The organism is Sphingomonas sp. Y38-1Y (assembly GCF_032391395.1).
Taxonomy (GTDB): Bacteria; Pseudomonadota; Alphaproteobacteria; order Sphingomonadales; family Sphingomonadaceae; genus Sphingomonas.
Window position 1 is genome coordinate 1,636,934 of sequence record NZ_CP135916.1, and the last position, 53,983, is coordinate 1,690,916.

General features: G+C 68.4%; 62 protein-coding genes (2 of these 62 cut by a window edge). 24 read left to right on the top strand and 38 right to left on the bottom strand.

Annotated features, from left to right (window positions below):
- The 5 genes from RS883_RS07795 to RS883_RS07815 form a co-directional block, all read right to left on the bottom strand.
- Positions 1-957 carry the beginning of a polysaccharide biosynthesis tyrosine autokinase gene (locus RS883_RS07795; RefSeq protein WP_315764566.1) on the bottom strand. The gene continues 1,170 nt to the left of window position 1, outside the view, so only the first 957 of its 2,127 coding nucleotides appear in the window; it begins with the start codon at positions 955-957; the stop codon falls past the left edge of the window.
- A 60-nt stretch (positions 958-1,017) separates the two neighbouring features.
- Entirely contained in the window at positions 1,018-2,370 is a 1,353-nt protein-coding gene (locus tag RS883_RS07800; RefSeq protein WP_315764568.1) for an outer membrane beta-barrel protein, read from the bottom strand.
- A gap of 44 nt (positions 2,371-2,414) precedes the next feature.
- A complete protein-coding gene (locus RS883_RS07805; protein WP_315764570.1) occupies positions 2,415-2,987 on the bottom strand; it encodes a polysaccharide biosynthesis/export family protein in 573 nt (190 codons plus the stop codon).
- A gap of 396 nt (positions 2,988-3,383) precedes the next feature.
- Positions 3,384-3,905 carry a glycosyltransferase gene (locus RS883_RS07810; protein ID WP_315764572.1) on the bottom strand — a complete coding sequence of 174 codons (522 nt, stop codon included), beginning with the start codon at positions 3,903-3,905 and terminating at the stop codon, positions 3,384-3,386.
- On the bottom strand, positions 3,902-4,588 hold the full coding sequence (locus tag RS883_RS07815) for a hypothetical protein (protein WP_315764574.1): 687 nt from the start codon (positions 4,586-4,588) through the stop codon (positions 3,902-3,904). Before RS883_RS07815 ends, RS883_RS07810 begins: the two co-directional genes overlap by 4 nt.
- A 77-nt stretch (positions 4,589-4,665) precedes the next feature.
- Here RS883_RS07815 and RS883_RS07820 point away from each other — a divergent pair, with 77 nt between their 5' ends.
- Entirely contained in the window at positions 4,666-5,385 is a 720-nt protein-coding gene (locus RS883_RS07820) for a metallophosphoesterase family protein (RefSeq protein ID WP_315764576.1), read from the top strand.
- A gap of 143 nt (positions 5,386-5,528) precedes the next feature.
- Complete coding sequence (locus tag RS883_RS07825) at positions 5,529-5,789, top strand: hypothetical protein (protein ID WP_315764578.1); 261 nt, start codon at positions 5,529-5,531, stop codon at positions 5,787-5,789.
- A gap of 227 nt (positions 5,790-6,016) precedes the next feature.
- Here RS883_RS07825 and RS883_RS07830 read toward each other — a convergent pair whose 3' ends face one another.
- Entirely contained in the window at positions 6,017-6,961 is a 945-nt protein-coding gene (locus RS883_RS07830) for a M48 family metalloprotease (RefSeq protein ID WP_315764581.1), read from the bottom strand.
- Positions 6,962-7,082: 121 nt separating this feature from the next.
- On the opposite strand from RS883_RS07830, the gene RS883_RS07835 reads away from it, so the two are divergent.
- The 3 genes from RS883_RS07835 to RS883_RS07845 all read left to right on the top strand — a co-directional run bounded on the left by RS883_RS07835 (position 7,083) and on the right by RS883_RS07845 (position 12,618).
- Positions 7,083-9,575 carry an O-antigen ligase family protein gene (locus RS883_RS07835; protein ID WP_315764583.1) on the top strand — a complete coding sequence of 831 codons (2,493 nt, stop codon included), beginning with the start codon at positions 7,083-7,085 and terminating at the stop codon, positions 9,573-9,575.
- A gap of 108 nt (positions 9,576-9,683) precedes the next feature.
- Positions 9,684-10,376: a polysaccharide biosynthesis/export family protein gene (locus RS883_RS07840; protein ID WP_315764585.1), complete on the top strand. Its 693-nt coding sequence runs from the start codon at positions 9,684-9,686 to the stop codon at positions 10,374-10,376.
- 25 nt (positions 10,377-10,401) lie between these two features.
- Entirely contained in the window at positions 10,402-12,618 is a 2,217-nt protein-coding gene (locus RS883_RS07845) for a polysaccharide biosynthesis tyrosine autokinase (protein WP_315764588.1), read from the top strand.
- Positions 12,619-12,632: 14 nt separating this feature from the next.
- Here the strand turns inward: RS883_RS07845 and RS883_RS07850 are convergent, their stop codons facing one another.
- The gene (locus tag RS883_RS07850) at positions 12,633-13,019 is read right to left on the bottom strand and encodes a Rap1a/Tai family immunity protein (protein ID WP_315764591.1); all 387 of its coding nucleotides are present in this window, start codon (positions 13,017-13,019) and stop codon (positions 12,633-12,635) included.
- A gap of 115 nt (positions 13,020-13,134) precedes the next feature.
- On the opposite strand from RS883_RS07850, the gene RS883_RS07855 reads away from it, so the two are divergent.
- A complete protein-coding gene (locus RS883_RS07855) occupies positions 13,135-14,199 on the top strand; it encodes a cell wall hydrolase (protein ID WP_315764594.1) in 1,065 nt (354 codons plus the stop codon).
- A 7-nt stretch (positions 14,200-14,206) separates the two neighbouring features.
- On the opposite strand, the gene RS883_RS07860 is transcribed toward RS883_RS07855, so the two are convergent.
- Both RS883_RS07860 and RS883_RS07865 read right to left on the bottom strand, forming a co-directional pair.
- The gene (locus tag RS883_RS07860; protein ID WP_315764596.1) at positions 14,207-14,506 is read right to left on the bottom strand and encodes a hypothetical protein; all 300 of its coding nucleotides are present in this window, start codon (positions 14,504-14,506) and stop codon (positions 14,207-14,209) included.
- Positions 14,503-14,922, bottom strand: coding sequence for a hypothetical protein (locus RS883_RS07865; RefSeq protein WP_315764599.1), 420 nt, complete (start codon positions 14,920-14,922; stop codon positions 14,503-14,505). Before RS883_RS07865 ends, RS883_RS07860 begins: the two co-directional genes overlap by 4 nt.
- 145 nt (positions 14,923-15,067) lie before the next feature.
- Between RS883_RS07865 and RS883_RS07870 the strand changes: the two genes are divergently transcribed.
- From RS883_RS07870 to RS883_RS07905, 8 genes are all read left to right on the top strand, one after another.
- On the top strand, positions 15,068-16,297 hold the full coding sequence (locus tag RS883_RS07870) for a WcaI family glycosyltransferase (RefSeq protein ID WP_315764601.1): 1,230 nt from the start codon (positions 15,068-15,070) through the stop codon (positions 16,295-16,297).
- 108 nt (positions 16,298-16,405) lie between these two features.
- Entirely contained in the window at positions 16,406-16,747 is a 342-nt protein-coding gene (locus RS883_RS07875) for a hypothetical protein (RefSeq protein WP_315764603.1), read from the top strand.
- 10 nt (positions 16,748-16,757) lie between these two features.
- On the top strand, positions 16,758-17,993 hold the full coding sequence (locus RS883_RS07880; protein WP_315764605.1) for an SGNH/GDSL hydrolase family protein: 1,236 nt from the start codon (positions 16,758-16,760) through the stop codon (positions 17,991-17,993).
- A gap of 100 nt (positions 17,994-18,093) precedes the next feature.
- Positions 18,094-19,245: a glycosyltransferase family 4 protein gene (locus RS883_RS07885; protein WP_315764607.1), complete on the top strand. Its 1,152-nt coding sequence runs from the start codon at positions 18,094-18,096 to the stop codon at positions 19,243-19,245.
- The gene (locus tag RS883_RS07890; protein ID WP_315764609.1) at positions 19,242-20,372 is read left to right on the top strand and encodes a glycosyltransferase; all 1,131 of its coding nucleotides are present in this window, start codon (positions 19,242-19,244) and stop codon (positions 20,370-20,372) included. The genes RS883_RS07885 and RS883_RS07890 overlap by 4 nt, the downstream gene beginning before the upstream one ends.
- The gene (locus tag RS883_RS07895) at positions 20,365-20,934 is read left to right on the top strand and encodes a putative colanic acid biosynthesis acetyltransferase (RefSeq protein WP_315764610.1); all 570 of its coding nucleotides are present in this window, start codon (positions 20,365-20,367) and stop codon (positions 20,932-20,934) included. The genes RS883_RS07890 and RS883_RS07895 overlap by 8 nt, the downstream gene beginning before the upstream one ends.
- A complete protein-coding gene (locus tag RS883_RS07900; RefSeq protein ID WP_315764612.1) occupies positions 20,931-22,304 on the top strand; it encodes a hypothetical protein in 1,374 nt (457 codons plus the stop codon). The genes RS883_RS07895 and RS883_RS07900 overlap by 4 nt, the downstream gene beginning before the upstream one ends.
- Positions 22,301-23,644, top strand: a complete 1,344-nt coding sequence (locus tag RS883_RS07905) for a hypothetical protein (RefSeq protein WP_315764614.1) — start codon at positions 22,301-22,303, stop codon at positions 23,642-23,644. The genes RS883_RS07900 and RS883_RS07905 overlap by 4 nt, the downstream gene beginning before the upstream one ends.
- On the opposite strand, the gene RS883_RS07910 is transcribed toward RS883_RS07905, so the two are convergent.
- From RS883_RS07910 to RS883_RS07935, 6 genes are all read right to left on the bottom strand, one after another.
- Positions 23,641-24,375 carry a metallophosphoesterase family protein gene (locus RS883_RS07910; protein ID WP_315764617.1) on the bottom strand — a complete coding sequence of 245 codons (735 nt, stop codon included), beginning with the start codon at positions 24,373-24,375 and terminating at the stop codon, positions 23,641-23,643. The two genes, RS883_RS07905 and RS883_RS07910, sit on opposite strands and share 4 nt — an antisense overlap.
- Positions 24,376-24,552: 177 nt before the next feature.
- Positions 24,553-25,854, bottom strand: a complete 1,302-nt coding sequence (gene wecC / locus RS883_RS07915; protein WP_315764618.1) for a UDP-N-acetyl-D-mannosamine dehydrogenase — start codon at positions 25,852-25,854, stop codon at positions 24,553-24,555.
- A complete protein-coding gene (gene wecB / locus RS883_RS07920) occupies positions 25,838-26,962 on the bottom strand; it encodes a non-hydrolyzing UDP-N-acetylglucosamine 2-epimerase (protein ID WP_315764620.1) in 1,125 nt (374 codons plus the stop codon). The genes wecC and wecB overlap by 17 nt, the downstream gene beginning before the upstream one ends.
- Before the next feature lie 42 nt (positions 26,963-27,004).
- Positions 27,005-27,856, bottom strand: a complete 852-nt coding sequence (locus RS883_RS07925; RefSeq protein WP_315764622.1) for a methyltransferase domain-containing protein — start codon at positions 27,854-27,856, stop codon at positions 27,005-27,007.
- A gap of 45 nt (positions 27,857-27,901) precedes the next feature.
- Positions 27,902-28,900 carry an NAD-dependent epimerase/dehydratase family protein gene (locus tag RS883_RS07930; RefSeq protein ID WP_315764623.1) on the bottom strand — a complete coding sequence of 333 codons (999 nt, stop codon included), beginning with the start codon at positions 28,898-28,900 and terminating at the stop codon, positions 27,902-27,904.
- Positions 28,901-28,960: 60 nt separating this feature from the next.
- On the bottom strand, positions 28,961-29,311 hold the full coding sequence (locus RS883_RS07935) for a hypothetical protein (protein ID WP_315764625.1): 351 nt from the start codon (positions 29,309-29,311) through the stop codon (positions 28,961-28,963).
- Positions 29,312-29,420: 109 nt separating this feature from the next.
- Between RS883_RS07935 and galU the strand changes: the two genes are divergently transcribed.
- Positions 29,421-30,290, top strand: a complete 870-nt coding sequence (galU, locus tag RS883_RS07940; RefSeq protein WP_315764628.1) for a UTP--glucose-1-phosphate uridylyltransferase GalU — start codon at positions 29,421-29,423, stop codon at positions 30,288-30,290.
- Between the two features lie 146 nt (positions 30,291-30,436).
- Here galU and RS883_RS07945 read toward each other — a convergent pair whose 3' ends face one another.
- The 3 genes from RS883_RS07945 to RS883_RS07955 form a co-directional block, all read right to left on the bottom strand.
- Complete coding sequence (locus tag RS883_RS07945; protein ID WP_315764631.1) at positions 30,437-30,718, bottom strand: accessory factor UbiK family protein; 282 nt, start codon at positions 30,716-30,718, stop codon at positions 30,437-30,439.
- Positions 30,719-30,738: 20 nt separating this feature from the next.
- Positions 30,739-31,293 carry a TspO/MBR family protein gene (locus tag RS883_RS07950; protein WP_315764633.1) on the bottom strand — a complete coding sequence of 185 codons (555 nt, stop codon included), beginning with the start codon at positions 31,291-31,293 and terminating at the stop codon, positions 30,739-30,741.
- 63 nt (positions 31,294-31,356) lie between these two features.
- Positions 31,357-32,106, bottom strand: a complete 750-nt coding sequence (locus tag RS883_RS07955) for a TlyA family RNA methyltransferase (protein WP_315764637.1) — start codon at positions 32,104-32,106, stop codon at positions 31,357-31,359.
- Between the two features lie 176 nt (positions 32,107-32,282).
- Between RS883_RS07955 and RS883_RS07960 the strand changes: the two genes are divergently transcribed.
- Positions 32,283-32,948 (top strand): alpha/beta hydrolase, encoded by a 666-nt coding sequence (locus tag RS883_RS07960; protein ID WP_315764640.1) that lies wholly within the window; start codon positions 32,283-32,285, stop codon positions 32,946-32,948.
- Between the two features lie 110 nt (positions 32,949-33,058).
- On the opposite strand, the gene RS883_RS07965 is transcribed toward RS883_RS07960, so the two are convergent.
- From RS883_RS07965 to RS883_RS07975, 3 genes are read right to left on the bottom strand one after another with little or no spacing between them, the layout of a single operon-like run.
- The gene (locus tag RS883_RS07965; RefSeq protein ID WP_315764644.1) at positions 33,059-35,107 is read right to left on the bottom strand and encodes an NAD(+) synthase; all 2,049 of its coding nucleotides are present in this window, start codon (positions 35,105-35,107) and stop codon (positions 33,059-33,061) included.
- Positions 35,104-35,616: a CinA family protein gene (locus RS883_RS07970; RefSeq protein WP_315764646.1), complete on the bottom strand. Its 513-nt coding sequence runs from the start codon at positions 35,614-35,616 to the stop codon at positions 35,104-35,106. The genes RS883_RS07965 and RS883_RS07970 overlap by 4 nt, the downstream gene beginning before the upstream one ends.
- Before the next feature lie 44 nt (positions 35,617-35,660).
- Complete coding sequence (locus tag RS883_RS07975) at positions 35,661-36,362, bottom strand: murein L,D-transpeptidase catalytic domain family protein (RefSeq protein WP_315764649.1); 702 nt, start codon at positions 36,360-36,362, stop codon at positions 35,661-35,663.
- Positions 36,363-36,548: 186 nt separating this feature from the next.
- Between RS883_RS07975 and RS883_RS07980 the strand changes: the two genes are divergently transcribed.
- Positions 36,549-37,232 (top strand): L,D-transpeptidase family protein, encoded by a 684-nt coding sequence (locus RS883_RS07980; protein WP_315764651.1) that lies wholly within the window; start codon positions 36,549-36,551, stop codon positions 37,230-37,232.
- 393 nt (positions 37,233-37,625) lie between these two features.
- Here RS883_RS07980 and RS883_RS07985 read toward each other — a convergent pair whose 3' ends face one another.
- Positions 37,626-38,213, bottom strand: a complete 588-nt coding sequence (locus RS883_RS07985) for a PRC-barrel domain-containing protein (protein WP_315764653.1) — start codon at positions 38,211-38,213, stop codon at positions 37,626-37,628.
- 128 nt (positions 38,214-38,341) lie between these two features.
- Here RS883_RS07985 and RS883_RS07990 point away from each other — a divergent pair, with 128 nt between their 5' ends.
- On the top strand, positions 38,342-39,721 hold the full coding sequence (locus RS883_RS07990; RefSeq protein ID WP_315764656.1) for a helix-turn-helix domain-containing protein: 1,380 nt from the start codon (positions 38,342-38,344) through the stop codon (positions 39,719-39,721).
- 103 nt (positions 39,722-39,824) lie between these two features.
- Here RS883_RS07990 and RS883_RS07995 read toward each other — a convergent pair whose 3' ends face one another.
- Positions 39,825-41,165 (bottom strand): Nramp family divalent metal transporter, encoded by a 1,341-nt coding sequence (locus tag RS883_RS07995; RefSeq protein WP_315764658.1) that lies wholly within the window; start codon positions 41,163-41,165, stop codon positions 39,825-39,827.
- A gap of 113 nt (positions 41,166-41,278) precedes the next feature.
- Here RS883_RS07995 and RS883_RS08000 point away from each other — a divergent pair, with 113 nt between their 5' ends.
- From RS883_RS08000 to RS883_RS08010, 3 genes are read left to right on the top strand one after another with little or no spacing between them, the layout of a single operon-like run.
- The gene (locus tag RS883_RS08000) at positions 41,279-42,115 is read left to right on the top strand and encodes a diacylglycerol/lipid kinase family protein (RefSeq protein ID WP_315764660.1); all 837 of its coding nucleotides are present in this window, start codon (positions 41,279-41,281) and stop codon (positions 42,113-42,115) included.
- Complete coding sequence (locus RS883_RS08005) at positions 42,112-42,858, top strand: metallophosphoesterase (protein ID WP_315764663.1); 747 nt, start codon at positions 42,112-42,114, stop codon at positions 42,856-42,858. Before RS883_RS08000 ends, RS883_RS08005 begins: the two co-directional genes overlap by 4 nt.
- Positions 42,855-43,343, top strand: coding sequence for a hypothetical protein (locus RS883_RS08010; protein ID WP_315764666.1), 489 nt, complete (start codon positions 42,855-42,857; stop codon positions 43,341-43,343). Before RS883_RS08005 ends, RS883_RS08010 begins: the two co-directional genes overlap by 4 nt.
- 155 nt (positions 43,344-43,498) lie before the next feature.
- Here RS883_RS08010 and RS883_RS08015 read toward each other — a convergent pair whose 3' ends face one another.
- The 6 genes from RS883_RS08015 to RS883_RS08040 form a co-directional block, all read right to left on the bottom strand.
- Positions 43,499-44,248, bottom strand: a complete 750-nt coding sequence (locus RS883_RS08015) for a class I SAM-dependent methyltransferase (protein ID WP_315764669.1) — start codon at positions 44,246-44,248, stop codon at positions 43,499-43,501.
- 62 nt (positions 44,249-44,310) lie between these two features.
- On the bottom strand, positions 44,311-44,787 hold the full coding sequence (locus tag RS883_RS08020; protein ID WP_315764671.1) for a hypothetical protein: 477 nt from the start codon (positions 44,785-44,787) through the stop codon (positions 44,311-44,313).
- A 98-nt stretch (positions 44,788-44,885) separates the two neighbouring features.
- On the bottom strand, positions 44,886-45,443 hold the full coding sequence (gene rpsI / locus RS883_RS08025; protein ID WP_315764674.1) for a 30S ribosomal protein S9: 558 nt from the start codon (positions 45,441-45,443) through the stop codon (positions 44,886-44,888).
- Positions 45,443-45,922: a 50S ribosomal protein L13 gene (gene rplM, locus RS883_RS08030; RefSeq protein ID WP_315764676.1), complete on the bottom strand. Its 480-nt coding sequence runs from the start codon at positions 45,920-45,922 to the stop codon at positions 45,443-45,445. Before rplM ends, rpsI begins: the two co-directional genes overlap by 1 nt.
- 144 nt (positions 45,923-46,066) lie before the next feature.
- Positions 46,067-46,384, bottom strand: coding sequence for a divalent-cation tolerance protein CutA (gene cutA / locus RS883_RS08035; RefSeq protein ID WP_315764678.1), 318 nt, complete (start codon positions 46,382-46,384; stop codon positions 46,067-46,069).
- Complete coding sequence (locus tag RS883_RS08040; RefSeq protein WP_315764681.1) at positions 46,381-47,412, bottom strand: COX15/CtaA family protein; 1,032 nt, start codon at positions 47,410-47,412, stop codon at positions 46,381-46,383. Before RS883_RS08040 ends, cutA begins: the two co-directional genes overlap by 4 nt.
- A gap of 315 nt (positions 47,413-47,727) precedes the next feature.
- On the opposite strand from RS883_RS08040, the gene RS883_RS08045 reads away from it, so the two are divergent.
- The 3 genes from RS883_RS08045 (at position 47,728) to dxs (ending at position 50,628) form a co-directional block, all read left to right on the top strand.
- Positions 47,728-48,120 carry a MerC domain-containing protein gene (locus tag RS883_RS08045; RefSeq protein WP_315764684.1) on the top strand — a complete coding sequence of 131 codons (393 nt, stop codon included), beginning with the start codon at positions 47,728-47,730 and terminating at the stop codon, positions 48,118-48,120.
- 38 nt (positions 48,121-48,158) lie between these two features.
- Positions 48,159-48,638, top strand: coding sequence for a Fur family transcriptional regulator (locus RS883_RS08050; protein WP_315764686.1), 480 nt, complete (start codon positions 48,159-48,161; stop codon positions 48,636-48,638).
- A gap of 67 nt (positions 48,639-48,705) precedes the next feature.
- Positions 48,706-50,628, top strand: a complete 1,923-nt coding sequence (dxs, locus tag RS883_RS08055) for a 1-deoxy-D-xylulose-5-phosphate synthase (RefSeq protein ID WP_315764688.1) — start codon at positions 48,706-48,708, stop codon at positions 50,626-50,628.
- A 161-nt stretch (positions 50,629-50,789) separates the two neighbouring features.
- On the opposite strand, the gene RS883_RS08060 is transcribed toward dxs, so the two are convergent.
- The 9 genes from RS883_RS08060 to RS883_RS08100 form a co-directional block, all read right to left on the bottom strand.
- Positions 50,790-51,038, bottom strand: coding sequence for a hypothetical protein (locus tag RS883_RS08060; RefSeq protein WP_315765030.1), 249 nt, complete (start codon positions 51,036-51,038; stop codon positions 50,790-50,792).
- Positions 51,039-51,070: 32 nt separating this feature from the next.
- Complete coding sequence (locus RS883_RS08065) at positions 51,071-51,316, bottom strand: hypothetical protein (protein ID WP_315764690.1); 246 nt, start codon at positions 51,314-51,316, stop codon at positions 51,071-51,073.
- Between the two features lie 29 nt (positions 51,317-51,345).
- Positions 51,346-51,615: a hypothetical protein gene (locus RS883_RS08070; RefSeq protein WP_315764693.1), complete on the bottom strand. Its 270-nt coding sequence runs from the start codon at positions 51,613-51,615 to the stop codon at positions 51,346-51,348.
- A gap of 15 nt (positions 51,616-51,630) precedes the next feature.
- Positions 51,631-51,960 (bottom strand): hypothetical protein, encoded by a 330-nt coding sequence (locus tag RS883_RS08075; RefSeq protein ID WP_315764695.1) that lies wholly within the window; start codon positions 51,958-51,960, stop codon positions 51,631-51,633.
- 16 nt (positions 51,961-51,976) lie between these two features.
- A complete protein-coding gene (locus RS883_RS08080; RefSeq protein ID WP_315764698.1) occupies positions 51,977-52,270 on the bottom strand; it encodes a hypothetical protein in 294 nt (97 codons plus the stop codon).
- Between the two features lie 71 nt (positions 52,271-52,341).
- Positions 52,342-52,722, bottom strand: a complete 381-nt coding sequence (gene pspC / locus RS883_RS08085; RefSeq protein WP_315764701.1) for an envelope stress response membrane protein PspC — start codon at positions 52,720-52,722, stop codon at positions 52,342-52,344.
- Positions 52,722-53,000 carry an envelope stress response membrane protein PspB gene (gene pspB / locus RS883_RS08090; RefSeq protein ID WP_315764703.1) on the bottom strand — a complete coding sequence of 93 codons (279 nt, stop codon included), beginning with the start codon at positions 52,998-53,000 and terminating at the stop codon, positions 52,722-52,724. Before pspB ends, pspC begins: the two co-directional genes overlap by 1 nt.
- Positions 53,001-53,003: 3 nt before the next feature.
- Positions 53,004-53,669 carry a phage shock protein PspA gene (gene pspA, locus RS883_RS08095; RefSeq protein WP_315764705.1) on the bottom strand — a complete coding sequence of 222 codons (666 nt, stop codon included), beginning with the start codon at positions 53,667-53,669 and terminating at the stop codon, positions 53,004-53,006.
- A 72-nt stretch (positions 53,670-53,741) separates the two neighbouring features.
- A protein-coding gene (locus RS883_RS08100) for a TonB C-terminal domain-containing protein (RefSeq protein ID WP_315764707.1) crosses the window boundary here: on the bottom strand, positions 53,742-53,983 show its end. It continues 265 nt past the right edge of the window; only the last 242 of its 507 coding nucleotides appear in the window; the start codon falls outside the window, past its right edge — the gene reads right to left on this strand; it ends in the stop codon at positions 53,742-53,744.

Genomic DNA, 53,983 nt, shown 5'->3' on the forward strand with positions numbered 1-53,983 from the left:
GTCGACGGCGTTCAGCTGATCGCGAACCTTGACGAGATCGGGATAGCGGTCGCCATAGCGGACCTGCATCGCCTGAAGCGTCTCGACGATCATTGCGCGCTGGCGGCGAAGATCCTGGATCGTGCCCGACTGGCGGACGTCCGAAACGGACTCGAGCGCGCCGCGCGACACCTGCGAACGGGCCGAATTCTCCTTCGACCGGGCCTCGGCCGCGACCGACTCCGCGCTGGCAAGCTGGAGCGACAGCGGGCCGACCTGCTGATCGACGATGGTGCTGGCGTTGCTCTGGCCGCCGCGGACGATGCCGGCACGCGCCTGGAACTCGGCGACGCGCTGGTCGGCGACGCGGACTTCCGCCGCGAGTTCGTCCATTCGGTTCTGGAACCAGGCGGTCTGGCGTTCGGCGGTGCCGATCTTCTTGCCGACCTTGGTGTCGAGATAGGCGGCGGCATAGGCATTGGCGATCCGCGCCGCCTTGGCCGCATCGACCGAGCTGAAGCGGATCGCGATGATGTAGGTCAGGCGGTCGCGAGCGGCGCTGAGATGGCCGTTGACCGCGCGCACTGTGGCCTCGAGCCGCTGTTGCTGGTTGAGCCCCTCGGCGGCTTCGCCGGTCGGTGCGAACTCGGGATCGTTGACGAGGTTGAGGCGCTGGACCACGACCTCGCTGACGTCGGTCGAGGTGATGACGGCGACCTCGGTCTCGATCGCTTCGCTGGCGAGCTGCGCCTGCGCTTCGTTCGCCGTCCGGGCGAGTGGATTGCGGCTGGGATCGATCTGGATGCGGGTCACGCCCTGATAGGTCGGCGTGATCTGGAAGACCATGATCGTGCCCAGGATCGTGACGATCGCAGTCACCGCCGCCAGAATGAGGATGCGCCGCCGAATGACGTCGCGCGCCGTCCGGATGACGTCGGAAAGCCGACCCTCGTAACCCGCCCTATCCGCGATCTGCATCGCCTTCGTCCTTCCCGCTTCGGCTGCATGCAACGCGCAGCCATACCCCGCAACACACCATCATCGACGAACGCGGATCCCCACGCTTGCCCGCAATTCGTCGAATGGATTGCCCAGCCCCGCACCCGTCGGCCGGCTCGATCCATAACCCAAACTTGCCGTAAAGCCCAGCCACCGCGATGCCTGATAACGGCCACTAAAACTGCCGCGCAAAACGTCCGTCGACGAGCCCAGCGTCGGATAGTCGCGCTTCTGACCATCGATCGAGGCGCTGAGGATCAGGTTGCGCAGCAACTCGTGATCCGCGCCGATGGTCAGGCGATTGATCCACAGCGCGGCCGAGTTGCCGATGCTGACGTCGGACAGCACACGCGACGCGGAAATCGACACCGTCGTGAGTTCGCTGGGGAACAGGTCCACCCGCGCCTGTACCGAGAGGCCGCGCGCCGTCGGATAGCGGCCAGCGTCGTAGTCGCGGATCGTGTATCCGATGCCGACCGCGCCGCGCGCTCGGCCCGCCAGGTCGAAATTGACGCCGCCGATCGCGTTGTAGCCCCGCGAATCCCGGTTCGGCGTGTTGTTGGGCAACGGCACCGAATAGTCGGTGCTGTCGATCGTCAACTGACCATAGACCGACGTGCTGGGCGTCAGCGCGTATTCGTACAGACCGGCGGCCCGCAGGATCTCACGGTTGCGGAATTCCTGGTTGCGGCGGCTGCCGTCCGCGAACTGGATGGTGTTGAAATCCAGCGTCGTCCGGTCGATCGTTCCGATGATCCGCGTCCGGCCCGGCTGGAACGTCCCGCGCAGCGCCGCATAGGATCGCAAATAGTTGGACGGTACGATGACGTTGGCGACCAGATCCTCCGAATAGGGCGATTCGAAGGTGCGATCGACCTGCAGCGTACCGTCGAGCCGCAGGTCACGACTGACGTCCAGCCGCCCCAGCGTCGACAGGAACCAGCCTTCCTGATTGCGCAGCGTTTCGTTCGCGTACCGGCGGATATCAGCGTTCGCGACGACGCTCAGACGATGCCGGCTCCAGAGCGAGTTGACGCTCAGCGTGGGATTGATCGACGCGAACACGTCGGCGCGCTTGTTGTTGTTGTCGGTGAAGACGTTGTCGGTGAAGTTGGTCGAAACGCCGATCGCCGGATTGACGCGGAACGCGCCCACCCTGACGCCCACCGCGTCGTACGAGGGGCGGGCGCGTTCGGTCACGCTGATGTTGCGATCGCGGTTGAACTCGGGATCGATCGCCGGCTGGATAAGCGTGCCGGTCGCCTCGCCCGCGGGGCCGACGACCTGCGCGCTCAGCGCACCGGGCACGACGCCGACGGCCAGCGCCGCGGCGGTGCGGCACAGCCAGACCGTGCTTACCTGTGATATCGATGCACGCCGACGATCACGCACGATCGATCGCCTCCGAAATCACGAACCCGGACGCGGGCGACGGATCAAAAGAACCGCTCCTTGAGTCGGATCGTGTCGCCCGGCCAGACGCGCAGTTCGGGCGTGAGCACATATTCAAGCTCGACCTGCTCGCCGAAGCGGCGGATCAGCACAGTCTTGCGATTGGCGCGGGGCGTGAAGCCCTGCGCCGTGGCGATCGCATTGAGTGCGGTCATGTTCGCCTGATAGGGGAACTGGCCCGGCGAGCTCACTTCGCCCAGCACGAAGAACGGGCGATAGGTCGTGATCTCGGCAGCGACGCGCGGCTCGCGGATGTAGCCGTCGCCAAGGCGCTGCTGCACCGTGGCGGCGATCTCGGCCGGAGTCTTGCCAGTCGCCGCGACATTGCCGATCAGCGGCAGCGACAGCACACCGTCGGCACCGACCGCGAACTCGCCGCTGAGCTGAGGCTCGTTGAACACGGTGACGCGCACCTTGTCGCCGGCGCCGAGCTGATACGCTTCTTCGGCGGTGCTGCTGACATAGCGCTCACCCGACGAAATCGGCGGCGTGCCCGACCGGCCGCAACCCGAAAGCAACAGCGCACCCGCCGCCATCGCCCATCCGATCCTGTTCACCCTTGACCCCGCTTTCATCCCTTGCGCCACGTTACTAACCGCAAAGTGGCATTTCATCAAGTTTATTGGCCGGTGATCCGTCTCGTCAGTAAAAGTCGCGCCATTTCGCCAAAAAGCGTTCGATATGCTCAAGAACCGATATTTGGGTGACCAACTAAACTCCTGAGCGATTGGACGATTATGCCTATTTTATCGAAGGTAATCTTGCAGAAAAGCGCCGCAATCCCGGTTGGTTGGCGTGAGCTTCGCGGCAAAATAACGTAGTACTTACGCTACCATAACTATGCTGCGCTGCGGCAAAGCCTTTGGCCGAGTTCGGGATCTATGGATGGTCATTGTGCTTGCGGGTTCGGCGATCGCTTGTCAGGTCATTTCTAATCTTGCGCAATGCAGCCCTCAGTGCGCGCGGCGTCGCAAGCGGCGCAGGAGCGATGGTTCGCCGACGCGATCGAGATGCGAGCGAAGCTGCCCGACGAACGCTTTCGACGCTTCGATGTCGGGGCAGGCGCCTGGCTTCAGCTCTGCGATGCGGTCGAGCAACCCCGCGAGCATGATCTCGTTCTCCGCGACATAGACGCCGGGCCAGTCCATGAACTTCTTGGCCGTGGCGATCTGATGCCCGTTGCGGTGTTCGTTGCGGCGATCGTCACGTGCCATGATGATGATCGGCTTGCCCATCTCCATCGCGGTGATGATCGATCCCATACCGGCATGGCTGACCATGACGTCGCATTGCTGCTGAAGCTCGCCGAACTGGTCCGGCTCGAGGAATTCGAAGCTCTGCAGGGCAGTGGGCTGATAGAGCGCGGGGCCGATCTGTGCGACGATGTTGCGCTCGCCCGTTCGGGTCGCCCACTGGTCGACCGCGCGCACCAATCGGTCGAACGGCAGCTGTGTTCCTACCGAGACGAGGATCACAGGATCTTGCCGAAAAAGCCGAGCCCGCTCTTGGGCGTCGCAAGGTCCGACCATTGGGTCAGGCGCAGATCGGCGAACGGGCGGATCGCTGAGGCCGAGAGCGACGGCTTTTCGCTGTTGGCGATGCTGTCGATCCAGATCGTGTGAGCGCCCATCAGCTTGCCGATCAGCAGCGCCACCGCGCCGGGGGCGGCGCCCGTCGACAGCACGACATCAGGGTCGAAGCGCCAGACGATCGGCAGAAGCCGCGCAAAGGTGCGCGTCACCTTTGCAACCGTGTCCCGCGAGCTGTCGGGGATCGCGAGTACGTCGCGGTGCCCGATCGGTGCGGTCATCCCGGTCGAGGTGCTGACGAATTGGCAATCCCAGCCGTCAAAGGCTGCGCAAAGATGGCGAAGCTCGATCCAGTGCCCGCCGGCGGATGCGACCAGCAACGCGCGGCGCGGCCGTGGTCGATCGGCGGTGGCCGGATCGTCGCGCGCGTCGGTCACGCCCAGTGCAGATGAATCATCCTGCACTCGCGACTTGGAGGATGTCGCAAGGGCGGGGGCCACGCGGGCCAGGCGCGAGGCCATCACCGCGGCCGTTCGCGGGGGCGAACGGACCGATGCGCTATCTTTCGCCCGCGAAGCCGAATATGTTCGAGATCCGGCGTGAACCGCGTCAATCGAAAGATCCTTCAATCGTCCGCCCAAAGCCCGTGCAAGTGCGGGCTCTGCCCCCGGAAAGACGGCCATACCGCTAGCCCGGAGCCCTATTCTTGCCAAGTACCGATTTGGGTGAGCGCATCTATGCCGTGGGCGACGTCCATGGTCGATACGACCTGCTGACGGCGATTCTCGACCGGATCGCAACGCATTCGGCGTCGCTGCCCCCCGCCAAGAGCTTTCATATCATCTTTTTGGGTGATCTGGTCGATCGAGGCCCCGACAGCGCCCGGGTGCTGGGTCTGCTCTATGATCTTCAGCGGCAGACTGACCGGATTGTCGTGCTGGCCGGTAATCACGAGGAGGCGATGCTTCAGGCGATCGATGGCGATCCCGAGCATCTGCGCATCTGGATGGGGGTGGGTGGTGCACAGACCGTCCGCAGCTTCGAACTGTCGCCCTATCGGCGCGGTGACGATGCCCGCGACTATGCGCGGCGGCTGCGCTCGGCGATCCCGCGCGACTGGGTGTCCTGGCTGAAGCGGCTGCCGATCACGGCACGGTCCGGCGATTATTTCTTCTGTCATGCCGGCGTGCGGCCGGGCGTCGCGCTTCGGCGGCAGACGCGAACCGATCTGCTATGGATCCGGGACGACTTCCTCGACGATCCGAGCGATCATGGCGCGGTGATCGTTCATGGGCACAGTGTGGAGCCGGAAGTGTCGATTCGCGCCAACCGAATCGGCATCGATACGGGCGCGTATCGTAGCGGCGTGCTGACCGCGCTCTATCTGGAAGGCGATCGGCAGGAGACGCTCGAAGCAAGGCTTTGACGAGGCGTAACTGGAAGGATGCCGCATTGTTTAAAGCGAGTCATTGCAGACGACCCCGAATTGACTTTCGACAATCCGTCAGGCATGACGATCGCGAAATTGTTGCGTTGCGAAAACGTCGACGCGAATTGGAGGAAACGGGGATGATCAAGAAGATCGCGCTTGGCGTTGTCGCGACGACGCTTATTGCCGGCCAGGCCGTTGCCGCCGATGTGCGTCCGGCGCCGGTGACCATGAAGGCCGACGCGCAGGGCGCTCTGCCCACGCCGGCGAAGGCTTCGGTCCGCAAGAAGAACAAGGCGCTGGCCGGTGCTGGCGTGATCATCCCGATCGTCGCGGTTGGCGCGGTTGGCCTGGCGGTCGCGGTTGCGGCCGGCGGCGGCGGCAGCGGCAGCAACGACTGATTTGCCGACGGGCTGTCGCTCGTCAGCCAAGGTTTGAGGAGGGCTCCTGCCGCTGGCAGGGGCCCTTTTTGTTTGTGCCGTCCGGGTGTCGGGATGATTGCAGGCCGATCGGTTTGATACTGATTGGGTGGCGTCCTGTGCGTTGGAGATCGACCTCTGAGTTCGCTCACAGACCTTGGCGCGGGCAGTTCGGCAAACGGGATTGCCGATACTGCGATCGACGCCGCTTAGTCGCCGGTCGAGACTGCGGCGCGGAGGGCGTCGACGCGCTTACCTGTCGATGGATGGGTGAAGGAAAAGCGCGAGTGACCTTCGCGTGCGGCCCAGGCGACGAAGCGTTCGCCGCCCATAGGATCGTAGCCTGCTGCCTTCAGGATGCGGATGCCGAGCGTGTCCGCCTCGATCTCGGCGCGGCGGCTGCGGCCCCCGTCCAGGCCCAGGCTTGCGGCAACGCTTGCGCCCCCAGTACGCGCCGCGTGCGAGAGGATGTTGTGCGCCATCTCGTGCGCGACGACGAAGGCGAGCACCGCGTCGTCCGGGGCGGTGTCGACGAGCGCACTGGTGACGGCGACGCGCTTGCCGTCGGACCAGCCATTGACGTCTCTGGACGACGTCACGACCACTTCGCCGCCACAACCGGGCCGACCCATCAGCGTGTGCTCCAGAAGGAGCATGACGGCCGGCGACGGCCGCTGAGTCGTCAGGCGAACCGACCCTTTCGACAGCGACAGTTCGAGCATCGAGGCGAAGCGCTCGGTGCGCGCAGGGCTGGCCTCGTCGCCGATCCGGTCGAGCGCGAAGTCCGCCATCGGGCGATCGTCGACGATGGTGACCTCGTCCCCCGCGCGGATGCCGGCCACCGCGGCCGGGCTCCCCGGAACGACCAGCCGCACGCCGAAGCCGGTACCTAGCTTCAGCGCCGATCGCACGCGCGCCCGATCCGCGGGTTCATAGGCGGCGATGTCGTGGAGAACCATGCCCGTGACCGGTCGCGGCTTCGCGCAGAGCCCCGCATCCGCCGCGCGGCTGGCGAGGCGATAGGCGAGCGCCGCGACCCGCCCCTCGCGCGCGAGGTCGTCGGCGGCCAGATCGCTTGTGCCATGCGCCGACACGGCGAGCGAAAGAGCGACCGCGAACATGGCGATGCGAAGGCGGCGGCGGGATGCGGACACGGGGCGCATAGTCCGCCTTGACGCGCCGCGCGCAAGACCTGATTGCCAAGCCTTGTCCGGGAGTTCGTCGCACGTGCCATCCGCTTCGTCATCGCCTGCGGCGGGATCGTCCGCGACGCTGATGCTCTATCGCCTGACGCTGGTGCTTGCGGCGCTGATGGCGGTGTTCGGGGGATCGGGGCGAACCTATCCGCTCGTGCAGCTGCCGATCACGCTTGCGGCACTTGCCGTGCTCGGCTGGGCAACGCCGCTCGCGCTTCGGCTGCGTCCCACCGGACTGGCGCTGCTCATGGCGCCGTTCGCCGCATTGCTGGCGTTGGTCGTAATCCAGTCGCTGCCGCTGCCGCCTGCGATCTGGCGCGCGCTGCCGGGCCATGCGCTCGCCGCCTCGATCCTGGATGCGATCGGCGGAGGCGACGGGTGGCACGCGATCTCGCTGGCGCCGGATGCCGGGATAGGCATGCTGCTCCACGCGGCCGTGCCGCTCACAATGCTGGTCGCGACGGCGTGCCTGTCGGATCGGCGGCGCGTGGTCGTGCTTCGCGTCATCGTGGCGGTGGCGGCACTCAGTTCGGTGCTGGGTGCGCTTCAGGTCGCGATGGGCGCGGGCGGAGCGCCCATCCTGTTCGACACGCAGCATCGCGGCTTTGGCGTCGGGCTGTTCGTCAATCGAAACCACCAGGCGACATTCCTGCTGATCGCGCTGCTGCTGGTTGCGGTGCCCGGCGTCGTCGAGGTGCAGGGCGAGCGCAGGCGACAGGTCGCGCGCGATCGGCTGCTCGCGCGGACGGGGCTGCTGGTCCTCCTGTCGCTCGGCATCATGGCGACGCTGTCGCGCACAGCGCTGGCGCTGCTGCCGCCACTCCTGATCCTCGCGGCGGCGTTGATCGTCGAGAAGCAGGGGCGCGCGCGGACGCTGCTGATCGCGGCGGGGCTGTTCGCGGTGGCGATGCTGGTGCTCGCGCAGACGGGCTGGTTCCAGCAATTGCTGGGCCGCTATGCCGTCACGTCGGACGACCTGCGGCCGCTCTACTGGTCGACGACGCGACTGGCGATCGGCGAGGGGATGCCGTGGGGCACCGGCCTTGGCAGCTTCGATCCCGTCTATCGCAGCTTCGAACCGCTGGGCGAGGTCAACCGCCTCTACGTCAACCATGCGCACAACGACTATCTGGAGCTGGCGCTGGAGGGTGGGCTGCTTGGCCTGGGCCTCGCCGGCCTGGCGGTGGCGGCGGTGATCGTCGCGGCAGTGCGTGCGTGGCAACGCGCGGCGCGGCGGGAGCGGTCGACGATCGTGGTCGCGCTGGCGGGATTGGGGGTGATCCTCGCGTGGTCGCTGGTCGATTATCCGCTGCGCATGACCGCGCTGGCGGGGCTGGCAGGGCTGCTGCTGGGGCTGCTGGTGCCGGCGCGCGACGCGAGTGTGCGCGGTGTGGCGCGCGGGGCGATCGGCTGGCGGATCGGTGCGGCAGCGATCGGCATCGTCGCGATCCTCACGGCCGGAAGCGATGCTTTGGTGCGGGGGGGGCGTCCGGGAGTTGCGACGGTGCTGACGCCCTGGTCGGCGAGCGCGTGGTCAGCGCTGGCGAGCGAGGCGCAGCTCGGCGGCCGCAATGCGGAGGCGATGGACGCGGCGCGGCGGGCGTTGGGGATTGCGCCGGTCGATGCGGTTGCGGTGCGGGCGCTGGGCATGGCTGCGGCGGCGAGTGGCGATACCGAAACCGCGAGTGCGATGCTCGGGCTGGGCGCGGCGCTCGGCTGGCGCGAACCGCACCATCAGCTGTGGCTGGTCAACGAGGCGATCCGCGCTGGCGATCTCAGCGTGGCGGTCGAGCGGCTCGACGGGCTGATGCGGCTGGGCGGCACGGGCAATGCGGTGCTGCTGCAGCAGATGCAGATCCTGACGACGGTGCCGGGGGCGACCGACCTGATCGCGCTTCGGCTGGCGCAGCGGCCCGGCTGGCGCCAAGGCTTGCTCAACACGATCGCCGATGGCGAGCCGGAGGCGGCGCTGTCGCTGCTCGCCGCGATGCGCCGGGCGGGCGTGCCCGCGACGCCGCAGGAGACCGAGCTGCTGCGCTGGCGCCTGAGCGATCGCGGGCTGGACGGCGACGTGCTGCGCGCGTGGCGCGAGAGCGAGGGGCGCGGATGGATCGGCGACGGCGGGTTCGAGCGCGTGGGCGCGACGCTGCCGGAGGGAGCGGCGCCGTTCGCCTGGTCCGCGCCGCCGCTGTCGGGCGTACGCGTGTCGATCGCCGCCGATCCTGGGCATGGCCGGGCGTTGCAGATCGCCTCCGACGGCTATGGTGTCGGAACGGTGCTCGCGCAGACGCTGGCGCTGCCGCCCGGCCGCTATCGGCTGGGAAGCCGGGTGCGCGCGCAGGGCGTGGTCGAGGCGAGGGGCGGCTGGCAGCTGGTCTGCCGCAACCGCGCGCCCGCGGCGCTGCCGATGCGCTGGTCGGATGCCGGCGGCGGCTGGCGGCAGGGGCAGGCGCTGGTCGACGTGCCGGCCGGTTGTTCGCGGCCGCGGATCGAATGGACGATCGGTCGCGGAACGGGCGAGACGCCAAGTTGGACCATCGACGACGTAACGCTTGAGAGGCTCGACCGATAAGTCACGGTGTCCCCACAACATTGCTGCAGTGCGCCAAACCACTCGCGACCTTGACGCTTCAATGCTATGAATGCGAGGGAACGGGTTAAGTCGGGCGGGATGGTGAAGATGGGGCGGGGTAGAGTCGCGTTGGCGCTGATGGCGGTTGTCGCCTCGGCGTGTTCGAACAATAATGTCGGGCCCAATATTGCCGCCGGTGAAGCCGCCTATCAGATGATCCCAGCACCGGTCGGGGGACCGGGTGCACGCGACTATGTCATTGGTCCGTTGGACACGCTTCAGGTCTCGGTCTTCCAGGAACAGGACATTTCGGCCAACGGCATCGTCGTCGATGCCGCGGGCAGCATTTCCATGCCGCTCATCGGGCGGCTGGCGGCGGCGGGCCTGACCACCACCGAGCTGGCCGAGAAGGTGCGGGAGAAGCTGGCCGACCGCTTCTACGTCAACCCGCAGGTGACCGTGACGGTGTCGAGCTCGGTCTCCCAGCGCGTGACCGTGCAGGGCGAGGTGACCGAGCCCGGCATCTATCCGATCCAGGGTCCGACGACGCTGCTCGACGCGATCGCGCTGGCGAAGGGCGAGACGGAGAATGCGGCTCTGCGCGAGGTCGTGGTGGTCCGCTTCATCGACGGCAAGCGATCGGGTGCGGTGTTCGACATGCAGCGCATCCGCCGCGGCGACGATGCCGACCCCGCCGTGCAGGCACGCGACACGATCATCGTCGGCCATTCGGTGTCGAAGAAGGTTTGGCACGACGTCCTTCGCGCGGCGCCGCTGCTCAACGTCTTCACGCAGTTCTGATGCGTCGCAATCCGGGATACAATCGATGAACAACATGAGCATCCCAGCGCCGCAGCCCCCGATCGGCGACCGGATCGACGCCTATCGCGCCGCCCCGGCGGGCAGCGCCATTCCGGAGGATGACGCGCCGACGTTCGACCTGCGCGCGATCTGGGCCACCCTCTATCGCAGCCGCCGCGTCGTGCTGGCGATCCTGGTCGTCGCGGCGCTGGCGGGCATCGCATCGGTCCTGTTGATGCCGCGCATCTATCAGGCGCGCGCCAGCGTCCAGATCGACCAGCAGACCGCCAAGGTGCTGGGCACGGAGGAGAACGACCCCGTCGTCAGCGGCGGCGATGCCGACCGCTTCCTGCAAACCCAGGTCGACGTGTTGAGCAGCCGGTCGATGGCGCGCCGCGTGGCCGAGAGCCTCGGCCTTGCCGCCAATGACGAGTTCCTGAAGCGGATGAGCGGCGAGGAGGAGATCAAGGCCGATCCCAATGCCGGACCGCGCATCGACCAGGTCACCGATACGCTCCAGCGGAACCTGACCGTCGACCTGCGCCGCAACTCGCGGGTCGTCGGCGTCGTGTTCACCAGCCGCGATCCCCAGTTGGCCGCGCAGATCGCCAACAGCTATGCCAACAACTTCATCGAGGGGAACATCCAGCGCAAGTTCTCGACCTCGGCCTATTCGCGCAAGTTCCTCGACGAACAGCTCGACCTGGCCAAGCGCCGGCTGGAGGAATCGGAGCGGCAGCTCATCACCTATGCGCGCTCGGCACAGCTGATCGACGCGAGCGGCGGTGCCTCGCGCCAGCTGGACCAGGCGCAGGGACCGCGCTCGCTCGTCACCGCGAACCTCGTGCAGCTCAACACCGATTATGCGACGTCGGAGGCCAATCGCCTCCAGGCGCGTCAGCGCTGGGAGCAGGCGCGGGCGGCACCGTTGATGACGCTGCCCGAAGTGCTGTCGAACGACGCACTACAGCGGCTGACGCAGCGCCGCGCCGAGCAGATCGCCCAGATCAACGAGCTCAGCCAGCGGTTGAAGCCCGATCACCCGACGGTGGTGCAGGCCAATGCGCAGCTGAGCGCGCTGGAGCAGCAGATCCGCGTGTTCGCCGAGAGCATCCGCCAGTCGATCCGCAACCAGTATCTGACCGCCGAGCGTCAGCATCAGGCGCTGGAGCGGCAGGTCGCCTCGCTCAAGGGCGCGACGCTGGCCGAACAGGATCGCAGCGTCCGCTACAACATCCTAAAGCGCGAGGTGGATACCAACCGCCAGCTCTATGAGAGCCTGCTCCAGCGCTTCAAGGAAGTCAGCGCGGAGGCGGGCGTCACGTCGAACAACGTGACCGTCGTCGACGTGGCGGAAGCGCCGCGCCGGCCGACGTCGCCGCGACCGCTCATCAACCTGGCGCTGGCGGCGATCGCGGGCATTGGCCTGGCGCTGCTCTATGCCTTTGGTCGCGACTATCTCGACGACTCGATCCGAGATCCTCAGGATGTGGAGGCGAAGCTGGGCCTGCCGGTGTTGGGCGTCGTGCCGGAGCGTTCGGACGGGGCGCCGCTCGCCGCGCTCGCCGATCCGCGATCCGATGTCGCGGAGGCGTATCACTCCGCGCGGACCGCGATCGAGCTGTCGTCGAACCAGGGCACGCCGCGCTCGATCCTCGTCACCGGCAGCGGCAAGTCGGAGGGCAAGTCGACGACCTCCTACGCGCTCGCCCGCGACTTCGCCTCGCTCGGCAAGCGGACGCTGATCGTCGACGGCGATCTTCGCCGCCCGTCGCTCCACCGCGTGTTCAACATGCCGCAGGCCGAGCGTGGCCTGTCCAGCGTGCTCGCGCGGATCGACACGAACGACAGCGTCATCCTGAAGACGCAGGTCGAGAACCTGTCCTTCCTGCCCAGCGGACTGATCCCGCCCGATCCGGCGACGCTCTATGCCGGCACCGCGATGGCCGAGCTGCTGGCGGTGATGCAGCGCGAGTACGACATCATCGTCGTCGACGGCCCGCCGGTGCTGGCGCTGGCGGACGCCACCCAGCTTGCCGCCGCTGCACAGGCGACGGTGTTCGTGGTCGAGGCAGGCGGCGCGCATTACGGCCAGGCACGCAGCGCCGTGACGCGGCTGATGCGGGCCGGTGCCAACGTCATCGGCTGCGTCGTGACCAAGTACAATGCGCGCAAGTCCGGGTACGGCGATGCGTACGACTATTATCGCTATCACTATGAGGACGACCGCAAGCCGGCGTGAGCCGGCCGGTCGGGTCAGCGCGCCGGCGGTTTTGGCGGCGGCGCGCCGATGCAGGGATAGCGCGTCTTGATCGCGACGACGACGACCGACGCCGCCTCGCCCGAAGCGAAGCCGGGATTGCGCTCCAGATAATCGACGAAGGCGCTGCGCAGCTCGCCCTGCGGCGTACCGGCGGGCGTGCAGAATTCGCGCAGGTTGAGCCAGCTTTCATAGGCGCGGACGGCGTCGTGGACGCCCGCGACATAGGCGAAGCAGTAGGACGCATCGGGCACCGCGTTCGACTTGCAGCGATCGAGCAGGTTGCCGGCGCTGAGGAAGGTCGCGGGGGCCGGCGCCGGAGTGGGCGTGGGTGCCGGCGTGGTCTGGCCGGCGAGGGCGGCGGCGAGAAGGGCTGCGAGCATGGCGGTTCCTTTAGCTTGGGCGCAGCGATGACCCGAAGCCGCGAACGGGTCAATCATCCCCAGGCAGCAGGCGTGCCGGTTTGCCGCCTCGGCACTTTTCCGCTATGCGCGCGCCATGGCGACACGCGCCGGGGCGACGCGCCCGCACCCTGACATCACGGACGAGCCGGCGCCGCAGATCTATCTGCCGGTGGTGTATCGCTCGCGGTGGCGCCGTGCCTGGGCGCCATTGCTGCTCAGCGTGCTGCTGATCGCCGGGGCGATCGGCGGCCTGGTCTGGGTCGCGTTCCCGGGGGATGAGACGGCCACCCGCGCGCCGATGCGGCGGACGGCGGAGATCCCGCATCTCGACGCGCCCTTCGCGCCGGAGGCGCTGCGCCCGGTCGCGGCCAAGGACGCGCTGGCGATCAATGCCGCGATGCCGCTGGCGGGCGGCGCGAACCCGGCGTCGGCGGCGTTCCTGATGCCGCTTCGGAGCGCCTCCGACTATCAGCGCTCGCTCGAGTGCATGACGATGGCGATCTATTACGAGGCCGCCAACGAACTCGATGGCGGGCAGCGGGCGGTGGCGCAGGTCGTGCTCAACCGGTTGCGCCATCCGGCCTTTCCAAAGACGGTGTGCGGCGTGGTGTTCGAAGGCGCGCAGCGGCGTACCGGCTGTCAGTTCAGCTTCGCCTGCGACGGATCACTCTCGCGAGCGCCGGCGGCGACATTGTGGGGACGGGCGCGCGGCGTCGCGGCGGCGGCGCTGGGCGGCGAGGTCTATGCGCCGGTCGGCTGGGCGACGCACTATCACGCCAACTATGTCGTGCCCTATTGGGCGGCGAGCCTGGACAAGGTGGCGACGGTGGGCGCGCATATCTTCTATCGCTGGAGCGGCGCCTGGGGGCGGGTGGGCGCGTTCAACGGGCGCTATGCCGGCGGTGAGCCCGCGGCGGTGACCGCGGTGGCATCGACGGCGCCTACCGCCGAAACGCCTGCGGTCGAGGCGCAAGGCAAGCCGGTCGATACCGGCGTCGCGGAGCGGCCGGTGCTGCTGACCGACCCCGGCAAGGCGCGCGATGCGGACAAGGCGGCGCTGGTGGGATCGACCGAGCGCTACATCCTGTCGCGCCGCGCGGCGGCCGAGGCGGCGGAACCGACGCTGGCCGATCGTCCGGTGCTCGACGCGCCGCGATGAGCGCCGGTCAGAGCAGCTTCAGCGTAATCAGCATCGCATTGAGCGCGGCGCCCAGCGCGACGCTCTTGATGAGCTCGCGCGCGGTGACGGGCAGGTTGGCGTTGATGATGGCGGCCACCGACGACGTCGCGATCGCGATCGACAGCAGCGCCAGCCAGTGCGGCCATGCGGTATGCGGCACCGGGCGCGGCCACTCGGCGACCAGCGGCAACACGATCGTCAGAAAGTATCCAAAGCACGCCGCGATCCAGTGCGAGACCAGCCGCGGGATGCTCTCGCCAAGCTCGCCCTGAGGATCGTGGGTCATCGCCCGACCGGCCCTTCTTCCTCGCGGCGCATGTTCTCGAGCAGCGCCTCGGCGAGGTGTTCGTAATAGAAGGGGTTGTCGGGATCGAGCGCGCCGTCGACCGAATGATCGACGGCGCCGCCGCCCATCAGCTTGGCGCGCGCGGCGCGGATCTGCCACTCGGCCATCTCGCGCCAGGTCCGCGCGTCCCGCGCCGCGATCGCCTGTTGCGCAAGCCCGAGCAGCATGACCACCGCGCCGATGATGCCAAGGCCAAGCACAACGACGTAGCCGCGCGCCCAGATCGCGCGAGAGAAGAAGGCGTAGAGGACGATCCCGATCACCGCAAGCAGCGCGACGAAGCAGAGCACGTCGATGAAGCGCGCGGTACGCTTGGACCAGCGGGACCGGTCGAGGCTGCTTCGATCGGCGCTCATGTCGGCGAACCATGCCAAGCTTTGCACGACGCAGCAAGGCGGTGGAAAGGCGCCGGCCGATGGTGACCCGAAATGGTTCGCAATTGCGTAACCGTCGCGCGCGGGCTTTATTCACGGCGGCAGGGCGGGGGCTGGCAAAGCGGCGATGAACATCCTGATATTGGGGCTGAACTATGCGCCGGAGCTGGTCGGAACCGGGCCGCGCACCGCTGGCATGGCGCGGCATCTGGTCGAGGCCGGGCACCGCGTGACGGTGGTGTGCGGAAAGCCCTATTTTCCCGAATGGCGGATCGATCCGTCCTTTGCGGCGCGCGGGCCGCAGCGGTCGGTCGAGGACGGGGTGGAGGTCGTCCGGGTCGATCATTTCGTGCCGCGCAAGCCGCGATGGGCGGGGCGGCTGCGCCATTATCTGAGCTTCGTCCGGAACGCGGATGCCGAGATGCGGTCGGCCTTGCGGCGTTCGCGCCCCGACGCGGTGATCGTGGTCGCGCCGACGATCTTGTCGATCTGGGCCGCCCGGCGCGCGGCGACGCGGGCGGATGCGCTGTTGTGGCTGCACGTCCAGGACTTCGAGCTCGATGCGGCATTCGCGACCGGGACGCTGCGCGGCGGCGGCATCGCCGCTCGGGTGGCTCACCGAGTCGAGGCGCGATGCCTGCGTGCCGATCGGGTGAGCACGATCTCGCCGCAGATGTGCGATCGCCTACTTGCCAAGGGCGTTCCCGCCGACCGGATCGTCGAGTTGCGCAACTGGGCGGACGACGACGCGGTCGCGCCGCTCGATCGGCCGTCCACTTATCGGACGGAATGGGGGATCGAGCGACGGCATGTCGCGCTCTATTCGGGCAGCTTCGGCGGCAAGCAGGGAATCGAGATCATCGTCGAGGCGGCGCGTCGCCTGGCGCATCGGCGCGACCTGATGTTCGTGATCTGCGGTGACGGGCCGGCGCGGCGCGCATTGGAAGCGGGAGCGGCTGACCTCGACAACCTCCAATTTCACGACCTTCAGCCACTGGAGCGACTGTCCGATCTGCTCGGGCTGGCGAGCGTGCATCTGCTGCCGCAGATCGCCGGCGCGGCCGATCTGGTGCTGCCGTCGAAGCTGGCCAACATGCTCGCGTCGGGGCGGCCGGTGATCGCGACGGCGGCGACGGGGACGGGGCTAGCGCGCGAGGTCGAGGAGTGCGGGGTCGTCACGCCGCCCGGCGATCTCGACGTGTTCGTTTCCGCGATCGAAGCGCTGATCGACGGTCCGGCGTGGTGCGGCGTGCTGGGCGAGGCCGGGCGGCGGCGGGCGGAGACGCGGTGGCGGCGTGCGTCCATCCTGAACCGGTTCGAAGCCGCGTTGCGGTTGGCGGTCGCCGGAGCGCTTTAAACCAGCGGCCGTGTTCCTAGTATGTTCTGTCCTACATCGACCGTGCTGCCCTAGGCGTAGCGGCCGAGCCGAGTCGCGGATGGACCGCGGCCGAGAGGAGGAGCCGCCATGCCGACCACCCCGATCGAAGCGCCCGCCGGGTTCGTGCCCGTCGAGGCGATCGCCTTTTCCGGCCCCGAAGGCGCAGTGCGGGTCGGCGCGGCGACCCCGCTGCCGACGTCCGAACCCTCCTATCGCAGCGCCACCGCGCTGACGCCGGATGTCGAGTTGGCCCCGGGCCGCGCGATCGCCGTGGTGGCGGCCGGCCGCGGCACGGTGCGGCTGGTGCTCGACGATCTGAGCGCGATCGACCTTCCGGTCGAGGCAGGGCTGTCGATCCTGCCCTTTGCGGTGCGGCGCGTGGCCGGGGCGGGGACCACCGCCGTCGCCACCTTTTCGAACCTGGCCTGAAGAGGCATCGATGCTGGCCGTGACCCTGCCCGCCGCCTCGCCCGCGCGGCTCGATTTTGCCGAGCGGCATGCGCGGCTGATGCGTGCCGCGCGCACCGCCGCGATCTCGAATCCCCGAAGTGCGGGCGCCTATGCCGGATCGCTGACGATCACCGACAATGGCGCGGCGCTGCCCGCCGTCACGCCGCTTCACTATCCGTTCGGCGTGCCGACGACGGGGGTGTGGCGCTGGCATGGCGGCCAGTTCACCGCGAGCAATGGCGGTGGGCGCTTCACCTCGGCGATCATCGATGCGAGCACGGGCAATCTGGGGCTCGGCAATGGTCGCGCCTCAAATTTCTGGCGGGCGTCGGTGATGGTCAGCGCCCGCTATCTGACGCTGCGGCTGTTCCCGACGAGCTCGCCCTATCGGCTGCTGATCGATGGCCGCTATGTCTCGCTGGCGGGGACGACGCTGGCGACTACGACGGGGACGACGCACCAGTATCTGCTGCTCGACTTCGGATTGCGCGACGTGCGGGAAGTGACGCTGGAGGGGCATGCCAGCAGCGGCCTGGTCGGCGGCTATGTCGAGGCGACGGGGCGGGCCTGGCCCGTCGATCATCATGATCGACCGCGCGTCGCGTTTCTGGGCGACAGCTATGTGCTGGGATCGGCGGCGTCGCTCTATGGCGACGGCGCGGCGCCGATGATGGGCGATTGGCTGGGCGCGCGGATGTTGGCGAGCGGGTCGGGGGGCACGGGCTGGAACCACGCCAACGCCAGCGTCTATCGGTTCGACCAGCGCATTGCCGCGGGCGACCTTGCGCTTGATGGCGAGCCCGAGCTCATCTGCCTGATGGCGAGTGTCAACGATCGCGCGCGCGATGCCGGCGTGGTTCAGGTCAACGCGCTGGCCGGACTGCGCGAGGCGCGGCGGCGGCATCCGGGCGTGCCGATCGTCGTGTTCGGCTGCATGCCCGCGCCGCTCGGCCCGCTGACCGGGACGGCGTCGATCACCGCGGCGGAACTGGCGGTGCAGGCGGCGGTGAGCGCGCTTGCCGATCCGCTCTGTCGGTTCGTGCCGGTGACCACCGATCTGGACGGCGCCTGGGCGAGCGGGACGGGGCGCGCGGGTGCGACGACGGGCAGCGGCAATGCCGACTGGATGTTCGCCAGCGACGGCGTGCATCCGAGCCCCGAGGGCTGTGCGGCGCTCGGCAAGCGGTACGCGCAGGCGGCGATCGCGGCGTTGGGGACGATGTAGCGAGGAATTCGCCGCAAGGCTTTGTTGTTGCCACAGATCACGATCCGGCCTTATCCTTCGAAACGGGGTGAACGCCGGATCGGCGATCGGGGGGCAATCGGTGGGCGAGCCGTTGAACGTCGCCGTGGTCTATCATGTCTGGCCGCATTACCGCGCGGCGGTGATGGCGGCGATGGATCGCAGCGCGCGCGTCCGGTACACTTTCTTCGGCAGCAGCGAGTGGTTTCGCGGCATCGAGCCTGCGGATGTCGGCGCTGTCCGCCGCTTCGTGAGGGCGCCGTTTGCCTATCACGGCCGGCTGATGTGGCAGCGCGCGGCGGTGGCGGTCGCGCGCGATCGGCGGTTCGATGCGATCGTCTATCTCGGCGATCCCAACTTCGTCTCGACCTGGATCGGCGCGGCGATCGCGCGGCTGCGCGGCGTGCCGGTGCTGTTCTGGGCGCATGGCTGGCTGCGGCGGGAAGTGGGGGCGAAGCGGATGATGCGCCGCGCCTTCTATGCGCTGGCCGACCGGATGCTCGTCTATGCCGAGCGGGGGCGGGCGCTGGGGATCGCGGCTGGCCACGATCCGGCGCGGATCACCGTCGTGTACAACAGCCTCGACGTCGCGCGCGCCGATGCGATCGTGGCGGAGATCGAGGGCGGTGGGTTTGCCGAGCATCGACCGCAGGCGCTGTTCGCCGCACCGGACCGGCCGCTCCTCATCTGCACCGCCCGGCTGACGCCGCTCTGCCGCTTCGACCTGTTGTTCGAGGCGGCGGCGCGGCTGGCGGGCGACGGGATGCCCGTCAACATCCTGCTGATCGGCGACGGGCCGTCGCGCGCGGCGCTGGAGCATCAGGCGAAGGTGCGCGGGCTGGCCGTTCACTTTTTCGGCGCCTGCTATGACGAGCGGGTGTTGGGGCCGCTCACCTATCACGCCGACCTGACGGTCTCGCCGGGGAAGATCGGGCTGACTGCGATCCACAGCCTGATGTACGGCACCCCCGCGATCACGCATGGCGACCTCGACACGCAGATGCCCGAGGTCGAGGCGATCGAACCCGGGGTGACGGGCGCCCTGTTCGAGGCGGGCGACGTCGCCAGCCTGGCCGCGACGATCCGCGACTGGCTCGCGGCGCCGCGATCGCGAGCGGCGGTACGCGAGTCGGCGCGCGGGGCGATCCATGCGCGCTGGAACCCGGAAACGCAGGCGCGGATCGTCGAGCAGGTGGTGCTCGACACCGTCGCCGCCAGGCGGACGCGGCGATGAGGGTGGGCCTCGCCGCGCATCGCCTCAGCCGGCTGAATGGCGGCGTGGCGGAGAGCGTGCGGCTGGCGAGCAATGCGCTCGATGGCGCGGGGGTCGATTGCGCCCTGTTCGCGCTCGACGATCGGCATCTGGGCGAGGATCGTGCGGGTTTTCGGGTGAGCGAGGTTCATGCCGCGCGATCGGCGCCGGTTCTGCGCTACGGGTGGGCGCCAGCGCTGTCGCGAGCGATGCAGGGGGCAAGCGTCGAGTTGATGCACGTGCACGGCCTGTGGGCGACGCACGCCGATGCCGCATGGCGATGGCACCGGCGCACGGGCCGGCGCTTAGTCATCTCGCCGCACGGGATGCTGGAGCCGTGGATCCTGGCGCGTTCGCCGCGGCTCAAGCGGCTGATGCTGGGGCTCTATCAGCAGCGGATGCTGGAGGCGGCGTCGGCGTTTTATGTGCTGACCGACAAGGAGGCGCACGACGTTCGCGCGCTGGTGCCGGATGCGCGGTGCGAGGTGGTGCCGAACTTCGTCGAGATAACCGACCCGGTACCCGAGCCGCCCGCGTGGTGGCGACGCGAAGATGCGGGGAAGACTATCATCCTGTTCTTCGGGCGCATCCACGCCAAGAAGGGGATCGCCGAGCTTCTCGATGCTTGGGAAGCCTTCTGCGAGCACGAGCGCGCGGCCGATTGTCTGCTCGTCATCGCGGGCTGGGTCGATGGGGTCGACGATCTGGACGAACGCGTCGCGCGTGCAGGACGGCGGCTGAGTAACGTTCGCTTCGTCGGGCCGCAGCATGGCGCGGAGAAGGCGCGGACGCTGGCGGCGGCGTCGTTCCTGATCCTGCCGTCGAAGAGCGAGGGGCTGCCGATGGTGGTGCTGGAGGCCTGGGCCGCCGGCGTGCCGGTGCTGATGACCGAGGCGTGCAATCTGGCCGAAGGCTTTACCGCGGGCGCGGCGATCCGGATCGGCGAGGATGTGCCGGGGATCGTCGGAGGCCTGGTCGCCGCGTCCGCGATGGACGACGCGGGTCGCGCGATGGGCGAGCGGGGGCGCGCGCTCGTCGCCGAACGCTTTTCGGAAGCGGCGTTCACGCGGCGGATGATCGGCCTGTACGAGAGCGTGCTGCATGGCTGATGCCGATCCGCTCGATGCCGCAGGGACGCGCGGGGCGGGGCCAAGCTTCTCGCGCCGCAATCGCGCCGAGCGCGCGCTCTTCACGCTGGTGTGGACGGTCGCCGCGCGCTGGACGCCGCCGCCGCTGCATCGCTGGCGCTGCACGATCCTGCGCGCGTTCGGGGCCGAGGTGGGGCGCGGGGTGCGGCTCTATGGATCGACGATCGTATGGCATCCCGCCAACCTGTCGATCGGCGCGGGCGCGCTGATCGGGCCGCGCGTGCGCCTCTATAATCAGGGTCGTATCGGCATCGGCGCGGGGGCGGTCGTCAGCCAGGGCGCGCATCTGTGCGCGAGCACGCATGATCTTCGTGATGCCGATTTCCAGCTGCTGCTGCGCCCAATCACGATCGGCGCCGATGCGTGGATCGCAGCCGAGGCGTTCGTCGGTCCGGGCGTGACCGTCGGCGACGGCGCGGTGCTGGGCGCACGCGGCGCGGCGTTCGACGATCTCGAGCCCTGCCACATCTATCGCGGCAATCCCGCGGCGGCGATCAGCGTGCGTGAGCGGCGCGCGTGGTGACGTTCTTCGTCGTCCTGGCCTTCGTGATGGCGGCGGCGCTCAACGCCGCGGCGCTGTCGCGGATCGACCTGGCGCGGCTGAGTTTCATGGATGGGGTCGTGATCGGCCTCACTTACTATGTCACGGTGCCGATGGTCGCGGTGCTGGTGGCGGGGCGGATCGGGCCGGGCTTCCTGCCGATCGGCGATTATCGACCCTATGAAGACCTGCGCACCAGTTTCGTGCTGTTCGGCGGCATCGCGATCCTGTCGGTCGCGCGGATCGCGGTGTCGTTCATGCCCCGGGGGTGCCCGCCCGCCCGGCCGAGCTATCCGACCGTGCAATTGATGGCGGTGATCCTCATCCTCTATCTCGGCGCGACGATCACGGCGTTCGCGATGGCGGGGATCGGCAGCGGCGGGCACTGGTTTCGGGCGACCCACGACCTGATGGACGCAAGCCCCGGCTTCCAGATGCTGAAGCATGTCGGCAATTTCGCGCGGACGGCGGTCTTCGGCTGCCTCGCCGCGCTGTCGGTGCGCGGAGCTCGCTGGAGCCGCGCGGCGCTGATGATCGGCGCGGGCGTGGCGGTGGTCGACCTGTTCCTGACCTTCAACCGGGTGACGATCGTCTATCTGCTGGTGCTGACGATCGTCGTGTTCCGCCGGCGACTGGTGCCGACGATCGGCGTCCTTGCCGTGCTGCTGGCATTCGGCGTGCAGCTCTCCTCGACCTTCACGACGATGCGCGGCCTGGTCCCACGCTATGGCTACAGCGTCGAAGGGTTCGCGACCGCGTTCAGCGTCGCCGCGCGGACCTCGATGACGGACGAGACTTTCGTCGACGCGATGAACGGCGTGTTCGAGTCGATCAATCTCACCACCTTCAACTGGGTTGTCGGGGAGGCGCCGCGGCTGGCGGTGGAGCCGGGCGCGTGGCTGATCCGGCCGCTGACCGTCATCGTCCCGCGCGAGCTGATCCCGCAGCGGCCCGAGCCGTTCGGCCTGACGCTGGGGCGGACGATGACGGGGGACAGCCGGCTGGCGCTCAACTCGACGATGTTCGGAGAGCCCTATGCCAATAATGGCTTCTGGTGGCCGTTGCTGCTGCTGGCGGTGCTGGGCGCGTATCAGCTCGGCTATGCCTGGCTGTCGCGGTTCAATCCCGCGTTCGGCGCGGTGGGAGCGTTCGTCGCCTTTGCGTTCTGGCGGTTCGACAGTTCGTTCGCGGCGGTGGCGATGGTGCTGGCGGTCGCGGTCAACTTCGCCGTTCTGCTGCTTTCGCGCGCACTGGGCGAGGTGGGCGCGGGCGCCGACCTGAAGCATCGCCGCCGGCTGCTGCGCGCACGCGCGGTGTTCGAGCTTCGCCGTGACCAGGGCCCGGCGCGATGATCCGGCGAGTGATGGCGGGCGTCGGCGCCAATGTGTTCGGCAAGCTGGTGGTCGCGGGCGTGCAGCTCGCGACGGTGCCGGTGCTCGCCAATGCGTGGGGGATGCACCTGTTCGGGCTGTGGGTGCTCCTCTCGACGGTGCCGATGTTCCTGGCGATCGGCGACTTCGGCTTCGCGACCGCGGCGGGGACGAAGATGGCGATGCAGCGGGCCGAAGGGAATGTCGGCGGCGCGCTGCGCACCTATCAGAGTGCGCTGCTCACGGTCGCCGGCGCTTCGATCCTGCTCGCGCTGGTGGCGGTGGCGGCGGTGTGGGCGGTGCCCGCGCGCTGGTTCGGCGACGATCCCGGCTTGCCGATCGCGGACGTTCGGGCGGTGCTGTCGATCCTGATCCTCTTCGGGATCGCGACGATGCAGGGGAGCCTCTTTTTCGCCGCGCAGCGGGCGGACGGGCGCTACGCGATCGGATCGTTCGTCAACTCGCTCGTCATCCTGGCCGAGAATATGGCGCTGATCGCCGCCGTGTTGCTGGGCGGCTCGATGCCCGTGGCGGCGGGGGTGATGCTGGCGGTGCGGCTGTGTGGCCTGGGCGCGCAGGCGTTCGTGCAGCGCGTGCAGGTGCCGTGGCTGCCGATCGCGCTGCGCCACGCGTCCGGGGCGGAGGTGAGGGCGCTGCTCGCGCCGTCGGCGGCGGTGCTGCTGCTGCCGCTGGCGCAGGCGGTGTCGTTGCAGGGGACGGCGCTGATGGTGGGCGCGGCGGCGGGGCAGGCGACGGTGCCGCTGTTCACCGCGGCGCGGACGCTGTCGCGCGTCGGGCTCCAGCTCTGCTGGCTGTTCAACGCGCCGCTGATGCCGGAGTTCTCAGCGGCGAGCGCGCGGGGCGATCGGCGCGGGGTGGCGCAGATGGTGGCGGTCACGTTGTTGCTGTCGGCGCTTCTGGCCGCGCCCTATGCGCTCGGTTTCGCGCTGTTCGGGCAGGCGCTGATCGCGGTCTGGACGCAGGGCGCGATCGCGGTGCCGCAGCCGCTGGTGCTGGCGATGGCGGGGACGATCCTGCTCGGCGGCTTCTGGGTGCCGCTGTCCAACCTCATCCTCGCGCGCAATCGACAGGCGAGCTTCACGCCGGCGTATCTGGTGCTGTCGCTGGCGAGCATGGCGGTCGCGTATTGTCTATCGCTGACGCTCGGCGCAATCGGCGGGGGAGTGGCGATGCTGCTGCTGGACGCGGCGATGCTGGCGATCGTGCTGCGGCTGTCGGCCCGCTTGCTGGCGAGCCGCGAAGCGCTTGCCGCGGCGTGGCCGACACTGATCGGCGGCGTGCGTCGGCGGCTGGCGGGTTAGGCGGCGCCGGCGAGCAGCGCGCTCTGGCCGGTCTGGATCGTCCAGCGCTCGCCGCCCTCGAACCCCATCGCGGTCAGCCGGCCGGTCATATAGGCGCCGGTGTCGATGCCGATCCGGCAGGGGGTCTCCTCAACCTCCTCGCTGATCGTGTGGCCGTGGACGATGATCTTCTCGAGCGTGCCGTTATAGTCGACGAAGCCCTGGCGGATCCACCGCAGCGTGTCGGGCTTCTGCTCGTTCAGCGGCAGCTTGGGCTGAACGCCGGCGTGGACGAAGGCATAGTCGCCTTCGACGATGATGTTTTCGAACCCGTTGAGAAAATCGATATGCGCCTGCGGCACGACCTGGCGCATCAGCTCCAGGATCGTCGGATAGTCGGCGCGCAGATAGCTGTCCTCGTCGATGCCGTAGCTCAGCACCGTTTCCTTGCCGCCGATGCGCAGGAAGAAGGGCAAAGCCGCCTGGTCGCCGTCCAGCGCCTTAAGCATCACTTCCTCGTGGTTGCCGAGGAGGAAGCGGGTCGAGGGCTCGGCCTCGGCCAGCAGCCGAAGGCGTTCGACGACCTGCGCCGACTTGGGACCGCGATCGATCAGGTCGCCCAGGAAGACGAGCGTGCGCGGCATGGCCCCGCGCGCCGCATGATCCTCGTCGATGCGCGCCAGCAGCCGTTCGAGCAGGTCGAGCCGCCCGTGAATGTCACCGATCGCATAGAAGCGGCGGCCCGGGTTCACGGAACCCGGCGGGGCACCGCGCGAAGAACGCCGATCGCGAGACGAGAAAAGCCGACGAAGCATAGGGGTACAAACTCTTTGGCGAAGCCTTGCCCCCTTTCACGCTGCGACGCAATAGATGCGGCACGCGGCAGGGTCGCGCTATGACGCGCGGACGCCCCCGCCGTTCCGCGTCGGTCAGCTGGCGAGCCGGATGCGCTCCGCGGCGCCGGCGCCCGGTTGCGGCTGGTCGGGCCAGATGCCGCGGGTGTCATAGACCTGCTTGCCCGCGCGTTCCTGAAGCGGGACCGACCGGAACACGTCATGGTCGACCAGGACGATCAGGATCGGGCATGTCTCCAGCGCGGTATCGATGTCGATCAGGCCGGCACCGGTGCCGTCGAACGCGCGTGGCAATTGCTCGGCATAAGGCTCGACGATGCGGACGCGGTCGCCGAAGCGCTGGGCGAGCGTTGCGGCGACCTTGACCGCCGGGCTCTCGCGGAAGTCGTCGATATTGGCCTTGAAGGCGAGGCCGAGGCAGGCGACCGGCGCCCCCGGCATCGCCTCGATCAGCGCCTCTGCACGGCCGATGGTGTAGCCGACCTTGGCGTCGTTGACCTCTCGCGCGGTGCGGATCAGCGGGGTGTTGTCGGGATCGCCATGAACCAGGAACCAGGGGTCGACGGCGATGCAGTGGCCGCCGACACCGGGACCGGGCGACAGGATGTTGACTCGCGGATGGCGGTTGGCCAGGCGGATGACTTCCCAGACATCGATGCCGAGATTGCCGGCGACCACCGAGAGTTCGTTGGCAAAGGCGATGTTGACGTCGCGGAACGCGTTCTCGGTCAGCTTGGTCATTTCGGCCGCGGCCGCGGTCGTCGTCACGCACGCGCCGCGCACGAAGCGGCGATAGAATTGCAGCGCCTTGCGCGCGCAGCGAGGCGTGATGCCGCCGATGACGCGGTCATTGTCGATCAGCTCGACCAGGATGCGGCCGGGCAGCACCCGCTCCGGGCAATAGGCGATGGCGATGTCGGGGGTGCCGGCGGTCAGGCCCGGCACCTTGAGGTTGGGGCGAAGCTTGGCGAGCAGGTCGCGCACCTTCTCGGTCGTGCCGACGGGCGACGTCGATTCGAGGATCACCATGTCGCCGGGCTTGAGCGCGGCAGCGACGGTGGTCGCGGCGTTCAGGACATAACCGATGTCGGGCACGTGATTGTCGCCGAACGGCGTCGGCACCGCGATGACGAACACGTCGGCCGGCTCGATCAGCGTCGAGGCGCGCAGCCGCCCACGCGCGACCACGCCGGAGACGAGGCCGTCGAGGTCGATCTCCTCGATATGGACGCGGCCCGAATTGACGGTCTCGACCACGGTCTCGCTGACGTCGATGCCCAGCACCTCGGCCCCAGTGCGCGCGATCACCGCGGCGGTGGGAAGACCGATATAACCGAGGCCGAGGACGGCGACCTTGAGTTCAGCGTCGATGGGCATCCGCGACAAGCTCCGCAATCCGTGCCGCGGCATGGCCGTCGCCGAACGGATTGTGGGCGCGCGCCATCGCGGAATAGGCGGCCTTGTCGCCGAGAAGGCTGAAGATTTCGGAAACGATGCGGTCGGGATCGGTGCCGACGAGGCGGGCGGTGCCCGCCTCGACCCCCTCGGGCCGCTCGGTCGTCTCGCGCATCACCAGCACCGGCTTGCCCAGCGCGGGCGCTTCCTCCTGCACGCCGCCCGAATCGGTTAGGACCAACGTGGCGAGATCCAGCGCGCGGATGAAGTGCGGATAGTCGAGCGGATCGATGCGCGCGATGTTCGGGCGATCGCCCAGCATCGCATCCATGACGGACACGACATTGGGGTTGGGGTGGCAGGGAAAGACTACCGCGACGTCCGGCTGATCGGCGATGCGGGCGATCGCGCGGGCAATGTTCTCCATGCCCCCGCCGAAGTTCTCGCGCCGGTGCGTGGTGACGAGGACAATGCGCTTGCCCGCGAAGCGATCGGCGAGCGGGTCGAGCCCGGCGGCAAGGGCAGGGCGCTCGGCGATCCGCGCGCGCGTCCAGTGAAGCGCGTCGATAACGGTGTTGCCGGTCACGTGGACGGTCGCCGGGTCGATATTCTCGCGGCGGAGCGCACCCGCCGCGGTTTCGGTCGGGGCGAAGTGGAGATCGGCGATCGGCGCGACGATGCGGCGATTGACCTCTTCGGGCCAGGGATGGTGGATGTCACCCGAGCGCAGCCCCGCCTCGACATGCGCGACGGGCACCTTGCGGTAATAGGCGACGAGCGCACCGACCATCGCGGTGGCGGTATCGCCCTGGACGATGACGCGGTCGGGCCGCTCGGCATCCATCACCTCGCCCAGACCCGTCAGCAGCCGCGCGGTCAGCCGGTCGAGGCTTTGACCCGGCTCCATGATGTCGAGGTCGATGTCGGGCCGAAGCCCGGCGATGTCGAGCACCTGGTCGAGGAGCCCGCGATGCTGCGCCGTCACGCAGACGCGAACGTCGAGATCGCCGCGATCCTTGAGCGCGGCGGCGACGGGGAACAGCTTGATGGCTTCCGGCCGGGTGCCGAAGACGAGCAGGATGCGGGTCATGCCCGCGCCTTTAGCGTGCCGGTGTGAAGCAAGTGATAACCGTCAGCCCGTCATCGCCCGGACGGACACGGGACGAAGGCCGGGATTTCGGCCGGACAGCCGCTCGTTCGACACGATCCGCATGGCGCGCTGATAAAGCGGGAACAGCCGATCATAGACGAGCGGCACGCCCACCACACGGGCGCGAAGGCCCGAGACGGTCTGCGGTTGCGGATCGTGAACCGCGGTCTCCCACTCCCACGCATAATCGCTCTGCTGCACGTTCTCGTGCGACACGTCGCCGACGCGGGTCGAGCGGACGAGGACATAGACTTCGGCGCTGGAGAAGATGTTGACGCGTCTGCCGTCCTTGGGCTCGATCACCTGGAACCAGCGCGTGTTCTCAGTCCGATCCGCGACGAACACCTCGGTATCGCGATAGCCGTTCTTTTCCGAATAGAGCGAGAAGAAGAGTTCGGGTGAGAACTGCCAGAAGCCGTGGCCGCAGAAATTGTTGGTGGGCAGGACGTGGACGATCTGCCCGCCAGGCTTCAGCAGGTCGGACGCATTCTTGAGCGCCTGAACGATGTTGTAGACATGCTCCAGCGTGCCGATGTCCATCACCGTGTCGAAGCGGCCGCGCAGATGATCGGGCAGCGGCTGGTTCATGTCGTGGATGTGCGTCGCCTGCTCGAAGTCCGACATGTCGATCGATTCGACCGACGTCGCGCCGAGGTGATCGCGGAGCAGATTCTCGCAGAACGGCTCATGGGCATAGGGCGCGCCCTTCAGCAGGCGTGCCATGACCACGTCGTTGACGTGAATTTCCTGCCGCCCGATGGTCCCCACTGCGCCGAGCGGATGCCGCCGCGCGACATAGCGGACGAAGTTTAGCCCGTGTGTGTCCAATGCCATGGTCGTTTCCCCCGTGCCGATGCCGTGCACCGACTCGCCGGCCCCTCAACCGGCATTGTAGCCGCGATACCATTCGACGAAGCGGGGTACACCCTCGGCCAGCGACGTCGTCGGCGCGAAGCCCAGGTCGCCGGCGATCGCGTCGATGTCGGCATAGGTGGCGGGCACGTCGCCCGGCTGCATGTCGCGATAGTCGCGGATTGCCGGACGCCCGCACGCCGCCTCGATCAGGTCGATCATCGTGCCGAGCTGCTCGGGCCGGTTGTTGCCGATGTTGTAGAGACGATGTGGCGCCTTGCTGCCGCCGGGCTTGAGCGCGTCGTCGTCGGGCGGTGGGTTGTCGAGCGCGGCGATCACGCCCGCGACGATGTCGTCGATATAGGTGAAGTCGCGCTGCATCCGGCCGTGATTGAAGACGGGGATCGGGCGCCCCTCCAGGATGGCCTTGGTGAAGATCCACATCGCCATGTCGGGCCGGCCCCAGGGACCGTAGACGGTGAAGAAGCGAAGGCCGGTCTGCGGGATGCGGTAGAGGTGGGCGTAGGTCTCGCTCATCAACTCGTCCGCCTTCTTGGTCGCGGCATAGAGCGAGACGGGATGGTCGACGCGGTCCTCGACGCTGAACGGCTGCTTCTCGTTGGCGCCGTACACCGACGAGGACGAAGCGTAGACGAGATGGCGGACGCGCCGCTCGCGCGCGAGTTCGAGCAGGTTGACGTGCCCGACCAGGTTCGAGCGGACATAGGCACGCGGGTTCTCGAGCGAGTAGCGGACGCCGGGCTGTGCGCCGAGATGCGCGATGCGGTCGAACTCGGCACCCTCAAGGGCGCTCGCCAACGCCGCATCGTCGGCGAAGTCGAGGCGGTGGAAGGTGAAGGCGTCGCCGTGCCGCGCGTCCAGCCGATCGAGGCGCGCCTGCTTGAGCGCGGGATCGTAATAGGCGTTGAGATCGTCGATGCCGACCACCCGCTCGCCGCGCGCCAGCAGCGCGTCGGCCAAATGATGGCCGATGAACCCCGCCACGCCCGTAATCAGAACCGTCATGTCACTCGCCCGTCGATGAACCGCCGGGCTTGCCCTAAACGATCGCCTCTTGCCAAATCGTCACGCGCTGGCGGCGCTCATCTGTCGCCGGATCAGCACGGCGAAGCCGAGCGAGGCTGCCGCCGCCGCCATGTCGAGCACCCAGTCGCCGAAATCGGCGTTCCGGCCGACCGCCATCCAGCCCTGGGCGATCTCGATCAGCCCGCCGAAGATCGCGTACCCGACCCATTGCGCGCGAACCCCGATGGCTGGCCAAGCCAGGGAACTGAGCGCCGGCAGCATGGCAAAGGCGAGCAGGTGCCGCTGCTCGCCCGATTCGATGATCTTGCCAAGCGGGCCGGGCACCAGCGCGAGGAACGTCACGGCGACGATCGCGACGACGAAGGCGGTGCGAAGAAGCATGACCATCATGTTGGTTTCTTCGCACTTGCAGCACGAAACGTCCAGCGCGCTGACCCTCGCAATTGCATCGCCCTGTCGCCGAAGCTAGGAGCCGGACGGGGTGAACAGGGAGGGCAAGATGGCTCAGGCGAAGGTTCGGACGGCTGTGTTTCCGGTCGGGGGGCTGGGGACGCGGTTCCTGCCGGCGACCAAGGCGGTGCCGAAGGAGATGCTGCCGGTCGTCGATCGCCCGCTGATCCAGTACGCCGTCGACGAGGCGATCGAGGCGGGGATCGAGCGGCTGGTGTTCGTCACCGGGCGCGGCAAGTCGGCGATCGAGGACCATTTCGACATCGCCTATGAGCTCGAGCAGACGATGGGCTCGCGCGGCAAGGACCTGTCGGTGCTGGCGCCCACGCGCTTCACGCCGGGCGACATCACCTATGTCCGTCAGCAGGAGCCGATCGGGCTGGGCCACGCGGTGTGGTGCGCGCGCCACGTCGTCGGCAACGAGCCGTTCGCGATCTTCCTGCCCGACGAGCTGATGGTCGCGACGCCCGGCTGCATGGCGCAGATGGTCGCCGCCTATGAGAAGGTCGGCGGCAACGTCGTCTGCGGTTATGAAGTGCCCGAAGACCAGACCGACAAATACGGCATCGTCGAGCCCGGTTCGATCGATGGCGAGCTGGTCGAGGTGAAGGGGCTGGTCGAAAAGCCCAAGCTCGGCACCGCGCCCTCCAACCTGATGATCCCCGGCCGCTACATCCTCCAGCCCGAGGTGATGCGCATCCTGGAGACGCAGGGGCCGGGTGCGGGCAACGAGATCCAGCTGACCGACGCGATGGCGCAGCTGATCGGGCAGCAGCCCTTCCATGCGTTCAAGTTCGGCGGTGAGCGTTACGACTGCGGCGACAAGGCCGGGTTCGCGCAGGCGAACTTCGCGCTTTCGCTGGAGCGTGAGGAGATCGGCGAGAAGCTGCGCGAGTTCGCGCGGGCGCGATTGAGGTAAGAAGAGAGAAGGCGGTTCACGCAAAGGCGCAAAGGCGCAAAGCGCTTAAAAACGATGGGTGCGGCTGAGGTGGCTCGACGGCGGCTTCGCCGCAGCCTCTTCGCGCCTTCGCGCCTTGGCGTGAACCAATTTCTTTCTTGTTCAGGTCACGCCGTCGGAACCGGCGTATCGCTGACCGCGCCGCCGCCCAGCTTCGCTTCCAGCGCGTCGATGCGCGCCTTGAGCGCGTCGTTCTCGTCGCGCGCGGCCGCGGCCATCGCCTTGACCGCTTCGAACTCGTCGCGCGACACGAAGTCGAGGCCGCCGATCCATTCGCGCGCGCGCTCGCGCGCAGCGGCTTCCGCCTCGCGACCCATGCCGGCAAGGGTGCCGGCGGCGCCGTTCAGGATCTTGGCGATGTCGTCGAACACGCGGTTTTCGGTCTGCATGATGTCTATAATCCGATCGTTCAGAGCTGAATCTGGGTGGTGGCGCCCGAGGGGACAAGGGTCTCGCCCGCTGGATTGCGCCGGTCGATGTCGTAGGCGAGCAGGCTCGCGAAGCTGAGCCAGGCGAGATAGGGGACCATCAGCCACGCCGCGGTCCGCCGCACCCGCGCGAATGCGAACGTCGTCGCGATGGCGAGCGCGAGGATGACGACGATCTGCACCGCCGCGATGCTGACGAGGTGCAGCCCGAAGAACACGGGCGTCCAGGCAAGGTTGAGCGCCAGCTGCACCACGAACAGCGCGATCGCGGCATTACGACCGCGGGCGCTGCGGGCGTTCAGGATCATCGCGATGGCGATGCCGATCAGGATGTAGAGGATCGACCAGGCGATCGGAAACGCCCAGCCGGGCGGCGTCCACGAAGGCTTCGAAAGCGCCTGATACCAGGCACTGTCGTCGCCCGAGGGGACCGACGCGCCGGAAGCGAAGCCCAGCAGCAGGACCGCGGGCACGGTGACGAACGCCCATCGCGCGAACGACCAGCGGAGCTGACCCATTGAGGCGATTTCGCGCATAGCTTCCCTTGTATCAGGCGAATCCGGAACGGCGCCATGCCGTAGCGGGCCGGACGCCGGCCATCAATCGGGCGAAGGGCCGGGGCGCCGCGCGGCGATCAGGAACTCGACATTGCCCTCCGGACCGGTGATCGGGCTCTGCTCGACCCCCTGGACCGCCCAGCCGATGCCGGCGAGCCAGTCGGCGACCTCTGCACAGACGCGCGCATGCACCTCCGGATCGCGGACGACGCCGCCCTTGCCGACCTCCTCGCGTCCCGCCTCGAACTGCGGCTTGATGAGCGCGATCAGCCCGCCGCCGGGCCGGACGAAGCCGAGCGGACGCTCCAGCACCTTGGCGAGGCCGATGAAGCTCGCATCGCAGACGACGAGGTCGATGGGCTCGAGCACGTGCGCGTCGGTCAGGATGCGCGCGCTCGTCTGTTCGTGCACGACAACGCGCGGATCCTGGCGCAATTTCCACGCAAGCTGGTTGGTGCCCGAATCGACGGCATAGACGCGCGCCGCCCCGCGGGTGAGGAGGACGTCGGTGAAGCCGCCGGTCGACGATCCCACGTCGATCGCCACCGCTTCGCCCACGGTCCAGCCGAAATGGTCGAGCGCGTGCGCCAGCTTGATCCCGCCGCGTGAGACCCAGGGATGATCGCGCCCGCGCACTTCGATCGCGGCGTCCACCGCCAGCGACACGCCCGGCTTGTCGAGCTTCCGCTCGCCCGAGAAGACCAGGCCCGCCATCACCAGCGCCTGCGCCCGCGTGCGGCTCTCGGCGAGGCCGCGGTCGACGATGAGCTGATCCAAACGCTTCTTGGGCATGGCGCGCGATACCGCCGAACGGCCTGCCGCAAAAGCCCTGCGACGAACCGCGCACCTATTGCACACTGTGCAAGTAGGAATTAGATCGGAAGTCGACGAGGGCAGGGACGCCGGCCGTGCCCCTAGAGCGACTTTGCGGCCCTCGCCCTCGTCACCGGACAAAAGGAAGAACGGCCATGACGATCTTCTCCGACAGCCCGACGCGTCCCGTCGTGCTTACCGTTCCCGGCCTCGGCAGCTCGGGGCCTTCGCACTGGCAGACGCTGTGGGAAGACAATCTGCCCGACACGCACCGCGTCGAGTTGGGCATGTGGAACAAGCCGCATCGCAACGCCTGGGTGACCAAGCTCGACCAGGCGATCCGGTCGACGCGCGCGCCGGTGGTGCTCGCGGCGCACAGCCTGGGCTGCCTGGCGGTGGCGTGGTGGGCGGCCCTGTCGCCGCAGCCTTATGGCTGGCCGGTCGCGGGCGCGCTGCTCGTCGCGCCGGCCGATGTCGACCGCGCGGACGTCCACCCCGACATCGCCGCGTTCAAGCCCTCGCCGCGGCAGCTGCTGCCGTTCCCCTCGATCCTGGTCGCGTCGAACGACGATCCGTGGATAGAGATCGAGCAGGCGCGCAACCTGGCCGCGCAATGGGGAAGCCACTTCGTCGATGCCGGTGCCCAGGGGCATCTCAATGCCGCGAGCGGGATCGGCTGGTGGTCGGAAGGGCAGGAACTGCTCGACCGCGTGATGGATGCCGCCGCCGACCGCCGCGGCCAGCCCCGCAGCGCGAGCGAGGCGCGGCAGCTGCTCTCGGTCAGCGCGACCGAGGCGGCGGAGCGGCATTATTTGGGGTGAGGGTCGCCGCCGAGCTTACCCATCCCCGTTCGTGCTGAGCCTATCGAAGCACATGATCCGGGCGCAGCGCCTGTGACCCGTCCTTAGACAAGCTCAGGACGAACGGGAGATTACTCCGGCAACCCCGCCCGCAGTTCCTCGATCCATGCCCGCGCATTGCCGTCCGACGGTGCGCGCCAGTCGCCGCGCGGCGAGAGTGCGCCCGCTGCCGCGACCTTGGGTCCGTTGGGGATCGCCGAGCGCTTGAACTGGCTGGTGCGGAAGAAGCGGTCGAGGAACGCCTCCAGCCACTTGGCGATCGTCGCCAGGTCATAGGCGCCGCGGGCGTCCTCCGGCAGGTTCGCGGGCCAATGCCCCTCGTCGGCATCGTTCCAGGCGTGCCACGCCAGGAATGCGATCTTCGAGGGCGACAGCCCCAGCCGCACGACATGGTGGAGGAAGAAGTCGTGCAGCGCATAGGGGCCGATCCGCCCCTCGGTCGACTGCATCGCGCCGCTCTCGTCCGCGGGGATCAGCTCGGGACTGATCTCGGTACCGAGGATCGTCTCCAGCACCGCATCGGTCGCCGCATCATACTGGCCGCTGGCGATCGTCCAGCGGATGAGGTGCTGGATCAGCGTCTTGGGCACGCCGGCATTGACGGCATAGTGGCTCATCTGGTCGCCGACGCCGTAGGTGCACCAGCCCAGCGCGAGTTCGGACAGGTCGCCGGTGCCGAGCACCAGCCCGCCGCGCTGATTGGCGAGGCGGAAGAGATAGTCGGTGCGCAATCCCGCCTGCACATTCTCGAACGTCACGTCGTACTGCGGCTGCCCTTCGGCAAAGGGATGGCCCATGTCCTTGAGCAGCTGGTTGGCGGCGGGGCGGATGTCGATCTCCTCGCCGGTCACGCCGAGCGCGCGCATCAGGCCCCAGGCGCTCGCCTTGGTCGCCTCACCCGTGGCGAAGCCGGGCATGGTGAAGCCGAGCAGGTCGCTGCGCGGATAGCCGAGCCGGTCGAACGCCTTGGCCGCGACCAGCAGCGCGTGTGTCGAATCGAGCCCACCCGACACGCCGATCACCAGCCGCTTCGTGCCCGTGGCGGCGAGCCGCTGGCGGAGACCCTCCACCTGGATGTTGAACGCCTCGTAGCAGTCGGCGTCGAGCGTTTCGGGCGTGTCGGGAACGAACGGATAGCGGCGCACCGCTCGCTTCAGACCGAGATCGGCGAAGTCGGGCTGATGGTCGAACGCGATCCGGCGGAAGCGCGTCTCCGGATGGCCGTTGGCGGCCGCGCAATCGTTGAACGTTCCCGTGCGCGCGCGCTCCAAGCGAAGCCGGCCGGCATCGACATCGGCGACGACCAGCTCGCTCGCAAGATCGAAGCGGTCGGAGATGGCGAGCAGCTCGCCCAGCTCATGCACCATGCCCTGGCCGTCCCAGGCGAGATCCGTCGTGCTCTCGCCCGGGCCGCTCGCCGAATAGACATAGGCGCTCATCGTCCGGGCGGAATGCGACGCCGACAGCAGCATCCGCTCGCGCGCCTTGCCCACGACGATGTTGGAGGCCGAGAGGTTGGCGAGGATCAGCGCCCCCGCCATCGCGCCGGCGGTCGAGGGCGGGAGCGGCGCCCAGTAATCCTCGCAGATCTCGGCATGGAAGACGAAGTCGGGCAAGTCGCTGGCGGCGAAGATCAGGTCGGTGCCGAACGGCACGGTCTGGCCCGCCAGCGCGATGTCGAGGTTGGTCAGCCCCACGCCAGGCGCGAACCAGCGCTTCTCGTAATATTCGCGGTAATTGGGCAGGTAGGTCTTGGGCACCACGCCCAGGATGCAGCCGCGCGCGACGACGACGGCGCAATTGTAGAGCCGGCCGTTGCGGCGGACGGGCGCGCCGAGCAGCAGCACCGGGCGCAGCTCGGCACTCGCCGCGACGATGCGCGCGATCCCCGCCTCGACCGCGGCCAGCAGCGCGTCCTGCATGTGCAGATCGTCGATCGCATAGCCGCTGAGGTTGAGTTCGGGAAAGACGACGAGGTCGACGCCGGCGTCCGCCGCTTCGTGCGCCAGGCGGATCGCATGGTCGGTCGCGGCGGCGGGATCGGCGACGACGCCGGGCGGGGTCGCGGCGGCGACACGGACGAAGCCGTGCGCATGGTGCGACCAGAAACGGTGCGTCAAGAAAGCGCCTCCTCGAACAGCTTCAGCGCCACGCGCACCGCGGCAATCCGCGTGGCCCCGCGGCCGATATCACCGAAATGCTCCTCGCGGTGCATCGTTTCGCCATCAACGCGCGCGCAGCCGAAATGGACGAGGCCGGGTTCGTCGTCGGGACCGCCGGGCCCCGCAAAGCCGGTGATCGCGACGGCAACCTGTGCATGGCTCGCCTTCAGCGCGCCCTCCGCCATCGCGACGGCGACATTCTCGCTGACCGCATGGCACCGCTCGACCATGTCGCGGGCGAGATGGAGAAGCTCGCACTTCGCCTCGACCGAATAGGTGACGAACCCGCGCTCGAACGCACTCGACTTGCCCTCGACATCAGTGAGGAGCGAGGCGAGCAGGCCGCCGGTGCAGCTTTCGGCCGTGGCGATCCGCCAGTCGCGGTTGTCGGCCAGGTCGAGGACGCGGGCGGCCAGCGCCTCGACATCGTCGGGCAGGGCGGGGGAGAGTTCTTCGGCTTCGCTCATGGCGAGAGCCTAGGATGCTCGCGTCGCCCCGCCCATAATGTCGATCAGCCCTTGGCCGCGTAGACCAATGCGCCTTCGCCCAGATGGTCGAACACGCGCTGAAGCTCGTTCTCGCCGACCGCGAAGCAGCCTTGGCTGCGGCCGAGCTTGCCGTGGCTGATGAGCATGTCCTTGTTGGCGTACCAGGCGGCGTGGATCACGATCGCGCGCGACAGAGCGTTCGAGTTGGTGGGATCGAGCCCGACCAGTCGCTGCGACCGGCCATGCTGGCCGACATAATAATTGTCCGCGACGAACGCGCCCTCGCACGTCGCTTCCGACCCGTCGTCGTTCGAGAAGCGCTGGAGAAAGGCAGTGTGCCCGGGATCCGAGCCGATGCCGTGCGCGACCAGCAGCTTGTCGACGCGGCCATTGGCGAGATCGACGAGCGCCAGGCGCGAGCGATAGGACGCAGGCGTGAAGTCGATGATCGCGACACGGTCGCGCTGGCGAAGCTGGCCGGCATGCGTGTCGCGCGCGGCGCGGGCGCGTTCGACCAGCGAGGTCGCGACACCGGCAATCGTCGGCGGCGGCGCGGGGGTCGCGGCGACGGCGGTCGGCTTCGACGCGGGCTTGGGTGCCGGCTGGCTGCCGACGGATTGAAGCGGCTGGCGCATGCAGCCTGGCACGATCAGCGCGGCGGCGGCAATCCCGCCAGCCCGCAGCATCCCGCGCCGGGACGCGGTTCCGGTTAACAACTCGTTCACGATACGCTAAGCCCCACCGATGGTCTTGGCATGAAGCGAGCGTATATCATGAAAGGGAGGGCACTTCCGGGACTTGACATGGGAAAGTGCCGCGGCTCGTCCCGCATAACCAACGACTTGGCGAGATCGGCACGAACATTGCGGCGAGTGGTTGCAGCGGTTCTGGCGGTGCTCGCTGCGACGTCGATGCCCGTTGCCGCACAGCTTCCCAACCTCGAATCGCGCGCGGCGATGCTGCGCAATGGCGAGTTCGCCTGGGAGGAGGGCGCTGCCGCGGCAGGGCCGGTGGCGATCCTCATCAGCATCGAGGACCAGCTCGCCTATGTCTATCGCGGCGGTGCGCTGGTGGGCGTGTCGACGGTGTCGACGGGCAAGCCCGGCAAGTCGACGCCCGCGGGCAGCTTCACCATCCTCCAGAAGAAGGTGTTCCACCGCTCCAACCTCTATTCGAACGCGCCGATGCCCTACATGCAGCGGCTGACCTGGAGCGGGATCGCGATGCACGCCGGGCAGCTTCCGGGATATCCCGCGTCGCACGGCTGCATCCGGTTTCCGGCCGCGTTCGCCAAGCGACTCTATGACTTAACCGAGATGGGCGGAGAGGTGCGGATCGTCAGCGGTCGTGTGCCGGGGATGCCTGATGCCGCGCCGAAGCCGCGCGAACTGCCGCCCGTCACCGTCGCGCAGGTCCGCCGCCCAGCGCCGATGCTCGTCGCCGATGCCGCCAGCGTCGCCCGCCACGACGACGCCGCCCGCGTGGGCGAGACGAGCGCCGCGCCGCGCATCGAGCTGGCGTCGGAGACCGCGTCGTTCGCGAGCTATGACGTGGTGGTCGCGAGCGGGTATGGCGCGCGGGGCGGGGTGGATTGAGGCTGTGCCTCAGATGGCGCGCTCTGATTTCCCCGTTCCTGCTGAGTAGAGACCGAGTAGCCCGCTAGGGCGTATCGAGGGCTCGTATCGAAGTACCGTCACACGCGCCAACGTCCTTCGATACGCCGCCTCGATACGCCCTGCGGGCTACTCGGCGGCTACTCAGGACGAACGGTTGGGGGGGTGATTGGGGAGTTAGCCCAGGCCGCCGATCCTCCCCTTCCCGTTCGTGCTGAGTAGAGACCGAGTAGCTCCGTAGGAGCGTATCGAGGGCTCGTATCGAAGTACCGTTCCGCGCACCAACCTGTCCTTCGATACGCCACCTCGATACGCGCTTCGCGCTACTCGGCGGCTACTCAGGACGAACGGTTAGCGGGGTGATGAGAGGACAGCTCAGGCCGCCCGCGGCTTCGCGCCTGGCCAGTCGTCCGCCGCCAATTCCGGCAGCGCGCACAGGTCGCTCCGCTCCCCCTCGAACACCAAGGGCGTTCCGAAGCGCACTCGCGACGGATCGACGGCGTGGAGGGTCTCGCCCACGCCGCCGACGCCCCCGCAGCCGATGACGAGATAGGCGATTGAATGGCTGTTGCAGCCGAGCATCGCATCGGCGACATGGCCGATCGCGGTGCCGTCGCGGTCGACGACGCGTGCGCCGACGACGCGGCCGAGCGCCACCTTGGTCTCGTCGCGCTGGTCGGCGCTGCGCTGCTCGGCACGCTCGCCGCCCTTGTCGTAGCGCGCCTGCCGGCCCAGCCAGCGCCAGATGCCGACGACGTTGACGAACGTCAGGAAGCCGTTGGTGAGCAGCAGGTTGGTCTGGCCCGACGACAGGCCGACGATCGACCAGGCGACCGACCCGATCGAGAACACGACGAAGCCCCAGCCGGTGACGCGCGCGCCCAGATTGGCGGCGGTCATCATCGCCGCGATCATCGTCGCGGCCGGCGCGATCCACCCAGCGATGTCGGCAAGCCCCTGCATATAAACGCGAAACGTCGCGTGTGGCTCGGCCGTTCCGTTTGTAGATGCTGGGCCGCCGGCCGTGTCTTGCTGTAAAGAACTGACATGGCATGATGGCGGCCGAGCGTCAGGGGGCGGAGCACCAGCGAATGGCCGAACACAAGCTGATCGCCGGCCATGCCGTGCGCCGGGTGCGGCGCCAGCTCGGGCTGACGCAGGCGGCGATGGCCGACGCGCTCGATATCTCGCCGAGCTATCTCAACCTGATCGAGCGCAACCAGCGACCGATCTCGGCGACGCTGCTCGTGCGGCTGGCCGAGCGGTTCGACTTCGACGCGCGCACGCTAGCCGCCAGCGAGCCCGGCGGCGGGCGTGCGGCGATGCGGCGGCGGCTGGGCGACCCGATGTTCGCCGACCTCGACATCGATCGCGCCGAACTCGACGAGTGGCTGGCGAGCGCCCCCGGCGGCGCCGAGGCCTTTGCGCGGGCGTTCGACGCGCGCGGCGGGGAGGGGGCGGGCGACAATCCGCACGACCGCACCGCACGCGAGGTGCGCCGCGCGATCGAGCATTGGCGCAACCATTTCCCCGACCTCGACGCCGCGGCCGAGGGGCTTGCCGACGAGCTTCGGCTGTCGAGCGGCGACCTGATCCCTGCGCTCGCCGACCGGCTGCGGACGCGGCACCAGCTCTCCGTCCGCATCCTGCCGGTCGAGGTGATGCCCGACCGATTGAAGCGGCTGGACCTCCACGCGCGCCAGCTTCAGCTGTCCGAACTGCTCGACCCCGCCAGCCGCGCCTTTGCGATGGCGGAGCGGCTGTCGGGCGAGGTGCAGGGCGAGGTCGACGCGATCGTGCGAGGCGCCGGGCTGTCCGATCGCGTCGCCGAGCGGCTGCTGCGCCGGCACGTCACCGGCTATTTCGCGGCGGCGGTAATGATGCCCTATGCCCGGTTCCTTCGCGCGTGCGAGGCGACGGGCTATGACCTGGAGCTGCTGCAACGCCGGTTCGGGGCGGGATTCGAACAGGTCGCGCACCGGCTGACGACGCTCGGGCGCGTGGGCGCGCGGGGCCTCTCCTTCTTCATGCTGCGCGTCGATCGGGCGGGGCAGGTGTCGAAGCGCTATGCCGGCGCCAGCGCCTCGCCACTGGTCGAGGGCGGGCTCTGTCCGCTGTGGGACGTGTTCGCGGCGCTGGCGCGGCCGGGCGAGCCGATGACGCAGCTGATCGAGACCGAGGATGGCGGCCGCTGGCTGACGATCGCACGCAGCGTTCAGCCGCATGCCGGGCCGATCGGCGGGGTGAAGGGACGGTTCGCCGTCGTCGTCGGCGTGGCCGCGGGCGAGGCGGCCGGGCTGGCGGCCGCGCGGGGCATCGACCTGGGCGCGCAAGCGATGCCGGTGGGGCTCGGCTGTTCGGCCTGTACCCGCCCCGATTGCTCGCAGCGAAGCGCGCCGCCGGCCGCCCGCGCGCGAATCGTCAGCGATCGGGAAGTCGGGATGACCCCCTTCGCCTTTGCGGGCGATTAGACGGCAACCTCACCGTTCGTGCTGAGCTTGTCGAAGCACGTGATCCAGGCGCAGCGCCCGGGACACGCCCTTCGACAAGTTCAGGACGAACGGGGGCGGGGGCTCAGCCCATCGCCAGTTGCGCCAGCAGCGTCAGGTTCAGTCCGATCACCGTCAGGCAGATGGCCCACGCCACCACCTTGAGCACCGGGCCGTTGACGAAGCCGCCCATCAGCTTGCGGTCGCTGGTGAACTGGACGAGTGGCCAGACTGCGAACGGCAGCTGGAGGCTCAGCACCACCTGGCTCAACACCAGGAGGCGCGCGGTGCCGCTCTCGCCGTACAGCGCCGCCACCGTTGCGGCGGGGACGATCGCGATCAGCCGCGTGACGATGCGGCGGAGCCAGACGGGGAAGCGCAGCTTGAGGAAGCCCTCCATCACGATCTGGCCGGCGAGCGTCCCCGTGACCGTCGAATTCTGGCCCGAGGCGAGGAGCGCCACCGCGAACAGCGTGCTGGCGACGCCGACGCCCAGCATCGGGGTGAGCAGCTGATACGCCTCCTGGATCTCGGCGACTTCGGTGCGGCCGGCGGTGTGGAAGGTGGCCGCCGCCAGGATCAGGATCGATGCGTTGATGAAGAAGGCGAGGCCCAGCGCGATCGTCGAGTCGATCGTCGCCATCTTCAGCGCGTCGCGCTGCCCCGGTTCGGTCCGGTCGAACGAGCGCGTCTGCACGATCGAGCTGTGGAGATAGAGATTGTGCGGCATCACCGTCGCACCCAGGATGCCGATCGCGATGTAGAGCATCGCCGGGTTGGTCACGATCTGCGGCGCGGGGATCAGCCCGCGGGCGATCGCGGCGACGTTGGGCTGGGAGAAGATCAGCTCCGCGCCGAAGCAGCCGGCGATGACGATCAGCAGCGCGATGATGAACGCCTCGAGCTTCCTGAAACCGAAGCGCTGAAGCGCGAGGATCAGCATCACGTCAACCGCGGTGATCGCGATGCCCGCGACCAGCGGAATGCCGAACAGGAGCTGGAGCGCGATCGCGGTGCCGATCACCTCGGCCAGATCGCAGGCGATGATCGCCGTCTCGCACAGGATCCACAGCACCCATCGCGCAACCGGGCCATAGCGCTCGGCACAAGCCTGGGCGAGGTCGCGACCGGCGACGATGCCGAGCTTTGCCGACAGCGACTGGAGCACCATCGCCATCAGGTTGGACAGAAGGATGACGGACAGCAGCGTGTACCCGAACGCCGACCCGCCGGCGATATCGGTCGCCCAGTTGCCGGGGTCCATGTACCCGACCGCAACCATATAGCCCGGGCCGGCGAACGCGCCGAGCCTGCGCCAGAACGCGACCGTGGGTGGATGCACCGCGATGCTGCGATAGCTTTCCGGAAGGCTGGGCGTCATGTCCGCAGCGTCGAGCGCCGCGCTTGCCGGCGGTGGCGGTGCCATCCCGTGATCCCCCATTCTTTCCTGATCCTGCCCAGCGCCTTAACGGCTTCGGCGCGGCTTGGCTGCATCCTTCGTTAGCTGGGATCGTTATGCGCCCGAAAAGGTGGGGCAGCATGCACAATCTGTGGTTCATCACCAACCCAAGCTCGGGCTCGGCCACCCGCGAGAAGTGCGACGCGATCGAGGCGGTGTTCGAGGAGCGCGGACTGAAGCTGGTCGGCCGCACCGGCTTTCCGGACGAGACGCTGCCCGATGGGGCGGCGCTGGACGCGGCGGGCGCGGACACGGTGGTGCTGTTCGCGGGCGACGGGACGATCAATGCGGTGCTCTGCAAGCTGGCCGAGTGGGGTGGCCGCTTCCTGATCCTGCCGGGGGGCACGATGAACCTGCTCGCCCGCGCGCTTCACGACAGCCTGGATCCGCACGCGATCATCCATGCCGCCAATGATGGGTACCGCACCGTATCGATGCCGTTCGTCGAGGCGGGACCGCACCGCGCCTTTGTCGGCCTCATCATCGGCCCCGCCGCGCAGTGGTTTCGTGCGCGCGAGGCTGTGCGCAAGCGGCGGCTGTTCTCCTTCTTCCGCGCGATGCGCCACGCCTGGGGTCGCACCTTCGGCAAGGGCATCCGCGTGTCGGGACCGGTGCGGCTGCGGCGCCGCTATCAGGCGGTGCTGGTGAAGCCCGACGCGCGCGGCCTGGACGTCGCCGGGATCGACGCCCGCGACTGGCGCGCGATCGCGGAGCTCGGCTGGAACTGGGTATCGGGCGAGTGGGTGAACGCCGCCTCGGTCACGCACGCGCTGTCGCGCCATCTCGTCATCGAAGGCTCGCGCCCCGTGCTCGCGCTATTCGACGGCGAACCCGAGCGGCTCGAGCCCGGTACGCGGCTGAGCGGCGGCATGAGCGGTGAACGCTTCATCGCGACGCGTACAAAGGAGACGGCATGATCCGGTTGTTCCACGTCAGCGACCTGCATTTCGGCGCGGAGGACCAGTCGGCGCTCGCCTGGTTCGCGGGCATCGTCCGCGACGAGGTGCCCGATGCGATCCTGATGACCGGCGACCTGACGCAGCGCGCGCGGTCGGACGAGTTCGAGGCGGCGGCCACCTGGCTCGAATCGCTCGGCCGGCCGACGACGATCGAGGTCGGCAACCACGACCTGCCAATGTACAATCCGGTCGCGCGCATCTTTCGCCCCTACAAGCGGTACAAGTCGCTGGAGCGGCTGATCGAGCGGCCGCTGGAGGTGAAGGGCGTGACCATCGCGCCGCTGCGCACCACCGCGCGCTTCCAGTTCCGGCTCAACTGGTCGAAGGGTCTGGTGACGCCGCAGCGGCTGGCCAAGACGGTGCGGCTGGTCGAGGAGGCGCCGGAGGACGATCTCGTCTTCGTCACCGCCCACCATCCGTTGATTGAGGCGGGCACGCGGACCGACGCGCGCACCGTCGGCGGCGAGCGGGCGCTCAGGGCGCTCGCCAACGCGGGCGCGCATGCGGTGCTGACCGGCCACGTCCACGACCCCTTCGACATCGAGCATGAGGTCGACGGCAACCCCATCCGCCTGATCGGCGCCGGCACCCTGTCCGAACGCGTGCGAGAGACGCGCCCGTCGTTCAACGAGATCCGCGTCGAGGGCCGCGCCTTCGAGACGATCGCGCGGGTGATGGACGGGCCGGATCACCGGGTGTGATCCTGGGTCGCTGGATCGTCGCCGCGGCCCTGATGACGGTCACCGTCGCGGCAGAGGCGCAGGTGCTGCCGCCGCCGTCATTGCCGGGGCAGGACGAGCTCGGCGCGACGCTCGTTCGCGCGATCGAGAGCAAGGACGTGGCGACCTACGCCTCGCTCTTGTCCGATACGCTGACGGTGTTCGAGGATGGCGAGCAGATTGCCTCCAGCAAGGGCGAGTGGTTGGACCGTTTTGGGAAGATGCTGGCCGCCCTTGGCGTGAGCTTCAAGGTGCAGCCGGGCTTCTCGTCGACGGGCAGGCTGCTGTTCATCGAGTATTTCAACTCGATGGCGAGTTGGGGCGGTACGATGCCCCGGCATTGCTGCTGGTCCTATGACGCGGTCGCGTATGACATCCGGAACGGGAAGGTCGCGGTGATCCGTCGGCTGCGCGGCGGCGACCATCGGCTAGATGCGCGGGGTTTGCCGGAAGCCAGGCCCTTCTAGAGGGTGCTGACTTCCGCTTTATCCGTTCGTGCGGAGTAGAGACCGAGCGAAGTCGAGGGCTCGTATCGAAGCATCGTCGCGCGCGCTCAGTCCTTCGATACGCCGCTTCGACAAGCTCAGCGGCTACTCAGGACGAACGGATGAAAGCACCGTCATCAGCGCATCCGCCTCCCCACCAGCGTTCCCTTCCTTCCGCCCAGCACCAGCCCGAAGTCGATCTGCGGCCAGCGCTTGCGCCAGCGCGCGGCGATGACGCGCTCGCCCGGGCGGGCGCCGTCGTCGAGCATCACCGCGCCGCCGACGCTCAGGCGGTCGAACAGTATCTCCGCCGCGCCGCGGACGAAGGGGTGGAGCGTCCAGGGTGGCCCGTCGATCAGGAGCAGGTCGATCCGGTCGGGCAGGTCGCTCGCGTCGTACCACAAGGCCGGCCAGCCGCCGGGCGCCGGCACCAACGGCGCGGCGCGCATGTCGGCATCCAGGCCATGCTCGCGCAGCCAGTCGCGCGTCGCCGCGACGAAATCGCCATGCTGGTCGAGGCTGACGAGCCGGCCGCCGCCATTGAGCTGAAGCGCGCGTGCGACGATCAGGCTGGACGCACCGGCGCCGAGCTCGACCACGACCGCGGGGCGCCGCGCCTCGATCTCGTCGACGACGAGGTGGAGGAGGCCGGTGTCCGCCTTCCAGCTGCCGAGATTGGGGAGCGCATCGGCGGGCAGGTCCAGCCGCGCGAGCAGCGCATCCTTGTCGGCGCGGCGACCGCCCGACAGGCTGCGCGCCAGCCAGGGCCACTGGATCGCGCCCCACAGGATGGTGAAGGCGCGATCGCGCAGCGTCTGGCGCCAGCCATCCGGCCCGAGGCGTACGTCGTTGCGGGGGAGAAAGCCCGTGGCCTCGCGCGTGGTCATCGCAAGGCGCTCAAGCCGTTGGCGCGGGCGCGGTCAAGCGCGATGCGCCGAGCGGCCGGTCTTTACGGTCCGCAGGTCCAGTCGCCCGACGTGACGAGCGGCGCGGCCCCGTCGCGCTCGACGGTCAGCGTGGCAGGCATCGGCGGCGACTCGCCGCCGCCGGTTGCGGGGCCGGTCACCGCGACGCTGGCGGTCAGCCCGCCGCCCGTGAACCGCGCGCCGTGCACGATCGCGTTGAAGCCGCCCGGTGCCGTCACCCGCGCCATCCCCTGGTCGGTGCGAAGCACGGCATTGGCGATCCGCCCGCCGACATCACCGCGGGCGATCATCAGCAACCGATCGCTCGTGTCGGTGAAGCTGCACGCCAGTTCGCCAGCGACCTGCGCCTGGTCGAGGTCCGCGGCGGTCAACGGCGCGATCGTCGGCGCGGTGCTCGACGGCGGGGCAGGGGTGGGCGAGGGCCGGGGCTGGTCCGGCTCCGGCGCGGGGTTGCCGCAGGCGGACAGGGCAAGAGCGAGCAGGATCGGGCCGGTACGCATCACCGGCCGACGCCTTCGCTTCGCGACGGTTCCGCGGCACGCGCACGAAAAAGGGCGGCCCGTTGCCGGACCGCCCCCATTCGTTCGATCGAACCCGATCAGCGCTTCGAGAACTGGAAGCTGCGGCGGGCCTTGGCCTTGCCGTACTTCTTACGCTCGACGGCGCGCGGATCGCGGGTCAGGAAGCCCGCGGCCTTGACCGGCGGACGCAGCGCCGGCTCGTAGCGGGTCAGCGCCTGGGCGATGCCGTGCTTGACCGCGCCGGCCTGGCCCGACAGCCCGCCACCCTTGACGGTGCAGATCACGTCGTACTGGCCCTCGCGCTCGGCGACCTGGAACACCTGGTTCATCACCAGACGCAGCGTCGGACGCGCGAAATAGACCTCCGAATCACGGCCGTTGACCGTGATCTTGCCCGAGCCGGGCTTCAGCCACACGCGGGCGACGGCGTCCTTGCGGCGACCGGTCGCATAGGCGCGGCCATAGGCGTCGATTTCCTGCGCGCGCAGCGGCGTCGTCGGCTGCTGCGGCTGGACGGGGGCGCTGCCTTCCGCCGTATCGGCGGCGGGCGCCGAACCGGTCTCGGGCTGCGCGGCCTGCGGCTGAGCCTGGGTCAGCGAACCCAGGTCGGACAGGGACTGGCGGTTGTCGGACATTATGCGCCCACCTTGTTCTTGCGGTTCATGCCCGCGATGTCGAGCACTTCGGGGTTCTGCGCGGTGTGCGGATGCTCCGCGCCCTTGTAGATGCGCAGGTTGCGCATCTGCTCACGGCCGAGCGGGCCGCGCGGGATCATGCGCTCGATCGCCTTTTCCAGCACGCGCTCCGGGAAGCGGCCGTCCAGCACCTTGGCCGCGGTCACTTCCTTGATGCCGCCGGCATAGCCGGTGTGCTTGTAATAGGTCTTCTGCTGGAGCTTGCGCCCCGTGAAGCGCACCTTGTCCGCGTTGATGACGATGACGTTGTCACCGCAATCGACATGGGGGGTGAAGCTCGTCTTGTGCTTGCCGCGCAGCACATTGGCGATGATCGTCGCCGCGCGACCGACCACCAGGCCGTCGGCATCGACGATATGCCACTTCTTATCCACCTCGGCCGGCTTCACCGACTTGGTGGTCTTCATGAGCGCCTTCATGGCTCTTCGACCTTTATGGGTAGAGGAAAACCGAACGCCGCCCGTTGCCAGGCGGCGTGCTTGGGCCCGCAATGACGCGCCGCCCTCGTAAAGTCAAGCTTGGCAGCGGGTTTGCTGACGGGTATCAGAATACCGAGCGCGTTTTCAGCCCGTCAGCGCCTCGCCGATCCAGCGTGCGCCATCCTCGGTCGCGGCGGCGGGCCACAGCACGATCATCGGCAGGTCGTAGCTGTGGAGTTCGACGATGCGGTCGCGCAGCGCCAGCGCCTGTTCCATGCTCGTCTTGAACAGCACGGGCGTCTCGACCTCGGTCTCGACGGTGTCGCGCCAGCGATAGATCGAGGTGCAGGAGGCCATGACGTTGGCACAGGCCGCCAGCCGCTCCTCGATCACGACGCGCGCGACCGCCTCCGCCTCGTCGGCGGTGCCGAAGGTGACTTGCAGAAGGGCGATGTCGCTCACGCGCGGCGTCCCGTAGCATGTGCGCCCGCGGTCGCGGCCGCGACCAGCAGCGCGCCGACGATCTGGTGGGTGAGCGCCGGCTCGAAGCGGACGCCGGTCATTACCGTGGCGATGCCGAGTAGGATCTGGATGCCGACCGCGACATGGATCGCGATGCTCGCCCCGCGATCACCCGCCCGCTTGGCGGCGCGCGCGAGCAGCATCATCGCGGCAAAGGCAACGAACGCCCACCAGCGATGGATGAAGTGGAGCGCGAACGGATCGTCGAACGCGTCGGCCCAGTTCGCCTGCGGCACGACGCGCCCGTTCATCAGCGGCCATTCGTCGGTGACGAGCCCGGCATTGAGCCCGGCCACATAGGCGCCGAACATGATCTGGATCGCCAGCACGCCCAGTGCGCCGAACGCCAGCGGGGTCAGCCGCGCCGGCCGTGCCGATGGATTGCGCGCCAGCCCGGTCAGATCGCGCGCGGTCCAGACGAGCCCGCCAAGTATGAAGAGTGCCAGGCAGAGATGCGCGGCGAGCCGATAGTGGCTGACGTCCGTCCGATCGACGAGGCCGGAGGCGACCATCCACCAGCCGACCGCCCCCTGCGCGGCGCCGAGCGCCAGCAGCGCGACCAGCCGGCCGTGATAGCCCGTCGGGATCCGGCCGCACACCCAGAACCAGGCGAGCGGCAGTGCGAACGCGACGCCGATCAGGCGCCCGAGCAGCCGGTGCAGCCACTCCCAGAAATAGATGAACTGGAAGTCGGCCAGGCTCATGCCGGCGTTGATCTGGCGATACTCGGGCGTCGCCTGATATTTGGCGAACTCGGCCTGCCAGTCGGCCGCGTTAAGCGGCGGGATCGCGCCCGACACCGGCTTCCATTCGGTGATCGACAGGCCCGACTCGGTCAGCCGGGTAATGCCGCCGACTGCGACCATCAGCACGATCAGCACGGCGACGGCGTAAAGCCACGTCGCGATCGCGCGCGGCTGTGCGACACGAGCGGAAAGGGAGGGGGCGGCGGCGAGCGATCGGGCCATGGCGGCGCGTATGCCGTGTCGGAGAGGTGCGTTCAACCGGGGTGTTGTTGGGGTGTCCTTGTGTTGTGCTCCCGCGGAGGCGGGAGCCTAGAGCCACGAGGCGCAGCCTTTGCGACCCTGGGCTCCCGCCTCCGCGGGAGCACGGTCGCTTGTTCCCCGGCAAAGGCCGGGGTCCAGTTGGGGAACGCCCGTGACGAAGCGCCGTGCGGCTGACCTCAGCTTTCCCACCTGGACCCCGGCCTTCGCCGGAAATAAGCGGATGGCACACAGCAAAAAGCGTCATGTGATATTGTAACCTCACCGACGATGCCCTAGATGGCGCTCGTGATCTCGGAAGCTGCCTCGCAACGCGCCCCGCGCAATCGGCTCGACCGGATCGCGATCGCGTTGTCGGCCCTGTGCCTCGCGCATTGCCTGGCGAGCGCGGTCATCCTCGCGCTGTTCGCGTCGTTTGCCGGACCGCTGCTCGACGATCGCATCCACGAGATCGGCCTCGGCATCGCCGTGGTGCTCGGCGCGGTCGCGCTGGGGCGGGGCGTGCGCGAGCATGGCCGCCGCCTCCCGCTGGTAATCGGCGCGTCGGGCCTGTTCCTGATGGCGCTCGACATCCTGCTGCCGCATGGGCCGGGCGAGGTGGGCGCCACCGTCGCCGGCGTGACGCTGCTGGCGATCGGCCACGTCCTGAACCAGCGCGCTGCGCGCCGCTGAACCTTGCCCGGGGGCCGTTGGCCAACTAAATCTAGATCATGGCTGACGCTGCGGCACTCCACCGACATCATGACGATCGCGGCGATTCGCTGACTGCCGCCGCGCGCACCACGCTCGAGGAAAAGGGCGAACAATGGACGCCGATGCGCGCGAGCGTGTTCGAGGTGCTCGCGCGCTTCGAGAAGCCGGCCAGCGCCTATGACATCGCGGAGGCGGTGTCGCAGGAAGTCGGCCGCCGTGTCGCCGCCAACAGCGTCTATCGCATCCTCGACCTGTTCGTCGCCGCCGACCTCGCCCGCCGGGTCGAGAGCGCCAACGCCTATGTCGCGAACACCCATCCCGGCTGCCTCCACGACTGCATCTTCCTCGTCTGCGATCGCTGCGGCGAGGCGCGGCACCTGGACGCGGACGAGGTGACGTCGATGGTGCGCGCGGTCGCGGGCGAGCGTGGTTTCGTCGCGCGCCAGCCGATCGTCGAGGTGCGCGGGCTGTGCGCCGATTGCGCCGCCGCCGACTGACCTTCACGGTCCAAAGCAGGGCTCAGCGACAATCGACAGCCACGGACCGATACGTTAAGCCGCGATAATGTCACAATCGCCCGACACGCCGCTGCTCGACACTGTGCCCACGCCCGCAGAGCTCCGCGCGCTCAAGCCTGCCCAGCTTCGCCAGCTTGCCGACGAGCTTCGCGCCGAGACGATCTCTGCCGTCGGGCATACCGGGGGCCATCTGGGCTCCGGCCTGGGCGTCGTCGAGCTGACCGTCGCGATCCATTATGTGTTCGACACGCCACGCGACCGCCTGGTCTGGGACGTCGGCCACCAATGCTATCCGCACAAGATCCTGACCGGGCGGCGTGAGCGCATCCGCACGCTGCGCACCGGCGGCGGGCTGTCGGGCTTCACCAAGCGGACCGAGAGCGAATACGACCCGTTCGGCGCGGCGCACAGCTCGACCTCGATCTCGGCGGCGCTGGGCTTTGCGGTCGCCAACAAGCTGACCGGTTCGCCGGGCAAGGGCATCGCCGTGATCGGCGACGGCGCGATGTCGGCGGGCATGGCGTACGAGGCGATGAACAATGCCGAGCAGGCGGGCAACCGGCTGGTCGTCATCCTCAACGACAACGACATGTCGATCGCGCCGCCGGTGGGTGGCCTTTCGGCCTATCTCAGCCGCATCGTGTCGAGCCGCGAGTTCCTGGGCCTGCGCGAAACGCTGAAGAAGTTCGCGCGCAAGCTGCCGCGCCCGATCCACAGCGCCGCCAAGAAGACCGACGAGTTCGCCCGCGGCATGACGATGGGCGGCACGTTGTTCGAGGAACTGGGCTTCTATTATGTCGGCCCGATCGACGGTCACAATCTCGACCACCTGATCCCGGTGCTCGAGAATGTGCGCGATGCGGAAGAGGGCCCGATCCTGGTCCATGTCGTGACCAAGAAGGGCAAGGGCTATGCCCCCGCCGAGAAGGCGGCCGACAAGTATCACGGCGTCCAGAAGTTCGACGTCATCACCGGCGCACAGGCCAAGGCGCCGCCGGGGCCGCCCTCCTATCAGAACGTGTTCGGCGACGCGCTCGCCAAGCTGGCCGAGACCGACAGCCGCATCTGTGCGATCACCGCAGCGATGCCGTCGGGCACGGGCGTCGACCGTTTCGCTCAGGCGCATCCCGACCGTGCGTTCGACGTCGGCATCGCCGAGCAGCATGCGGTGACCTTTGCCGCCGGCCTCGCCGCACAGGGGATGCGGCCGTTCTGCGCGATCTATTCGACCTTCCTCCAGCGCGCCTATGACCAGGTTGTGCATGACGTGGCGATCCAGAACCTGCCGGTCCGCTTCGCGATCGACCGCGCGGGGCTGGTCGGTGCCGACGGCGCAACCCATGCGGGCAGCTTCGATGTTACCTATCTGGCGTCGCTGCCCAATTTCGTCGTGATGGCGCCGTCGGACGAGGCTGAACTCGTTCACATGACCTATACCGCGGCCGAGCATGACACGGGCCCGATCGCCGTCCGCTATCCGCGCGGCAACGGCACCGGTGTCGCGCTGCCCGAGGTTCCCGAGAAGCTGGAAATCGGCAAGGGCCGGCTGGTGCGGGAGGGCAAGGCCGTCGCGATCCTGTCGCTCGGCACGCGGCTGGGCGAGGCGATCAAGGCCGCCGACGCGCTGGAGGCCAAGGGGCTGTCGACGACGATCGCCGACCTCCGCTTCGCCAAGCCGCTCGATGAGACGCTGATCCGCCGCCTGCTCGCGACGCACGAGGTCGCGGTGACGATCGAGGAGAATGCGATCGGCGGCCTGGGCGCGCACGTTCTGACGATGGCGAGCGACCAGGGGCTGATCGATGCGGGGCTCAAGCTGCGCACGATGCGCCTGCCCGACCGTTTCCAGGACCAGGACAAGCCCGAGCTGCAATATGACGAAGCCGGCCTCAATGCCGCGCACATCGTCGATACGGTGCTAAAGGCGCTGCGCCACAACAGCGAGGGCCTCGCCGACGCGCGGGCCTGATCCGGCCCGGTCAGTCTGGCAGCCACCCGACGGCGGCTGATCAGGCCGTGCGGTAGTCCCGGAAAAGCTCCGGAGCGACGGTTAGCCAGACGGAAAGCCGGGCTCCCGCTTCCGCTCTCCACCCTGGCAGAGAGCGGAAGCGGGAGCCGGCGCGTGGTCGGTCAGAGATCGACGCCCGCCGCGATCGCCTCGAGCTTCTTGATCCGCTCCTTCAGGTCGGCGATTTCGATCCGCTGCGTGGCGGAAGGAGCGGGGGCGAGGTCGGCTTCGGTCATGCCGCCGGCCAGACTCATCTGCTGCTGCTTGAGCGAGAGCCAGCCGCGCCAGGCGGTCAGCATGCCCGCGGTCACCATCGCCAGCGCGACCAGCGCCGCGGCAGCCATCACCAGATAGAATTGGGGGTCCTGCATCGCTGCTTCTCCCAGGTTGAACACGGGTGCCATCAGGCGCGGTTGTCGTCGCGCAGCCGCGCGATCTCTCGGTCGAGGCGGACACTGTCCTCGGTATCGGTGATGACGCGTTCCAAAACCGCCACCCGCTCCTTCAGCGTCCGGACTTCCTCGCGCATCCGGAGCGTGTCGGGGTGGTCGGCGGCGGGCTGGCTCTCCTGAGCCTTCACCTTGGCCTGGACGATCTTGCCGATCGTGACGACCGCGACGATCCCGACGACCATCGAAAACGGATCCATGATGTTGCTCCCTCGCTTATCGTTATGGTTCAGTTGAGCGGCGCGTCGCGCAGTCGCTCGATCTCTTCGGCGACGCCGATGCCGTTGTCGGTGACGATCCGCTCCAGCACCCGCACGCGCTGCTCCAGCCGCTCGACCTGCGCCGCATATTGCGCCGCCTTCTCGGCCGTCTGCGCATTGAGCGCGCCCGTCATGGCTTCCTTGTGGCGAAGCCAGCGCTTGAACATGTCGTTGCCAATGCCGGCGATGACCGGGATGCCGACGACGATCATGAAGAAGGCGATCATGTTGAAGTCCATGGGTCCGCTCCTTCCTCAGTTCGACCGGCCGCGCAGCTGCTCGATCTCTCGATCGAGGCTGTGCGCGCTGTCGGTGACGATCCGCTCGACATTGGCGAGCCGGTCCTTGATCGAGCCCAGCTCGGCGCGAAGCTGGGCGTTCTCCTGGCTCAGGAGCTTGATGCGCTCCATCGCCTCGTCGTTGGTCTTGGGATAGATCGCCTGGCCCCAGGCGCCGTCGAGCGGATAGCCGTTCTTGACGCGCAGCCAGGTGGTGAACATCCAGGCGATCAGGCCGAGCGCACCGATGCTCATGCCGCAGGCGATGATCCAGGGCAGGTTGGGGATGATGACGTTCTCGGCCATGTGCCTTGTCCTTCCTTCAGCGCAGCGCGTCGATGTCGCGGCCCAGCCGCTCGGCGGGATCGGTGGCGATCCGCTCCAGCACCGCGATCCGCTCCTCCAGCCGGCCGATCTGGCCGACGAGCCGCTCGTTCTCGGTGGTCAGGAGCTCGATCTTCCGCTCGGCGTCCGGGCCGGAGCCCTTGTGGATCGTCGTGCCGTTGTCGTCGGTGATCGGATAGCCGTGCTTGACGCGCATCCATGTCGTCGCGACCCAGGCGCCCATCGAAAGGGCGATGATCGCAAGGACGAAACCGGGTCCACCCCAACTCATGACTGCTCTCCCTTACTGGACCGGCGCGCCTTAGCGCAGCCGGTCGATCTCTTCGGCCCCGACCGGGGCGCTTAGCGCAGCCGGTCGATCTCTTCGGCAAGCCGGGTGTTGCGCCCCACATAGAAGCTCTCGATCTCGGCGAGGCGGCGGTCGATGTCGCGGAACTTCGAACGAACCTCGGCGGTCGAGCGCTTGGGATTGGACCGGACGCGCTGCCAGAACTTCTCGTCCTCCGCGCTTTCGTACAGGCCATAAGGCTTGGCCGGCGCCATCCAGGCGATCATCAGATACGCGACCAGCGTCCAGGGGAAGCCCCCCAGCATCGTCAGCATCGCGGCACCGACCCGGACCCAGATGACGTCCACCCCGGTATAGTCCGCGATGCCGGCGCAGACGCCCATCCACTTGCCGTTCTGCTTGTCGACATAGAGCTTGGTGCGGCTGGCAGACATTAGTTCCTCCTCTGGGGTTCGTATTGGGACCGCACCTCGTCGCGCCCACGCGGGGCCTCAAGGCGGAAGTCCGGATTGTCGGCAGCGACGATGCGCTCGATCGTCTCGAGCCGTTCGTCCAGCCGGCGAGCGAGGTGGTGCAGCTCGTCGAGCAGCTTCTCGTCCTCGCCGGTCATCGTCGGCGCCTGTTTCCACTTCGTCATGTAGTGGAGGATGATCCAGGGCATGCCCACGAACAGGATGCCGCAGATCATGATCGGCAGGAAAACGTCTTCCATCGATCAGCCCTCCCGGTTGAGGCGGGCCTTGAGCGCGGCGAGCTCCGCATCGACCTTCTCGGCCGACTTCAGCTCGGCGATCTCTTCCTCCAGGCTCTTGGGCCCGTTCATGCCCGCGGCATCGGCGCGGCCCTCGGCCATGTCGACCCGGCGCTCCAGCGTCTCGAAGCGGGAGAAGGCGTCGGCGACACGCTCGCCGGCATACATCTCGCGCAGGCGATAGCGGTTCTCGGCGCTTTCCAGCCGCGTCGTGATCGAGTTCTGACGCGCCCGTGCCTCGCGCAGCTTGTTCTGCAGCTTGGCGATGTCGGCTTCCGACGCCTTCAGCGCGTCGTCGAGCACGGTGATCTCGGCCTGGAGCTGGTCGGCCATGTCAGTCGCCTTCTGGCGCTCGACGAGGGCCGCCTTGGCCAGGTCCTCGCGGTCCTTGGACAGTGCAAGCTCGGCCTTTTCGGTCCAGCTTTCCTGCATCTTGTCCAGCTTGGCGATGTGCCGGCGCATTTCCTTCTGGTCGGCGATGGTGCGCGCGGCGGACGCGCGGACCTCGACCAGCGTTTCCTCCATCTCGAGGATGATCATGCGGATCATCTTCGCCGGGTCTTCCGCCTTGTCGAGCAAGTCGGTGACATTGGCGGCGATGATGTCCCGCGTCCTGGAGAAAATGCCCATCTAATCAAACTCCTTGGTCAAATCCGGGAAAGTCCGGGGCGAGGATGGGGGCCTCGCCCCGGCAGTGGCCACTCAGCCAATCGGCTGGGCGGCGGGAACCTCTGCATGATCCTGATGCACGCGGCGGCCGAGGTCGAGCGCGGTGCGGCGAACGTCGGGGCGCGAGCGATGCGCCTGCGACGCGGTGAAGAACACCTCGACCGGGACGATCCGGCTCCGGCCGCGCATCGACGCGGGCAGGGGCGGAAAGGCCGTCGCGTTGACCGCGCGCAGCGCCTCGTTGTCGAGGATGCGGTTGCCGGTCGGCACGTCGA

Excerpts from the sequence above, each read along its gene's own strand:
- RS883_RS07825 (WP_315764578.1), top strand. The coding sequence starts at position 5,529 with ATGATCAAGAAGATCGCGCTTGGCGTTGTCGCGACGACGCTTATTGCC.
- RS883_RS07835 (WP_315764583.1), top strand. The coding sequence starts at position 7,083 with ATGCTCTATCGCCTGACGCTGGTGCTTGCGGCGCTGATGGCGGTGTTC.
- RS883_RS07840 (WP_315764585.1), top strand. The coding sequence starts at position 9,684 with ATGGGGCGGGGTAGAGTCGCGTTGGCGCTGATGGCGGTTGTCGCCTCG.
- RS883_RS07845 (WP_315764588.1), top strand. The coding sequence starts at position 10,402 with ATGAACAACATGAGCATCCCAGCGCCGCAGCCCCCGATCGGCGACCGG.
- RS883_RS07850 (WP_315764591.1), bottom strand. The coding sequence starts at position 13,019 with ATGCTCGCAGCCCTTCTCGCCGCCGCCCTCGCCGGCCAGACCACGCCG.
- RS883_RS07855 (WP_315764594.1), top strand. The coding sequence starts at position 13,135 with ATGGCGACACGCGCCGGGGCGACGCGCCCGCACCCTGACATCACGGAC.
- RS883_RS07860 (WP_315764596.1), bottom strand. The coding sequence starts at position 14,506 with ATGACCCACGATCCTCAGGGCGAGCTTGGCGAGAGCATCCCGCGGCTG.
- RS883_RS07865 (WP_315764599.1), bottom strand. The coding sequence starts at position 14,922 with ATGAGCGCCGATCGAAGCAGCCTCGACCGGTCCCGCTGGTCCAAGCGT.
- RS883_RS07870 (WP_315764601.1), top strand. The coding sequence starts at position 15,068 with ATGAACATCCTGATATTGGGGCTGAACTATGCGCCGGAGCTGGTCGGA.
- RS883_RS07875 (WP_315764603.1), top strand. The coding sequence starts at position 16,406 with ATGCCGACCACCCCGATCGAAGCGCCCGCCGGGTTCGTGCCCGTCGAG.
- RS883_RS07880 (WP_315764605.1), top strand. The coding sequence starts at position 16,758 with ATGCTGGCCGTGACCCTGCCCGCCGCCTCGCCCGCGCGGCTCGATTTT.
- RS883_RS07890 (WP_315764609.1), top strand. The coding sequence starts at position 19,242 with ATGAGGGTGGGCCTCGCCGCGCATCGCCTCAGCCGGCTGAATGGCGGC.
- RS883_RS07895 (WP_315764610.1), top strand. The coding sequence starts at position 20,365 with ATGGCTGATGCCGATCCGCTCGATGCCGCAGGGACGCGCGGGGCGGGG.
- RS883_RS07905 (WP_315764614.1), top strand. The coding sequence starts at position 22,301 with ATGATCCGGCGAGTGATGGCGGGCGTCGGCGCCAATGTGTTCGGCAAG.
- wecC (WP_315764618.1), bottom strand. The coding sequence starts at position 25,854 with ATGCCCATCGACGCTGAACTCAAGGTCGCCGTCCTCGGCCTCGGTTAT.
- wecB (WP_315764620.1), bottom strand. The coding sequence starts at position 26,962 with ATGACCCGCATCCTGCTCGTCTTCGGCACCCGGCCGGAAGCCATCAAG.
- RS883_RS07925 (WP_315764622.1), bottom strand. The coding sequence starts at position 27,856 with ATGGCATTGGACACACACGGGCTAAACTTCGTCCGCTATGTCGCGCGG.
- RS883_RS07930 (WP_315764623.1), bottom strand. The coding sequence starts at position 28,900 with ATGACGGTTCTGATTACGGGCGTGGCGGGGTTCATCGGCCATCATTTG.
- RS883_RS07935 (WP_315764625.1), bottom strand. The coding sequence starts at position 29,311 with ATGATGGTCATGCTTCTTCGCACCGCCTTCGTCGTCGCGATCGTCGCC.
- galU (WP_315764628.1), top strand. The coding sequence starts at position 29,421 with ATGGCTCAGGCGAAGGTTCGGACGGCTGTGTTTCCGGTCGGGGGGCTG.
- RS883_RS07945 (WP_315764631.1), bottom strand. The coding sequence starts at position 30,718 with ATGCAGACCGAAAACCGCGTGTTCGACGACATCGCCAAGATCCTGAAC.
- RS883_RS07950 (WP_315764633.1), bottom strand. The coding sequence starts at position 31,293 with ATGCGCGAAATCGCCTCAATGGGTCAGCTCCGCTGGTCGTTCGCGCGA.
- RS883_RS07955 (WP_315764637.1), bottom strand. The coding sequence starts at position 32,106 with ATGCCCAAGAAGCGTTTGGATCAGCTCATCGTCGACCGCGGCCTCGCC.
- RS883_RS07960 (WP_315764640.1), top strand. The coding sequence starts at position 32,283 with ATGACGATCTTCTCCGACAGCCCGACGCGTCCCGTCGTGCTTACCGTT.
- RS883_RS07970 (WP_315764646.1), bottom strand. The coding sequence starts at position 35,616 with ATGAGCGAAGCCGAAGAACTCTCCCCCGCCCTGCCCGACGATGTCGAG.
- RS883_RS07980 (WP_315764651.1), top strand. The coding sequence starts at position 36,549 with ATGCCCGTTGCCGCACAGCTTCCCAACCTCGAATCGCGCGCGGCGATG.
- RS883_RS07985 (WP_315764653.1), bottom strand. The coding sequence starts at position 38,213 with ATGCAGGGGCTTGCCGACATCGCTGGGTGGATCGCGCCGGCCGCGACG.
- RS883_RS07990 (WP_315764656.1), top strand. The coding sequence starts at position 38,342 with ATGGCCGAACACAAGCTGATCGCCGGCCATGCCGTGCGCCGGGTGCGG.
- RS883_RS07995 (WP_315764658.1), bottom strand. The coding sequence starts at position 41,165 with ATGGCACCGCCACCGCCGGCAAGCGCGGCGCTCGACGCTGCGGACATG.
- RS883_RS08000 (WP_315764660.1), top strand. The coding sequence starts at position 41,279 with ATGCACAATCTGTGGTTCATCACCAACCCAAGCTCGGGCTCGGCCACC.
- RS883_RS08005 (WP_315764663.1), top strand. The coding sequence starts at position 42,112 with ATGATCCGGTTGTTCCACGTCAGCGACCTGCATTTCGGCGCGGAGGAC.
- RS883_RS08015 (WP_315764669.1), bottom strand. The coding sequence starts at position 44,248 with ATGACCACGCGCGAGGCCACGGGCTTTCTCCCCCGCAACGACGTACGC.
- RS883_RS08020 (WP_315764671.1), bottom strand. The coding sequence starts at position 44,787 with ATGCGTACCGGCCCGATCCTGCTCGCTCTTGCCCTGTCCGCCTGCGGC.
- rpsI (WP_315764674.1), bottom strand. The coding sequence starts at position 45,443 with ATGTCCGACAACCGCCAGTCCCTGTCCGACCTGGGTTCGCTGACCCAG.
- rplM (WP_315764676.1), bottom strand. The coding sequence starts at position 45,922 with ATGAAGGCGCTCATGAAGACCACCAAGTCGGTGAAGCCGGCCGAGGTG.
- RS883_RS08040 (WP_315764681.1), bottom strand. The coding sequence starts at position 47,412 with ATGGCCCGATCGCTCGCCGCCGCCCCCTCCCTTTCCGCTCGTGTCGCA.
- RS883_RS08045 (WP_315764684.1), top strand. The coding sequence starts at position 47,728 with ATGGCGCTCGTGATCTCGGAAGCTGCCTCGCAACGCGCCCCGCGCAAT.
- RS883_RS08050 (WP_315764686.1), top strand. The coding sequence starts at position 48,159 with ATGGCTGACGCTGCGGCACTCCACCGACATCATGACGATCGCGGCGAT.
- dxs (WP_315764688.1), top strand. The coding sequence starts at position 48,706 with ATGTCACAATCGCCCGACACGCCGCTGCTCGACACTGTGCCCACGCCC.
- RS883_RS08060 (WP_315765030.1), bottom strand. The coding sequence starts at position 51,038 with ATGCAGGACCCCCAATTCTATCTGGTGATGGCTGCCGCGGCGCTGGTC.
- RS883_RS08065 (WP_315764690.1), bottom strand. The coding sequence starts at position 51,316 with ATGGATCCGTTTTCGATGGTCGTCGGGATCGTCGCGGTCGTCACGATC.
- RS883_RS08070 (WP_315764693.1), bottom strand. The coding sequence starts at position 51,615 with ATGGACTTCAACATGATCGCCTTCTTCATGATCGTCGTCGGCATCCCG.
- RS883_RS08075 (WP_315764695.1), bottom strand. The coding sequence starts at position 51,960 with ATGGCCGAGAACGTCATCATCCCCAACCTGCCCTGGATCATCGCCTGC.
- RS883_RS08080 (WP_315764698.1), bottom strand. The coding sequence starts at position 52,270 with ATGAGTTGGGGTGGACCCGGTTTCGTCCTTGCGATCATCGCCCTTTCG.
- pspC (WP_315764701.1), bottom strand. The coding sequence starts at position 52,722 with ATGTCTGCCAGCCGCACCAAGCTCTATGTCGACAAGCAGAACGGCAAG.
- pspB (WP_315764703.1), bottom strand. The coding sequence starts at position 53,000 with ATGGAAGACGTTTTCCTGCCGATCATGATCTGCGGCATCCTGTTCGTG.
- pspA (WP_315764705.1), bottom strand. The coding sequence starts at position 53,669 with ATGGGCATTTTCTCCAGGACGCGGGACATCATCGCCGCCAATGTCACC.